The following is a 55,664-nucleotide window of genomic DNA, read 5'->3' as shown; positions in this document are numbered from 1 at the left end:
ATGCCGCGCTGGCAGGCCAGTTCGATGAAGTGCGCGCCTTTCTGCGCGGCTTCGGCGAAGAGGATGCCGTTGTTCGCCAGGATCGCCACCGGGTAGCCGTGCAGGTGGGCGAAGCCGCAGACCAGGGTGGTGCCGAACAGCGCCTTGAACTCGTCGAGCACCGAGCCGTCCACCAGCCGGGCGATCACCTCACGCACGTCGAACGGTTGCTTGGCATCGGCCGGAATCACCCCGTACAGCTCGTCGGCCGGGTAGTTCGGCGCGATCGGCGCGCGCTGCTGCAGTTCGCCGAGCTTGCGCCAGTTGAGGTTGGCGACGCTGCGTCGGGCCAGGGCCAGGGCATGTTCGTCGCTGTCGGCATAGTGGTCGGCCACACCGGAGACCTTGCAGTGCACGTCGGCGCCGCCAAGGTCCTCGGCGCTCACCACCTCACCGGTGGCGGCCTTCACCAGTGGCGGGCCGGCGAGAAAGATGGTCGCCTGCTGGCGGACCATGATGGTTTCGTCCGCCATCGCCGGCACGTAGGCGCCGCCGGCGGTGCAGGAACCCATGACCACGGCGATCTGCGGGATGCCCAGGGCACTCATGTTGGCCTGGTTGAAGAAGATCCGCCCGAAGTGTTCGCGGTCCGGGAACACTTCGTCCTGGCGTGGCAGGTTGGCACCGCCGGAGTCCACCAGGTAAATGCATGGCAGACGGTTCTGCTGGGCGATGGCCTGGGCACGCAGGTGTTTCTTCACCGTCAGCGGGTAATAGGAGCCGCCTTTGACCGTGGCATCGTTGGCCACGATCATGCACTCGACCCCTTCGACACGGCCGATGCCGGCGATCACTCCGGCGGCCGGGACGTCTTCGCCATACACCTCGTGGGCCGCCAGTTGGCTGATTTCCAGGAACGGCGAGCCGGGGTCGAGCAGGCGGTTGATCCGCTCGCGGGGCAGCAGTTTGCCGCGTGAGGTGTGCCGTTCCTGGGCCTTCGGCCCGCCACCCTGGCGGACCTGGGCGAGCAGCGTGCGCAGGGCGTCGACCTGTTCGAGCATGACCGCGCGGTTATCGGCGAACTCGGCCGAGCGCGGGTTGAGTTGCGTGTGCAGGATTGCCATGTGCGCGCCCCTCAGCGGGTTTCGTTGAACAGTTCGCGGCCGATCAGCATCCGGCGGATTTCGCTGGTGCCGGCGCCGATTTCATAGAGCTTGGCGTCACGCAGCAGGCGGCCGGCAGGGAATTCGTTGATGTAGCCGTTGCCACCGAGGATCTGGATCGCCTCGAGGGCCATCTGGGTTGCCCGTTCGGCGGTGTAGAGGATCACCCCGGCGGCGTCCTTGCGTGCGGTCTCGCCGCGCTCGCAGGCGCGGGCCACGGCATACAGGTAGGCGCGGCTGGCGTTGAGCTGGGTGTACATGTCGGCGACCTTGCCCTGGATCAGCTGGAACTCACCGATGCTCTGGCCGAACTGCTTGCGGTCGTGGATGTAGGGCAGCACCAGGTCCATGCAGGCCTGCATGATCCCGGTCGGGCCGCCGGCCAGTACCACGCGCTCGTAGTCCAGGCCGCTCATCAGCACCTTCACGCCGCCGTTGAGGGTACCGAGGATGTTTTCCTCGGGGACTTCGACGTCATCGAAGAACAGCTCGCAGGTGTTGGAGCCACGCATGCCCAGCTTGTCGAACTTGTTGCTGCGGCTGAAGCCCTTCCAGTCGCGTTCGACGATGAACGCGGTGATGCCGTGGGGACCCTTTTCCAGGTCGGTCTTGGCGTAGATCACGTAGGTGTTGGCGTCGGGACCGTTGGTGATCCAGGTCTTGCTGCCGTTGAGCACGAAATGGTCGCCGCGCCTGTCGGCGCGCAGTTTCATCGATACCACGTCGGAACCGGCGTTGGGCTCGCTCATGGCCAGGGCGCCGACATGTTCGCCGCTGATCAGCTTGGGCAGGTACCTGGTTTTCTGTGCGTGATTGCCGTTGCGGTTGATCTGGTTGACACACAGGTTGGAGTGGGCGCCGTAGGAGAGGGCGACCGAGGCCGAACCGCGGCTGATTTCTTCCATCGCCACCACGTGGGCCAGGTAACCCAGGCCGGCACCGCCGTATTCCTCTGCTACGGTGATACCCAGCAGACCCATGTCGCCGAACTTGCGCCACATGTCGACGGGAAACAGGTTGTCCGTGTCGATCTGCGCGGCCCGCGGCGCCAGTTCCTGGGCGACGAAGCCCTGCACCTGATCACGGAGCATGTCGAGGGTTTCGCCGAGGTCGAAGTTCAGGGTCGGATAGCTCATGGGGTCGCCTTTTGTTATGGGGAGTTGTGCGTTTTGCTTACCTTTACGTTAACGTAAACCTGATGGCGTTGACTGTCAATCGAGCCAGGACGACGAGCGAGGAGGGGGGCAGGCGGGAGTGGGTTGCGAGCAGGGGGGGCAAATGGCAGAAACACGAAGGGGAGCCGAAGCTCCCCTTGAATGCGTTTGCGTGCTCTTTTCTTGTTATTGAGGGGCGGCCTGTTGTTGTTTTTGTCGACCGTGGCCCTGGACCGCTGTTTTTGGCGACCCCCATCCGGGGTCAAAGAGCAAACATATTTTTTTGAGCGCTGATCTGCCTTATCAGGAGATCCAACCAGTTCGGGCGCTACCTTGAGGTAGTTTTATTGTTCTCTGCCCGGTTGCGGGTGACCCGGAGGTTCCCTGAAAGCACACCGACTTCAAAAGAATCTGTTAGCTGCGTCTCTGCCGTGTTGTTCTTGTTATGTCAGAGCCGATACGTCTTATTTTTATGGGTTCGCTGCTTTTTTGTTCTTGTTGTGCCAGAGATATAGCAGGTGGCGTGCCAACTTTTTAAAATCATTTAAAATCAATGGCTTGATTGTTTTGTAGGACAATCGTCCGTCGGCAAAATCGCCGAATCTGTTTCCGTGTTACTCGTTTGTGTTTCCAGCCGGTAACACCCTGACACACTCAGCCCGCCTGCCGCGCCCTGGCGACCCGCGAACCGGTCGCACGGCCCAGTACCGCGCAGATCTCCTGGCCGGCCAGCAGCAGCCGGTCGAGGTCGACCCCGGTGCCGATACCCAGGCCGTCGAGCATGTAGAGCACGTCTTCGGTGGCGACGTTACCGCTGGCGCCCTTGGCATAGGGGCAACCGCCGAGGCCGGCGATGGAGCTGTCGAACACCTGGATGCCTTCGAGCAGGCTGGCGTAGAGGTTGGCCATGGCCTGACCGTAGGTGTCGTGGAAATGTCCGGCGAGCTTTTCCCGCGGGACGCTGGCGGACACCACTTCGAACATCCGGCGGGTCGCGCCGGGTGTGCCGGTGCCGATGGTGTCGCCCAGGGACACTTCGTAGCAGCCCATGGCATACAGCTCGCGGGCGACCGCGGCGACCTGCTCGGCGGCCACCGCGCCTTCGTACGGACAGCCCAGCACGCAGGAGACGTAGCCGCGCACGGTCACGCCGTGCTGGCGGGCGGCGTCCATGATCGGCGTGAAGCGCTCAAGGCTTTCGCTGATGGAGCAGTTGATGTTGCGTTGGGAGAAGGCCTCGGATGCGGCGGCGAACACGGCCACCTCCTTGACCCCGGCGGCCACGGCATCCTCGAAACCGCGCAGGTTCGGCGCCAGGGCGGCATAGGTGACGCCGGGCTTGCGCTGGATGCCGGCGAAGACCTCGGCGGAGCCGGCCATCTGTGGTACCCATTTGGGCGAGACGAAACTGCCGACTTCGATGTAGTCCAGGCCGGCATCGGTGAGGCGGTCGACCAGGCGCACCTTGTCGGCGACGCTGATGGGCTGGGCTTCGTTCTGCAGGCCGTCGCGGGGACCGACTTCGACCAGGCGTACGTGGGTGGGTAGGGACATGGACGGGTACCTTCTGGAATGTGGTGGGCCGGTGCCCCCACAGGGTAGGGGGGCGATCTATTCGACGGTCTGGGCCAGCGCCTGGATGCAGCGTTCTTCGGCGGTGTCGAGCTCCAGTTGCATCTGTTCGATGTCCAGCAGTTGCTGTTCCAGCTGGGCGCGGCGTTCGGCGATTTTCGCCAGCATGCTGTTGAGCTGTTTCTGGTTGCCGCCGCAAGGGTCGTACAACTCGATCAGTTCGCGGCACTCGGCGAGGGAAAAGCCGATGCGCTTGCCGCGCAGGATCAGTTTCAGGGTCACCTTGTCACGGGCCGAGTAGACGCGCTCCAGGCCGCGGCGCTCGGGGGCGAGCATGCCCTGTTCCTCGTAGAAGCGGATGGCCCGGGTAGTGATGTCGAGCTCGCGGGCGAGGTCGGAGATGCTGTAGGTCTGGCTGCTCATGAAAGCGCTCGGAGAAGATCATGTGGCCCTAAGCTAAAGGCGGCTTGACGTATACGTCAAGCTGAAGGCGGGCAAGCCCGTTCGCCATGGGCCTGCCCGTCGCGGGGCGATGGTCGCTCAGGCCTTGTCGAGCTTCTTCTCGTGGGCGGTGACCTGCTGGCAGAGTTCGATGATCTGCTCGCGCATCCAGCGGTTGGCCGGGTCCTGGTCGGTGCTTTCGTGCCAGTAGAGGTGGGTTTCCACCGGTGGCACGTCGTTGACCGGCAGCGTGAAGTAGTGCAGTTCGTGTCGGCGGGCGAAACGCTCCGGCACGGTCATGACCATGTCGGTCTGCTGCAGGACCTGCGAGGCCATCAGGTAATGCTGCGAGCGCAGGGCGATCTTGCGCTGGATGCCCATCTTGCCCAGGGCCAGGTCGACGTAGCCGAGGCCGTTGCGGCGGCTGGAAATATGGATGTGGGTCAGCCCCAGGTAATCGTCCAGGGCCAGCCTGTCCTTGCCCGCCAGCGGGTGGCCCTTGCGCATGGCGCACACGTAGTGGTCTTCCATCAGGCGTACGTGACGCACCTGCGGGTCGGTGTTGAGCGGGGCGTCGACGGCGAAGTCGATGCGGCCGGCGGCCAGTTCCTTGGTGGTCTCGCGGCGCTTGGACAGGAAACTCTCGATCGCCACGGTCGGCGCCAGGCGGCGCAGGCGCTGGAACAGCGGCGGCAGGATCACCGCCTCGGTGAGGTCGGTCATGCTGATGCGGTAGGTCTTGTTCGCCTGCAGCGGGTTGAAGATGCGGCTTTCCTGGACCGACGTGCGCAGCAGCGACAGGGCGTTGCGGACCGGACCGATGATGTTCTGTGCCATCGGCGTGGGCACCATGCCCTGGGCGGTACGCACGAACAGCGGATCGTTGAAGGTTTCCCGCAGGCGCGCCAGGGCGTTGGACACCGCCGGCTGGGTGATGCCGACGATCTGCCCGGCACGGGTCAGGTTGGCTTCGGTGTAGATGGCGTCGAAGACGATGAAAAGATTGAGGTCGACCTTGCTCAGATTCATTTCGCGGCGCTCTTATTGTCAGTATTCGATCAGCCGATCATATATCGGTGATGAATGTTAATACACGCCGAGAATAGCTTTGGTAAATTTTCGTAGCCGGTACTAGCATCGATCCCATGTCTCCAACCACCTGTTCAAGAAGGTAGCTGCCCATGGATTTCGCCTATTCGCCCAAGGTCCAGGAACTGCGTGAGCGTGTCACCGCGTTCATGGACACCTATGTCTATCCGGCCGAACCGGTGTTCGAGCGTCAGGTCGCCGAGGGCGATCGCTGGCAGCCTACCGCGATCATGGAGGAGCTCAAGGCCAAGGCCCGTGCCGAGGGCCTGTGGAACCTGTTCCTGCCGGAGTCCGAACTGGGCGCGGGGCTGACCAACCTGGAGTACGCGCCGCTGGCGGAGATCATGGGCCGCTCGCTCCTGGGGCCAGAGCCGTTCAACTGCTCGGCGCCGGATACCGGCAACATGGAAGTGTTGGTGCGTTACGCCAATGAGGAGCAGAAGCAGCGCTGGCTGGAGCCGCTGCTGCGGGGCGAGATCCGCTCGGCGTTCGCCATGACCGAACCCGACGTGGCTTCCTCCGATGCCACCAACATGGCCGCCCGTGCGGTACGCGACGGCGACCAATGGGTGATCAACGGCAAGAAATGGTGGACGTCGGGTGCCTGCGACCCGCGCTGCAAGATTCTGATCTTCATGGGCCTGAGCAACCCGGATGCGCCGCGTCATCAGCAGCATTCGATGATTCTGGTGCCGGTCGATACCCCCGGCGTGAAGATTGTCCGGCCGCTGCCGGTGTTCGGTTACGACGATGCGCCGCATGGCCATGCCGAAGTGCTGTTCGAGAATGTGCGGGTGCCTTACGAAAACGTGCTGCTGGGTGAGGGCCGTGGCTTCGAGATTGCCCAGGGGCGCCTGGGCCCGGGGCGGATTCACCACTGCATGCGTTCGATCGGCATGGCCGAGCGCGCGCTGGAGCTGATGTGCAGGCGTTCGGTCAACCGTACCGCGTTCGGCAAACCGCTGGCGCGACTGGGCGGCAATATCGACAAGATCGCCGATTCGCGGATGGAGATCGACATGGCCCGCCTGCTGACCCTGAAGGCGGCGTACATGATGGATACCGTGGGCAACAAGGTGGCGAAAAGCGAGATTGCCCAGATCAAGGTGGTGGCGCCGAACGTGGCCTTGAAGGTCATCGACCGGGCGATCCAGATCCATGGCGGGGCGGGGGTCTCGAATGATTTCCCGCTGGCCTACATGTATGCGATGCAGCGCACCCTGCGCCTGGCCGACGGACCGGATGAGGTGCACCGGGCGGCGATCGGCAAGTATGAGATCGGCAAGTATGTGCCGCGGGAGATGATGCGCAGCGGGCATTGAGACCGCGTCGCCTTTTTCGCGGATGAGTCCGGCTCCCCAGGGGACGCGTTGCGCCCACGTGCAGTATTCATCCGCGAACCGGGCCCCGAGGTCTTCAGTAGACCCACACCTCCACCCGGCGGTTCTTGATCCGGCCTTCATCGGCGGTATTGGCCGCCACCGGCATCTGTTCGCCGAAGCCGAGGATGTCGCGCAACACCACGCCACCCTTGAGCAGTTCCCGGCGCACCGCCATTGCCCGCAGCCTTGAGAGCAGTTGTGCCCGCTGCGGGTCGCTCTTGGCGTCGCCGAATCCCACCAGGGTCACCCGGTCGTTCAACTTGCCGCGCTCGCGCAGGTAATCGAGTACCCGCTGCAGATCCTGGCGGGCCTTGTTGTCCAGGCTGGCGCTGCCCTCCTCGAAGCGAAAATTCACCGACAGGCGCTGGGCCCGTTTCGCCAGCGCCTGGTAGTCGGCGGGCATCTGCGCGCCGGCCTGCACCGACATGGCCTGTACCTTCTGCGCGATGAAACCGTTGCGGGCGACGATCGCCTGGCCGGCCCGGCTCTGGGCGAATTGCACCAGCGACTGGGCCCAGGGATTGGCGCTGTCCGGCGGCAGGTAGAAGAACAGTCGGCGCGACAGCGGATAGTCCTCGGTAGCGATCAGGCTGGCCAGGGGCAGCATCGGCTGCGAGTCGCCATCGACGATCGCCACGGCCTTGGCCTGGCGCACATAGGGCAGGCCGATGAAACCGATGCCGGCGCGGTCCTGGCTCACCGCATCGGACAACTGCTCGCTGGACTCGAAGCGCCTGGCCGCACTGGCCAGGGCCTTGCCGTGTCGCGCCAGGACCAGTTCGCGGAAGGTGTCCCAGGTACCTGACCGGTCATCGCGGACATACAGATGGATCGGCCCGCCGATGCCGCCCAGTTCCTCCCAGGTTTTCACTTCGCCGCTGAAGATCCGCGCCAGCGTCGCGGTATCGAGCCGGGTCAGCGGGTTCTGCGGGTGCAGGATGATCGCCACGCCATCGATGGCGATCACCTGTTCGGCGTCGGGGCTTTTCAGGTCGCCGAGGTTTTCCAGGGCCTGGCGTTCGCTGTCCTTGATCGGCCGGGACGACGCGACAAGGTCGGCGGTGCCGGACTTGAGGGCGGCAAAACCGGTGCTGGAACCATGGGCGGCGACTTCCACGCGCACCCGTCGCCCCTGCTCGGTGGTGGCCAGGACCCGCTGTTCGTTGTCCTTGCCGGTGGCGGCGTCATGCACGCCGTGCAGGCCCTGTTCCAGCAGCCAGCCCTTGACCAGAGCGGGGCCGAGGCTGGCGCCGATGGTGTTGGAGCCCTGGATGCGCAGCACCAGACCGTCCTCGGGGGGCGCGGGGAGGGTGGCCTGGGCCAGGGGCGCCAGGGTCCAGAGAAGCAGCAGGGAGAGCGCACGCAACATGGCGGCGGCACCTTCAGAAAACAGTGCGGCAAGAATGAGTCAGGGAGGTTGCAGAAAGATGACGAAGCGGTTGGCGCGCTGCGGGAGCCAGGCTTGCCCGCGCGCGGACAAGCCCAGCCTGGAAGGAGCGGATCAGCTCAGTTCCAGCCAGATCGGCGCATGATCGGACGGCTTTTCCATGCCGCGCAGTTCATAGTCGACCCCGCCGGCCTTGACCCGCGACAGCAGGCCGTTGGAGGCCAGGATCACGTCGATGCGCAGCCCGCGCTTGGGCTCGTCCTCGAAGCCGCGGCTGCGGTAGTCGAACCAGCTGAAGCGGTCGTTCACCTCGGGGTGCAGGTGGCGGAAGCTGTCCACCAGCCCCCAGCTCTTCAGGCGCCCCAGCCATTCGCGTTCTTCCGGCAGGAAGCTGCACTTGCCGGTCTTAAGCCAGCGCTTGGCATTGTCGGCACCGATACCGATGTCGCTGTCCTCGGGGGAAATGTTGATGTCGCCCATCACCACCAGCGGCGCGTCGTTGCGGAAGCGGCTCTCCAGCAACTGTTGCAGGTCCTGGTAGAACTTGGCCTTGGCCGGGAACTTGGTCGGGTGGTCGCGGCTTTCGCCCTGGGGGAAGTAGCCGTTCATGATGGTCACCGGGTTGCCGTTCTCGTCGGCGAAGGTGCCCCAGATGAAGCGGCGCTGGGCTTGCTCGTCGTCGCTCTCGAAGCCCTTGTGCAGGCTCAGTGGCGCCTGGCGCGAGAGCAGGGCGACGCCGTAATGGCCCTTCTGCCCGTGGAAGCTGACGTGGTAGCCCAGGGCCTCGATTTCCGCCTGGGGAAACTGGTCGTCGGAGACCTTGGTTTCCTGCAGGCCGATCACGTCCGGCTGGTACTTTTCGATCAGCGCCGCCAGCTGATGGGGTCGGGCGCGCAGGCCGTTGATGTTGAACGAGACGATCTTCATGGGCGGCAGTCCTGGCAAAACAGCGATGCTAGCCGACAAGTCGGATCCGGGCCAGCGTGGCGGTAGGACAAATGCGCTGCTAACGTTTTCTATCAGGCATGGCCGGGTAGGTGATTTGAACTGCCGGACGGCTTCAGCGTTCGTAAACGACAGCAAGCCATGCCCACGCAGCGTCCAGGGAGAGTGACCCCAATGCCCGACATTCCAGAAACCACGGCCGCCATTCACCTGCTCGACAGCGGTTATTCGCGCGAAGCCCGCTCCTTGCTGTATCACGCCTATCGCCACGAACCGACCTTCGGCTACCTGTTCGAGTCCGAGCGCGCCGGTTACGAACAGCGCGTGCGGGCCACCGTGCGGGAGCTGGTCAAGCAGCATTTTTCCAGGAACTGCCGGCCATCGGCCTGCTGGTCAACGACCGGCTGATCGGTATCGCCCTGATCGCGCCGCCGCTACGGCGCCTGGGCATTACCGAAAGCTGGGCCTGGCGCATGCGCATGCTGCTCAGCACCGGTTTCAAGTGCACCCGGCGGTACCTGGACTATCACCAGGCGGTGCTGGCCTGCATCCCTTCGACGGCTGTGCACGTGCTGCCGCTGCTGGGGATTCATCCGCAGTTCCAGGGCCAGCACTACGGCGAGCAACTGTTGACGGCGGTGCACAACTGGTGCGCCGAGGACGAGCATTCCCAGGGGGTGGTCCTCGATACGGGCAACCCGCGTTATCTGGCGTTCTACAAGCGCCAGGGTTATGAGGAAATTGGCGAGGTCGCTGTAGGACCTATCCTTGAGCACGTGTTCTATCACGCCAATCCACAGGTGTTACAAACAGCAACGGCTTGAGTGTCGAACTTTTAAACGCTGTCGGGGTTCTATGACGGTCCCCAGCCCGTGGTAGCATCCGCGCCTATGACGTTTTCAGGAAGAGTTACCAGCGGCCTGCTCCTGCTTCTGTGCAGTACGGCAGCGCTGGCACAGAGTGAACTCGATGTTCGGGTCAAACCGGCCAACGATGAGTTGAAGTCCAATGTGGAAGGTTACATCGGCAGCCTCGGCGATCGTGGCGAGCGTGCGCTCGAACGCTTCAGCCGGGGGCCGAGGAGCAGGCGCGCAAAGCGGCCCAGGCCCTCGGCTACTACCAGCCGCGCATAGACAGCGAGGTCGAGGGTGGCAAGACGCCGCGGTTGATCCTCAACATCGATCCCGGCGAGCCGGTGCACCTGCGCAATGTCACGGTGCGGATCGACGGGCCCGCCGCCAGTCTCAAGGCCTTCCGTGTTCCCAAAAGCGATGCGCTGCGTCCTGGCGCCGTGCTCAATCACGGTCATTACGAGGACGCCAAGCGGCTGATCCAGAACCAGGCCTCGCGCTACGGCTTCTTCAGCGGGCGTTTCACCTCACAGAAACTGCTGGTGGACCCGCAGGCCGGCGTAGCCGATATCGAGCTGGTCTACGACAGCGGCCCGCGTTATGTCCTGGGCAAGGTGCAGTTCTCCGGCGACACGCCGTTCGACGAGGACCTGCTGCAACGCATGGTGCCGTTCAAGCCCAATACCCCGTACGATTCCGAGCTGATCGCCGAACTCAACCAGGCCCTGCAATCGAGCGGCTACTTCGAGGGCGTGCGGGTCGACGCCGTGCCGACCGCCGCCACTGCCCAGGTGATTCCGGTGGATGTCCAGCTGGACACCCGCAAGCCCCGCACGCTCGGCCTCGGCCTCGGCTTCTCGACCGACGTCGGACCGCGCGGCAAGGCCAGCTGGACGCGGCACTGGGTCAACGGCGAAGGCGACAGCTACGGCATCGAAAGCGAGATTTCCGCGCCGCGGCAGAACATCGGCGTGTGGTACGACCATCCGCTGGACCCGCCGCTGACCGACAAGCTGCGCTGGGCGGCCGGTTACCAGTATGAAGAGCTGGCCAACACCGACAGCCTGAGCAAGCTGCTCACCGTCGGCCCGGAGTGGCACAGCAAGCTGCCCAACGGCTGGCAGCGGGTGATCTCGTTGAAATGGCAGCGCGAGGAATATCGCCTGGGCGACGACTCGGGCCTCAGTACCCTGCTCATGCCCGGCGTCAGCTACTCGTACCTGCGCAGTGACAACCGTATCGACCCGCACAACGGCTACCGCCTGCAGTTCGATGCCAAGGTCGCCAAGGAAGGGCTGGGCTCGGACAACAATCTGTTGTACGGCACCGCCTTGCTCAAGGGCCTGACCACGGTCTGGGACAGGCACCGGTTTCTCGGTCGGGTGCAGTTCGGCGGCAGTGCCACCAACGGCTACAAGTCGGTGCCGCCGTCATTGCGCTTCTTCGCCGGTGGCGACCAGAGCGTACGTGGCTACGAGTACCAGACCCTGTCCCCGGAGAACTCCGAGGGTGACCGGATCGGTGGCCGCTACATGGTCGCCGGCAGCCTCGAGTATCAGTACTCGATTGCCGACAAGTGGCGTGTCGCGACCTTCGTCGACCAGGGCAACTCGTTCAACACCCTGGACTTTCCCAGCCTGAAGACCGGCGTCGGTATCGGTGTGCGCTGGGTTTCGCCGGTCGGGCCGATTCGCCTCGACCTGGCCCATGCCCTGGATGATCCGGGCGGTATTCGTCTGCACTTTTCCATGGGGCCTGAGTTGTGACGCGTGGTTTGAAAATCTTCGGCCTGGTGCTGCTTGCGCTGGTCCTGCTCATGGTCGTGAGTGTGACGACCCTGTTGGGCACCCAGGGTGGCAGCCGTTGGCTGCTGGCGCAGGTGCCGGGGCTGACGGTGGACAACTTCCAGGGGCGCCTGGGCGGCCAGTGGAGTGCCGATCGGTTGCGCTGGGAGCAGGACGGCAGTCGCGTCGAACTGAGCCAGCCACGCTTCGACTGGTCGCTGCCGTGCCTGGCGCAACTGAGCCTGTGTATCGATCAACTGGAGGTCGAGCGGGTCGAGCTGCAGTTTCCACCGGGCGGGCAGGCGGCCGATAGCGGGCCGCTGACCCTGCCGGATCTGCACCTGCCGCTGAGCGTCCGTCTCGGCCAGGTACGGGTCGGCAGCCTGCTGCTCGATGGCAGCGAGCAGTTCCGTGAGCTGCAACTGGCGGCCCACTGGACCGCGGCCGGCCTGCAGATCGACACCCTGCATGTACGCCGCGACGATCTGAGCCTGGAACTGTCCGGCTTGCTGCAACCGGTGGCCCAGTGGCCGCTGACGTTGCAGGGCCGGCTGATATTGCCGGCACCCGGCGATACGCCCTGGGCGCTGGCCCTGGCTATCCAGGGCGACCTGCTCAAGACCCTGAACCTCAAGGCCGACAGCAGCGGCTATCTGCAGGGGCAATTGACCGGCCAGTTGCAGGCCCTGGCGCAGAACCTGCCGGCCCAGGTGAAGATCACCGCCGACGGCTTCAAGGCCAGTGCCGACCTGCCGGATACCCTGCAACTCAACCAGTTGGAACTGACCGGTAATGGCGACCTGAAGAACGGCTACCAGTTGCAGGGCAAGGCCAGCCTGCCAGCCGAGCAGGGGCGGTCGGCCTGCTGCTGAACGGCCGGGTCGATGCCAAGGGCGCGCAGATCGATGCGCTGGAACTGGATGCCGGCGCCGACCAGCACCTGAAGGTCAGCGGGCAACTGGACTGGCAGAAGGGCTTCAGCGCCGATGGCACGGTCGACTGGCTGGACTTTCCCTGGCATCGCCTCTATCCGCTGGTCGACGAACCGGCGGTCAAGGTGCGGACTTTCGTCGGCGAGGTGCACTACACCGATGGCAACTACCTGGGCAACTTCAAGGCCGACCTCGATGGCCCGGCCGGGCGTTTCAGCCTGCTCAGCCCGTTCAGTGGCGACCTGCAGCAGATCGCCCTGCCCCAGCTCGAACTGACGGCGGGGCAGGGCAAGGCCAGCGGCTCGCTCAAGCTCCAGTTCGCCGACGGGGTGGCCTGGGACACGGCCCTGGACCTCAGCGCGCTCAACCCCGCCTACTGGGTGGCGCAGTTGCCCGGTACCCTGGCCGGCCCATTGCGCAGCAAGGGCGAGTTCAGGAATGAACGGCTCGAGCTGAGCGCCGATATCGACCTCAAGGGCAAGTTGCGCGGGCAGCCGGCGGTGCTCCAGGCCAAGGCTGGCGGCAGCGGCGAACAATGGACCCTCGGTGCCCTGGATGTTCGCCTGGGGGACAACCGCATCACTGGCAATGGTCGCCTGCAGCAGCAACTGGCCGGCCAGCTCGACCTCAATCTGCCGCGTCTGGGCCAGCTGTGGCCGCAACTGCGGGGCCAGCTCAAGGGCCGCGTCGACGTCGCCGGCAGCCTCAAGGCGCCCCAGGGCAAGCTCAGCCTGCAGGGGCAGCAACTGGCATTCGCCGATAACCGCCTGCAGAGCCTCAGCCTCGATGCCAACCTCGACCAGGCCCAGCGCGCCCGCCTTGAGCTCAAGGGCAACGCGATCCAGCTCGGCGAAACCGACTTGGGAAACCTGCACGTCAGCGGCAACGGTGATCTCAAGCGCCAGCAGGTGCAACTGGACCTGCAAGGCCCGCTGTTGAAGTTGGCGCTGGGTGTCGACGGTACGCAGGACCGGGGCAACTGGCGCGGGCGTCTGGCTTCGGGCGATATCCGCACCGGCGGGCAGGATTGGACGTTGCAGGGGCCGGCGAAGCTTGAGCGCCTGGCCGACGGTCGCCTGACATTCGGTGCCCACTGCTGGGCCTCGGGCGAAGCCAGCCTGTGTGGCGAGGACCAGCGACTGCTGCCCGAACCCAGGTTGCGCATGCACCTCAAGCAATTCCCGCTGGAAAGCCTGGCGCAGTGGATGCCTCGGGATTTCGCCTGGCAGGGCCGGCTCAATGCCGACCTGCAACTGGACCTGCCGGCCAGCGGCCCGAAAGGCCGGATCCTGGTCGATGCCAGCGGCGGCACCTTGCGCGTGCGCGAGAAGCGTCGCCAGTGGCTGGAGTTCCCTTATGAAACCCTCAGGCTGACCAGCGACCTGGCGCCACGGCGGGTCGACACCAGCCTGGATTTTCGCGGTGGCAGGCTGGGCGAACTGACCCTGCAGGCGCAGATCAATCCGCTGGCGAGGAACAAGCCGTTGAGCGGCGATTTTCGTCTCAGCGGCCTCGATATCGCGGTGATCCGGCCGTTCGTGCCGATGGTCGAGAAGCTGGCCGGGCGCCTGGATGGCAGCGGGCGGCTGTCCGGCGGGCTGCTGGCGCCGCAGGTCAACGGCAACCTGCTGCTCAGCGATGGCGCGGTGTCGGGGCCGGAGTTGCCGACCACCCTCAGCGACCTGCGGGTCCAGGCGCAGATCGCCGGGGAAAATGTCCAGCTCAACGGTAGCTGGAAGGGCGGCGAGTCTGGCCAGGGCAGCCTGAGCGGGCATATCGGCTGGGCCGAGGCCCTGGCGGTGGACATCGCGCTCAAGGGCGAGCAGTTGCCGGTGAACGTCGAGCCCTACGCGGCGTTGCAGGTGGCGCCGGACCTGCGCATCACGATGCACGGCGACAGGTTGGCGGTGGTCGGCAAGGTGCTGGTGCCCAAGGGCGAGATCACCGTACGCGAGCTGCCGCCATCGACGGTGAAGGTCTCGGACGACACGGTGATCGTCGGGCACCAGACCGAGGAGGGCAAGCCGCCACTGGCGATCGCCATGGACATCGATGTCGTGGTGGGCCAGGACAAGCTCAGTTTCAGCGGCTTCGGCCTGACCGCGACCTTGCAGGGGCAGGTGCACATCGGTGACAACCTCGACACCCGGGGCGAACTGCGCCTGAACGATGGGCGGTACCGCGCCTACGGGCAGAAGCTGAGCATTCGCCGTGCGCGCCTGCTGTTCGCCGGCCCGGTCGACCAGCCGTACCTGGATATCGAGGCGATCCGCCAGACTGGTGACGTCATTGCCGGGATTCGCCTCAGCGGCAGCGCCGAGCAGCCGACCACGCAGGTCTTCTCGGAGCCGGCGATGAGCCAGGAACAGGCGCTGTCCTACCTGGTGCTGGGACGGCCGTTGAGCACCACCGGCGAAGACAACAACATGCTCGCCCAGGCGGCACTGGGGCTGGGGTTGATGGGCAGTTCGTCGGTGACCTCGGACTTGGCGAACAAACTTGGCGTGCAGGATTTCGAGCTGGATACCCAGGGCAGCGGCAACAAGACGGCGGTGGTGGCCAGCGGCAAGATCACCGAGAAGCTGAGCCTGCGCTACGGGGTCGGGGTGTTCGAACCGGCCAACACCATTGCCTTGCGTTACCTGTTGAGCAAGCGGGTGTACCTGGAGGCGGCGAGTGGTGTGGCCAGTTCGCTGGATATCTTCTACAAGCGCGATTTCTAGTGTTTGGCTGGGGGCCCGTGTTGGATGCTTCGCGGGCAAGTCCTGCTCCTACAGCGGCGAGTCGCAAACAAACCTTGCGCACGCCTGCGCCCTGTAGGAGCCGGGCTTGCCCGCGAAAGCGACCCCAGGACCGCATGCTGCTCCAGGCCTAGCGATTGAGCCCCTGCATCACCGCCTCCGCATAACGGCTACCGGCCGCCGCGTCCATGGGGAACACCTCGTCCAGCGCCCGCAACTCGGCAGCGCTCAGCCGTACTTGCAGCGCCGCGACATTCTCTTCCAGGTACTTGCGCTGCCGGGTCCCGGGAATCGGGATCAGGTAGTCACCCTGGGCCAGCACCCAGGCCAGCGCCAACTGGCCGGTCGTGACGCCTTTTTCTGCCGCCAACGCGCGGACCTGCTCGACCAGTTGCAGGTTTTTGGCGAAGTTCTCGCCCTGGAAACGCGGGTTGTCGCGGCGGAAGTCGTCGGCGGCAAAGTCCTCCGGAGTTTTCAGCGACCCGGTCAGAAAACCACGCCCCAGCGGGCTGTAGGGCACGAACGCGATTCCCAGCTGTTGGCAGGCCCGCAGGCAGCCATTGTGCTCCGGGTCGCGGCTCCATAACGAGTACTCGCTTTGCAGGGCGCTGATCGGATGGACCTTGTGCGCCCGCTCCAGGGTGCTCGCCGAGGCTTCGCTCAAGCCCAGGTAGCGCACCTTGCCGGCCTTGACCAGCTCGGCCATGGCGCCGACGGTTTCCTCGATGGCCACCTGCGGGTCGACCCGGTGCAGGTAGTACAGGTCCAGGGTGTCGATGCCCAGGCGCTGAAGGGTACCGTCGATGGAGCTGCGTACATACTCCGGCCGCCCGTTGACCCCGCGCAGCGCGGGGTTGGCCGGATCGCGCAGGATGCCGAACTTGCTCGCCAGGAACACCTGGTCGCGCTTGCCGGCCATGGCCCGGCCGATCAGTTCCTCGTTGCGGTAGGGGCCGTACATGTCGGCGGTATCGAACAGGGTCACGCCCAGTTCGAGTGCCCGGTGCAGGGTGGCGATGGCTTCGCGGTTGTCGTTGTCAGTGTTGCCGGTGGTGTAGAAATCGCTCATGCCCATGCAGCCCAGGCCAATGGCGGAAATCTGCGGGCCGTTCTTGCCCAGTTGGCGAGTTTGCATCGCTGACGCTCCGTTGAGGTGAGGTTGGCCCATTTTGGTCCTCGACAAAAAGCCGATAAACCGGCTAAAAGTGTTATCACTGTTTGTATTTTCCAAATAATCTTTGCCAAAGAATGGACGGCCAATGGACCGCTTCAACGCCATGCGCGTGTTCACCCGGATCGTCGAGCTGGGCGGTTTCGCCAAGGCCGCCGACAGCCTGCAACTGCCGCGGGCCTCGGTGACGATCCTGGTCAAGCAGTTGGAGGCGCACCTGGGCGTGCAACTGCTGCACCGCACCACCCGCCAGGTCAGCACCACCCTCGATGGCGAGGCCTACTACCGGCGTTGCGTGCAACTGCTGGCGGACCTGGAGGAGACCGAGGCGGTATTCCGTTCCGCGCGCCTGAATCCCCGTGGCACCCTGCGGGTCGATATGCCGGCGGCCATCGGCCGCTTGATCGTGATCCCGGCCCTGCCGGAGTTCACCGCGCGTTATCCGCTGATCGAGCTGGAGATCGGCCTGAACGATCGCCCCGTCGACCTCATTCGCGATGGGATCGATTGCGTGCTGCGCGGCGGCGCGGTGCTGGATGAGTCGCTGGTGGCGCGACCGCTGGTGACCATCGAGCAACTGCTCTGCGCCAGCCCGGCGTACCTGCGCGAGCAGGGCGTGCCGCAGTCGCTGGAGGCGCTGGCCGGGCATCGGATGGTCGAATACTTCTCCAGCGTCAGCGGCAGGCGTTATGGCCTGGACATTCTGCGCGACGGCCAGGTGGAGGAACTGCACCTGCCCAGGCAGCTCTCGGTGAGCAGTGCCGATGGCTACCTGGCGGCCTGCGAGGCCGGGTTCGGCCTGGTGCAGATTCCCTACTACCATGTGGTCGAGCAATTGCGTGACGGGCGGTTGTGCGAGGTGCTGCCGGGGCTTGCGCAACCCGGTTTGCCGCTGGCGGCGCTGTACCCGCCACACCGACAGTTGTCGCAACGGGTGCGGGTGTTCGTCGACTGGCTGGTGGAGGTGTGTGCCCGGCCGGGCATCGGCTTCAAGCGTTGAGGGCAAGGGCGCAACAGAAACGAAACGGGTGAGCTGTCGGCTCACCCGTGAATGTCAGCGATGGTAGTAGCCTGGGCCGCCACCGTAATAGCCGGGGCCGCCGTAGTAGCGGTGGTCATGCCAGCCACCGTGGTCGCGCGGCATGATGATGCAGCCGCTCAGTGACAACAGGATCAACGCGGGAATCAGCAGTGTGATTCGACGAAACATGGACACATCCTCATGGTTGAAGGCGGGCAGCGAAAACTCCTGCTCGCCTGTATCATGAGACTGCGTTTTGGTCGGCTTATTCGTCGGGCACTGTAGGTGCTTGGCATGAGTGTCGATACAAAGCGGATACATTTCACCCGAAGCCCGGCGTTCCGGGCTTCCTTCAGGATACATGCAATGACCCAGGCACAACGTTTGAAATACTCGATTCTGGTCGTACTGGTAGTACTGGGGATCATGTTCGGCCTCACCTACCTGCAGAACATCGGCGTGATCAGCGAGAAGCTGTTCCAGTACATCGCGATTGGCGTGGCGGTGGTGGTGGTGATCATCAACGGCGTGATGCGCCGCAAGGTCAAGCCCTGAAGGCCGGCGCCGCCGGCCCGCAACGGGCGGCGTGCCGACGATGAACGATAACGCGGTATATCTCCATGCCGCGTTGTCGAGTTTCAGTCCTGTTGTTCCAGCGCCGTCAGGGCGTCGGGATGCAGGCTGTAGGTCTTGTCCGTGTTCAGCACCACCACGCCCTCGCTGCACAGGCGCTTGAGCACTTCGCGCACGCTGAGAAAGGACAGCGGAATGTCCAGTTCCAGCAGGTGGCCGTGAACGCCGCGTACGCCCAGACGTCGCTGGCCGTCGCCGACATTGAGCAGGGCATCGATCACCTTCAGCCGGATCAGGCTGGTGCGCAGGCCAAAATGCTTGAGCAGTTGGCGAATGCGCTCGTTGCCATTGCGCTCGGCAGGTTTGGCAAACATGGCGCCCGAGCTGTAGGTGGGATCGCGTTGCAAGGAAATACCGTCCGTTGGCCTGTGCTGGTCGTACATGCGAAAAACTCCTTTTCAGAGCCTGATCAGGAAAGTGATGTCTGCTCTCTTTGGATAAAGACGAACGAGGCGGATAAATCATGAAGCTTCGTATGTAGAAAATTTGTCGACATCAGGTCACAGCCGTGTTGTCGGGCTGAACTGCAGCTGTCTGGCCGGCTAAATTTATGCAGTTCCGTTCGTTTCTAAGGGCAGGCATCGGCTGCCCGTGCTTTGGCGTGGGCGCCGGTTTTTCCAGGCGTCCGAGAGGGGCGAGCCCCGCGCGGCCTGGTTTTCGACGGTCTTATCAGGAGTCTGCGTGATCATTTCCCGGCCATTTCCCAGGTGCTGTCTTGCAACGTTGTTGATCGGCCTGAGCCTGGGCGCCCATGCCCGTTCCCAGGGAGCCGATACCCAGGGGGGCCAACTGAGTGCCGATATCCGCCGCACCACCTTCGGCGTCCCGCATATCCGGGCCAGCGACGAGCGTGGCCTGGGCTACGGCATCGGTTACGCCTATGCCCAGGACAACCTGTGCCTGCTGGCCAATGAAATCGTCACGGTCAATGGCGAACGGTCGAAGTTTTTCGGCCCGCACGAAACCACGGTCGAACAGCGGGACAACCTCGCCAGCGACCTGTTCTTCAACTGGTTCAACAGCCCGGCGGCGGTCTCCGCGTTCTGGCAGGCGCAGACCCCGCCGATGCAACAGCGGATCGAAGGGTATGTCGCCGGTTACAACCGCCTGTTGCGCGAGCGCCAGGCCGAGGGCTTGCCGGTGCAGTGCCAGGGGGGCTGGGTCCGACCGATCACCGTGCTCGACCAGGTCAAGCTGACCCGCCGTCTGCTGGTCGAAGGTGGCGTCGGGCAGTTCGTCGAGGCCCTGGCCGCGGCGGCGCCGCCGGAGCAGACCGCACAACGGCCGTCGGCGGCGTTCCAGGTGGCTGCCGAGCGCATGCAGCGGTTCGCCCTCGACCGTGGCAGCAACGCGGTGGCGATCGGTGGCCAGCGCTCGTTCAACGGTCGTGGCCTGCTGCTGGGCAACCCGCATTTCCCATGGGTCGGCGGCATGCGTTTCTACCAGATGCACCTGACCATTCCCGGCCAGCTCGATGTGATGGGCGCGGCGCTGCCGGGCCTGCCGTTGGTCAACATCGGTTTCAGCCGACACCTGGCCTGGACCCATACCGTCGATACGTCCAGGCACTTCACCCTGTATCGCCTGCAACTCGACCCCAAGGACCCGACCCGCTACCTGCTCGACGGCAAGTCCAGGGCCATGGACAAGCGCCAGGTGACCGTCCAGGTCAGGCAGGAGGACGGCAGCCTGAAGCCGGTCTCGCGGCTGGTCTACAGCTCGGTGTTCGGTCCGGTGGTGCAATGGCCGGGCAAGCTCGACTGGAATCGCGAGGTGGCGTTCAGCCTGCGTGATGCCAACCAGGATAACGACCGGGTATTGCAGCAGTGGGCTGAAATGAACCGCGCCGACAGCCTCAAGGCGTTCCAGGCGGCGGTACACAGGATCCAGGGGATTCCGTGGGTCAACACCCTGGCGGTGGATGATCGTGGGCAGGCGCTGTACATGAACCTGTCGGTGGTGCCGTACGTGGATGCCGACAAGCTGCGCGAGTGCAGCGATCCGCGGGCTGGCTACGAGATGATCGTGCTCGACGGCTCGCGCCGTGCCTGTGCCTGGCGTGTCGCCGCGAATGCCCCCAGAAGGGGATTTTCCCGGCGAGCCGCCTGCCGCAACTGGAGCGCGGCGACTATGTGCAGAACTCCAACGACTCGGCGTGGATGGTCAACCCGGCGGCGCCGCTCAAGGGGTTTTCGCCGCTGATCAGTCGCGAGGGCCAGCCGTTGAGTCCACGTGCACGTTTCGCCCTGGAGCGACTGGAGCGCCTGAAGCAGGCCGGGCCGGTCAAGGTCGAGGACTTGCAGGCGATGGTGATGGACAACCAGGTCTATCTCGCCAGCCAGGTGCTGCCGGATCTGCTGCAGTTCTGCAGCGCCGACCTGGGGGCGGACGCCGCGACCCTGGCGCCACTGTGTGCCAGCCTCAAGAGCTGGGACCGGCAGGCCAATCTGCAGAGTGGCGTGGGGTTCGTGCACTTCCAGAACGTCATGGCGCAGTTGCTCGAACAGGAGGATATCTGGCGAATCGGATTCGACCCGGCCAACCCCCGGCATACGCCGCGTGGGCTGAACCTCGGGCAGGCGCAGGTGGCCAGTGCCGTGCGCGAGGCGATGCTGGCGTCGGTGGCGAGCGTGGACAAGGCGGGACTGACGGCTGACACGCAGTGGGGCGATGTCCAGCAGGTCGGCCTGGGCGGGCACCCGGTGCCGGTGCATGGCGGGCCGTCGACGCTGGGTGTGTATAACGCGATCCAGAGTGTGCCCGCCGAGGGCGGCAAGCGGGAAGTGATCAGTGGCACCAGCTATCTGCAGGTGGTCAGCTTCGATGAGCAGGGGCCACGGGCGCTGGGGTTGCTGGCACCGTCATTGTCCAGCGATCCGGCGTCGGCGCACTTCCGTGACCAGACCGAGGCGTTCTCGCAGAAGGCCTGGAGTGTGCTGCCGTTTACCGAGGAGCAGATCAGGGCTGACAAGGAATATCGGCTGCAGGTGATTGGCGAGAAGTACTGAGGCAGGCCATTGCCATAAGGGTGGGCTTCCACGGATGGCCTGAGCAGGCTGCTCAGGCCTTGGGCTTTTCCCGCGGGATGGCGTTGAGCACCGGATTGCCGTCCTTGTTCTGGGTCAGGTAGACCGGCAGGACCTTGGGCAGCGAGATGACCAGTTTCTTCACCTCGGCGGTGCTGTAGATCCCGCCGATGCGGATCCCGCCGGTGTCCGCATCGGCCAGCAGCACTGGCATGGCCAGGTAGCGGTTGATCAGCGGCAGGGCGTCGGCCAGGCTCAGGTTGTCGAGGATCAGCTTGCCGTTGCGCCAGGCCAGGGACGTGTCATTGGCATAGGTCTGGCTGATCTGCGGCTCATAGTCGCCGGCCTTGTAGCGCGCCTGCATGCCCGGATCGAGGCGGTAGCCGCCGGGCTGGCTGCTGTCGCTGTTGACCAGCACGGAACCTTGCAGCAAGGTCACCCGCACCTGGTCCTCATACATCCAGACGTTGAAGCGGGTACCGGTGACCCGGATCTGGCCCTTGGCGGCCCTCACCACGAAGGGGTGCTCGGCGTCATGGCTGACGTCGAAAAAGGCTTCGCCCTTCTTCAGCGTGACCCGCCGTTGATCCTTGTAGTTGCTGTAGGTCAGCTGGCTGCCCAGGTTCAGTTCCACCTGGCTGCCATCGGCGAGGGTGATGTGCTCGACCCGGTTGCCGGCTTCGAAGGTCTGGTAGGAGCTGGGTATCCAGCCCAGGCTCCAGCCGATGTAACCGGCCAGGGGAATGGCCAGCAGGCTGCTGGCCGCCACGCCATAACGCGACCAGTGGCGGCGCTTGACGGGCAGTGGAATGACTTCAGCCTGCGGCGGCCGCGGCAGGTGGTCGGCGACCTCCCAGATCTCCAGCATCGCCTCGTATTCGCTGGCATGCAGCGGGTCGGCCTCGAGCCAGGCGGCGAATTGCTCCCGTTCGGCATCCGTACAGTCCTGCTCATGCAGACGCATGCACCAATGCGCGGCGGCATCGGTGATCGCGTCGTACTCGGCTTCTGAGAGGATCTGCTCTGTCATTGACTCTTCCCTATTTCCTACATTCTAACCTTCCCCGGTGCCTGCCGAGAACACTAGATGGCAAATGCATATCAGGTCAGGTTGGATTTTTCCCCGAATTGTCCTGAAAACCGGCTACGAGTGGGGTGTCCATGATGACTCAGGCAATGTGAAAACATTGAAAAATGGCCGCCTGTACCTTCAACACCGCCGGGTCGAGGGACACGCTGGTGCGCCAGCCCAACTCGATCGGGTAGCGCGGCAGGGGCATGGGGCAGGGTAGCAGGCTCAGCCCGCCGAGTTCGGCGATGGCCTGGGCGGCATGGGCCGGAATGGTGGCGACGGCCTGGCTGCCCTTGAGCAGGTAGGGCAATGCCGCGAAATGGCTGGTGGAGGCGCTGACGTGCCGGCCCAATCCCAGGCCGGCCAGCGCTTCGTCGGTGATGCCGATGAAGCCGCCGGACGACACCAGGATATGTTCACGGGCGACGAACTGCTCCAGGCTGAGCCCGGTCTGGCCGGCCTCCAGGCTCTGCGGGTCGACCAGGCAAAGGTAGTCGCCTTCGCCCAGCACCCGGCGGCTGAGCAGGCGTTCGGCGAAGCCGCCAGCGGTGATGGCCAGGTCGAACTGGCGTTGCATCAGGCCTTCACCGACGATCTGGCTGTGGGTCTGGCGGAAGATCAGGCGCAGACGGGGTGCCTGGATAGCGATCAGTTCCAGCAGACGGCGACCGTAGGCAATCTCGAAATCGTCCGACAGCCCGATGATCACCGAGCGGCCCTCGTAGTGTTGGGCCTGCGGGTCGACCAGCGCCAGGCTCTGCCGGCACTTGTTCAGGGCTTCGCTGATCACCGGCTTGAGCTGGTTGGCGCACAGGGTCGGTGCCAGGCCGCGGCCGGTACGCACGAACAGCGGATCGCCATAGACCTCACGCAACCGGCGCAGGGCGGCGCTGATGGCCGACTGGGTGACGCCCAGGCGCACGGCCGCGCGGCTGGCGCTGGACTCGTCGTGCAGGGCTTCGAAGACCTTGAGCAGGTTCAGATCCAGGGTCTTGATATTCGTGTTGTTCATATCATTCAGTGATGAAGTGGTCTTTATTCATGATCGACTTCGCCGCGACAATCTGCAACACGAACTCACGTCATGGAGAACCGCTCATGTCCAAATCCATCGTTGCCGCCTTGCAGATCGGGTCCTTGCCGGGTGGCAAGGGCGAGACCCTGGAACAGATCCTGTCCTACGAACAGGCGATCATCGACTCCGGCGCCTGCCTGGTGGTGATGCCGGAAGCGCTGCTCGGCGGCTACCCGAAGGGCGAGACCTTCGGCACCCAGCTGGGCTACCGCCTGCCGGAAGGGCGTGAAGCGTTCGCCCGTTATCACGCCAATGCGATCGACGTTCCGGGCCCGGAAACCGAGGCACTGGCCGGGCTGTCGGCCCGCACCGGGGCCAACCTGGTACTCGGCGTGATCGAGCGCAACGGTCACAGCCTGTTCTGCACCGTGCTGTTCTTCGACCCGCAGGCAGGCCTGGTGGCCAGGCACCGCAAGCTGATGCCGACCGGTACCGAGCGGCTGATCTGGGGCAAGGGCGACGGTTCGACCCTGCCGGTGGTGGAAGGCAAGGCCGGGCGGATCGGTTCGGCGGTCTGCTGGGAGAACTACATGCCGCTGCTGCGTACCGCGATGTACGCCAAGGGCGTGGACGTCTGGTGTGCGCCGACGGTGGACGAACGGGAAATGTGGCGGGTGACCATGCGTCATGTCGCCTGCGAGGGCCGCTGCTTCGTGGTCACCGCCTGCCAGGTCCAGCCCTCGCCGGCGGCGCTGGGCGGCAGTGTCGAGAACTGGCCGGACGAGCGCCCGCTGATCAACGGTGGCAGCCTGATCGTCGGGCCGATGGGCGATGTGCTGGCCGGGCCGCTGGTGGGCGAAGCCGGCCTGCTGACCGCCGAGATCGATACCGACGAGCTGGTACGGGCCCGCTATGATTTCGACGTGACCGGCCACTATTCGCGTCCGGATGTGTTCGAACTGCGAGTGGACGAGCGGGCCAAGCCGGGCGTACGTTTCATTCAGGACTGAGGCGTCAGGCCGCGCCGCCATTGCTCACGGGTGATTTCCCAGATATCACAGGGCAGTCGCCCGCTGACGAAGGCGCGCTCCTCGCTACGGATCAGGCGCATGCCCTCACGCTCCGAAACCCGTCGCGAGGCCAGGTTGGGCGCGGCCTTGGGGACGCGCAGCAGTGGCCGGTCGAGGACTTCGAACCAGTAATGGGTGACCACGCGGCTGGCCTCGCTCATCAGCCCCTGGCCCTGCCACTGCGGTGCGAGCCAGAAGCCGCGGTTGTTGTCGGTTTCGTTCATCAGGCTGATGGAGCCGATCATCTGTTCCGGTGCCGTCTTCAGGCGCATCGACCAGTGCCATTCCTCTCCGCGTTCGACGGCGGGCAGCGCGATATCACGCAGATAGCTCAAGGCGCCGTCGTCCGGATAGGGCCAGGGCACCAGGGCGTTGAGGTAGCGCACCACTTCCCAGTGCGGGAACAGTTGCTGGACGGCGGGTGCGTCGGCGAGCGTCATCGGTTGCAGGATCAGCCGTTCGCTGTGCAGGGTGGGGTATCTGTCCATGATGCGTGCCGTCCCGGGCGGAGTCGAAAGGCTCCTTATAACAGCCTTTCGTGTCGCCCAGCAGGTGCTGGTTCACCAGCGGCTGGTATTGGAACCCGGCAGGTCCAGGCGGCCCCGCTCGACGAAACGCATCGTGCCGAACGGTCCCCCGGCCAACTTGCCGCGCAGTACGTAGGGCAGGCCGTCAAGGCTGCGGGCCTGGCTCAGGCCGAAGGTCTGGCGCAGCATGGAAAAGGCCGAGACGCTGACCGGTACCGTCAGCGTTGTTTCGGAAAAGCGCTGCAGCGTGCCTTGCTGGTTGCTGACACCGGAGGCCAGCGGCTGGTCGTTCACCTCCAGGTCGAGGGCCACGCCGTTGTAGGCGATGGCCGTCTCGTTGGGATTCTGCAGGCGCAGGGTCACGGCGAAGCGCATCTCCATGTCCTGGCTGGGCAGTGGCTCGATCCCGACCACGTTGATATTCAACGGGTCGCGACCGGAGAACAGTGCGCAGGCACTGAGGGTCAGCAACAGCAGGCCCAGGCCGAGGAGTTTGCGCATGGTGGAATCCTCTGGATGAATGGCAGGCTCACGATACAGCAAAGCATGGACCCTGCGGCTCCTGACAGTTTCTGACAGGAGTCTCTGCTAGGCTGCGCGCATCCGCTTCTGTTCAGGTTGAATCCACCGTGTCCCGTACTTCCCGTCTATTGACGCTGTTGCAGGTATTGCGGGCCCGTAGCCGCCCGGCCACCGCGGCGGCCCTGGCCCATGAACTGGAGATTTCCGAGCGGACGGTCTATCGCGACATTGCCGAACTGATTGCCCTGGGCGCGCCGATCCAGGGCGAGGCGGGGATCGGCTACGTGTTGCGCAGCGGCCTGTTCCTGCCGCCGCTGATGCTCGATGCCGACGAGGCCGAGGCGATCATGCTCGGCCTGCAGTACGTCAACCAGCGGGCTGACGATGTGCTGGGCAAGGCCGCCTGTGGGGCCCTGGCGAAGATTTCCGCGGTGCTCGGGCCGGCGGCCCAGGAGGCCCTGCGCAACCCCACCGTGCTGGCCGGACCCGCCGGTTACGGCTTCCCGGAGAACATCGTGCCACTGAGCGTGCTGCGTCAGGCGATCGGCCAGCAGACCAAGCTGTACATCGACTACGCCGATGCCAACCGGATCCCCAGCCAGCGCCTGATCTGGCCCCTGGCCCTGGGCTTTCTGAACGAGGTGCGGGTGATCGTCGCCTGGTGTGAGCTGCGCAACGACTACCGGACCTTTCGTACCGACCGCATCGCTGCCGCCTGCGAGCAGGGCGAACGGTATCCGGGACGGCGCAGCGACCTGTTGCGCGGCTGGCACCAGGCCTGCGAGCAACAACAGAAAACCCAGCCGTTCACTCCTGACAAAAACTGACGCGGGCCTGGCATAGGATGAGGCCAGTCCCACCAGCAAGGAGCTGTGCCCCATGAACACCTCATCCCTGGCCCCGGCTATCGAGGCCTATATTGCCGCCGCCAATGCCCGCGACACCTCGACGATCGACAGTTTCTTCGCCGCGGACGCGAATGTCTTCGATGAAGGCCGGCACCAGGTCGGTACCCTGGAGATTGCCAGGTGGATGGATGAAACCGGTCGCAAGTACCAGCCCCGGGTCGAAGTGCTCGACGTCGCCCAGCGCACCGGCAAGGTGCTGGTGCGCAAGCTCGTCTCGGGCAGCTTTCCCGGCAGCCCGGTGGAGTTGCGCTACACCTTCCGGCTGAACGAACAGGGCAAGATCGCCCGGCTGGATATTTCCCTCTGAGTCGAGCTGGCATACTGCGGGGCCCTGTTCAGCAATGGCCCCGCCCATGACCGTCGATTCCCCCCTGATTGCCTACCAGCGAGCCGTCGCCCAGGGCTTTGTCCACGACCCCGCGCAATGGCAGGCGGTGCAGGCGCTGCAACACTGCCAGGAGGCGCTGCACCAGGGGCAGGTCCCCCGCGGCGTCTACCTCTGGGGGCCGGTCGGGCGCGGCAAGACCTGGTTGATGGACCAATTCCACCAGACCCTGCGGGTGCCGTCCCGGCGCCAACATTTCCATCACTTCATGGGCTGGGTGCACCAGCGCTCCTTTCAGTTGAGCGGGATCGCCGATCCGTTGCGGGCCCTGGCCCGTGAGCTGGCGGCCGAGGTGCGGGTGCTGTGTTTCGACGAGCTGTTCGTCAATGACATTGGTGATGCGATCATTCTCGGGCGGCTGTTCCAGGTGATGTTCGACGAGGGGGGGGTGATCGTCTGTACCTCCAACCAGCCGCCGAACCAGCTGTATGCCGAGGGTTTCAACCGCGAGCGCTTTCTGCCGGCGATTGCCGCGATCGAACGGCACATGACGGTAGTCGACGTCGATGGCGGCGAGGATCATCGTCTGCATCCGGGCGCGGGTCTGCAGCGTTACTGGGTGGTGCCGGTGGAAGGCTCGAGCGGTTTTGCCCAGGCGTTCGACGCGCTGACCGCCGGGCAGCCGGTGTCCAGCGAGCCGGTCGCCATGGGGCATCGGACCCTGGCGGTGGTGCGGGCTTCGCCAAGCGTGCTCTGGTGCCGTTATGCCGAACTGTGTGAGCAGCCGTTGGCGGCGATGGACTTCATGGCACTGTGCGATCGTTACTCGGCGATCTTCCTCGACGAGGTACCGAACCTCAGCGCCCGCCAGCGTCCCGGTCGGATCGCCCGGGGTACCGAGGATGCCGCGCAACGGGTCGAGGCGGGGGATCGTCAGTTGCCACAACTGTCGATCCACGATGACAGCGTGCGTCGTTTCATCGCGCTGGTGGACGAGTGCTACGACCGCAAGGTGGCCTTGTACGTCGCGGCCCAGGTGCCGCTGGACGAACTGTACAGCGAGGGTTACCTGGCGTTCGCGTTTCGTCGTACCCTCAGTCGCCTGCATGAGATGCAGTTGCAGCGGTTCGGGCAGTGAAGCCAAGTCTGGAGAATTTCCTTCGCCCGGCCCTGGCCCGGGCCTACAATCGGCTGCCCTGAAGCGAGAACCGATTTTCAATGATGCCGTCGAGGATGAACATGGACGTTGCGGATGTACTGATACTGCAGGCGAGCTACACCAACCCGGTGCATGCCGAGGCGATCGCCCTGGTGCTGAACCACTATGCCGAAGACCCGATGGGCGGTGGTCAGTCGCTGGACCCTGACCTGCTGGCGCAACTGCCGGCCGAGCTGGCCAAGCGTGCCCATGCGTTCAGTGTGCTGGCGTTTGTCGGTGGCGAGCCGGCGGGGCTGGTGAACTGCTTCGAAGGCTTTTCGACCTTTGCCTGCCGGCCACTGGTGAACGTGCATGACGTCGCGGTGCTGAGCCGGTTTCGGGGGTTGGGGTTGAGTCGCAGGATGCTGCAGAAGGTCGAGGATATCGCCCGTCAGCGGGGCTGCTGCAAAATTACCCTGGAGGTGCTGGAGGGGAATGCGGTGGCCCGGGCTGCGTACGAGAAGTTCGGTTTCAGTGGTGCCCAGCTGGATCCGAGTCACGGGCAGATGATGTTCTGGAACAAGTATCTGTAATGACTCCCCTCAAGTACCAGGGCGGATATCTTCACTGAACATCCGGTTGGCCGGCATTCAAATAAAAAAGCGCCCCATACAGGGCGCTGAAAGAAAACACCCCTCACAAGAAACTTGTGGAGCAACCAGAGGTGTTATCGGGAGCTCGATCGATGAATCAGGTGTCAGGTTGTTGCTCGGCCGTTTTCACTTCGTTCGAAGAGGCATCGTTCTTTTGTGCCTGAGCGGTCAGGGTCTTCTGTTCGGCCTGCTCGCGCGCCAGCTGCTGGCTGACCTGGAAATTTTCCCAGCGCTCACGGGCACGGTCGGAGCCGCCTTCGGCCAGGGCAGCGAAAGAAGTGGCGGACAATAGACCGGCAATCAGCAAGGTAGGCAGTTTCATGATTGATGTTTCCTGAGTTGTCTAAATGGATGTCGCCGTGGCGATCTGAAATTCGGAGCAACTTTAGGAAGGGGGAATTAAGTGGCAATTAAGATGGATAAATGCCGGATGAGCGGTTGCAGGAATGTTTGATGAATATCAGAAAGATTAAGTAAATATTATGAGCCTGTTTTAAGCGGATAATATTTTTCTGATTTTGCCCGTTGCTTCGCAGGCAGGCATGCCAGCCCGGATCGGCGCCATCGGGTAGGCGCCGAGAGAAATGGCCTGTTCCGCTGCGAGCCGCGAGAACAGGCCAGAAGCTCATTTCTTCGCCACGTCTCCCTGCGGCTTGGGCTTGATCAGGCTGAAATCGATCAGCGCCCTCTGTGGACGCGCGTAGGGATCGCCGATCAGCAACGGCCGAACCTTGAACTGATCGCTGACCACGCTCTTGCTCAGGTCCTGCTCATCGAAGCTCAAGCCGGCCAGGTCGGTCCAGGTGTGGATCAGGTGCGAGCTGCTGTAGGGGCGGCTCAGGTCCGAAGCGAAGCTCCAGTCATGGCTTTCGCGCCATTTCGGCGAGGCCCAGGCGATGAACGGTATGGTGTACATCGGCGCCGTCGGCTTGGCCTCGTTGCGGCCCAGGGTGGCATGGCCGGCGGAGTCGAAGACGTCTTCGCCGTGGTCCGACAGATACAGCAGGAAGCCGTTCGGGTCGGTCTTGGCGTAGTCCCTGATCAGGCTCGATACCACGAAATCGTTGTACAGCACGGCGTTGTCGTAGCTGTTGTAGGTCGGTATCTGGTCGTCGCTCAGACCGGGCGGGGCGCCGGTACGGTCGGTGAACTTCTCGAAGGCCGGCGGGTAACGGTACTGGTAGCTCATGTGCGTGCCCAGCAGGTGAACCACGATCAGCTTGCGCGGGGCGCTGTCGGCCAGGGCCTTGTTGAACGGTTCCAGCACATCGCCATCATACTGGCGGGCGTTCTGGTTGCGGTTGTTGTTCAGGTACACCTGCTCGTCGGCCTGCTCGGAGAAGGTCGTGAGCATGGTGTTGCGCTTGGTCATGGTCTGCTGGTTGGTGATCCACCAGGTCTTGTAGCCGGCCTGCTTCATGACGCTGACCAGCGACGGGGTCTTGAGGTACAGGTCGGGGTTTTCTTCGTCGGCGAAGGTCAGGACCTGCTGCAAGGCCTCGATGGTATAGGGACGCGGAGTCACCACGTTGTCGAAGACCGCCAGTTGTTCCCTGAGCTTGTCGAGGTTCGGCGTGGTTTCCCGGCGATAGCCGTACAGGCTCATGCGCTGGCGGTTGGTCGACTCGCCGATGACCAGCACCAGGGTGGTCGGCAGGCCGGCCTGGCGGTCCTTGAGGTTATGCAGCGGTGGAATCCTGCTGGCGCTGTCGAGCATGCCCTGCATGTTGTTCAGTTGTTGGCGATAGCTGCGATAGGCTACCACCATCTGCCACGGGACCGCCGGTTCGACACGGCTTTCGAAACGCTCCAGGCCTTCCTCCAGCGTCGAGCTGCGGTTGATCTGGCTGACCAGTGGATAGCCGATGATCGACACCAGCAGCAGCGTCGCCACCGCCAGGGCGCGACCGCGTGGCAGGTGAACCGGGCGTACGCGGGTCCAGAGCAGGAAGGCCACGACGCTGTGGGCGAGCAGCGCGAGCAGGATCCACCACTGGAAGTACTGGGTCAGGTACTCGCTGGCCTCGGCCATGTTCGATTCGAACATGATGAAGATCACGCTCTGCGAGAATTCCTGCTGGTAGATGAAGAAGTAGCCCAGGCTGGCCAGGGAACAGGCCCACAGTATCAGGCCGATCAGGGCGCTGAGCAGGCGGGTGCGACGCGGGAACACCAGCAGCGGTGCCAGCCAGATGGCGCTGAGGAAGAATGCCTGGCGGAACCCGGAGAAGCCGGAAGTGCCGCTCAACTGGATCAGCAACTGGGTGATACCCGAGAAGTACCAGAAGAACAGGAACATCCAGCCGAGCCCGGCCCAATCAAAACCTTTCGCAGACTTGTTGCTGCGTTCGAACAACGCCATCGAGCACTCCAATCAATCGCCAACTGAACCATGGGGCTGGGAAAAAAGTCGCCATGGGGAATGGCCGCACGAATTGCGCACGGCTGGAAGGCCTGGAGTATCGGTAACGACGTGTGAAAAAAACGTTCAGGGCCAGGCACACCGGCGGCGCGCCTGGAGGGGATGGGGAGTCAGCCGTGGGCCGGCGTTCAGTTGCCCAGTCGCGGCAGCGGGGCCTGGGCCGTCAGGGATTGCGCCTGCAGGGCCTCCTGCAAGAGCGCGACCTGCTGCAGCAGCGCGTTGCGCTCGTCCTGCAACTGCCGCAACTCATCGCGGCGGATCGTGACGTACAGGGTTTGTGGGGGACGTACTGCGGCTACCGTACCCATTGCTCACCTCGCGAAGGGTCTGTTTCGGTGGAGCTGGCCCGGCCCGATCAGGGGCAGGGGGCTCGTTCAAGACAATTTTGGATTCTTTTTCGGCGCATGGGAACTTTTTTATTTTTTGTTGTCGCCGTGTCCTGGGAGCGAGTTCGAGCGTAACAAGAGGGTCACGGGCGACACCGGCGAACCAATCATCGCCGTATTTGACTAACCTTTCGCAGGACACACGCCGTTGCGGTGGGCTAAGGTGTCGCCTTTATCTTTTTCGAGTTTTTTCGAACTCGTCGTCTGGAGTAACGCTACATGCAACTTGGAATCATCGGACTGGGCCGCATGGGCGGCAATATCGCACGGCGATTGATGCTCAAGGGCCATGAGACCGTGGTTTACGACCGCAACACCGACTTCGTTGCCGCCCTGGGCCAGGAAGGTTCCACCGGTGTCGCCGACCTGCCGGCACTGGTTGCCGGGCTGAGCGCGCCGCGAGCGGTCTGGGTGATGTTGCCGGCCGGGGCGCCCACCGAGGACACCATTGCCGAACTGGGCAAGCTGCTGCAGCCGGGGGATGTGATCATCGACGGCGGCAACACCTACTACAAGGATGATATCCGTCGTGGCCAGGAGCTGGCGCAAAAGGGCATCCACTATATCGATGTCGGTACTTCCGGCGGCGTCTGGGGCCTGGAGCGTGGCTATTGCATGATGATCGGCGGTGATGCCGAGGTGGTCCGCCGCCTTGATCCGCTGTTCGATGCGCTGGCCCCGGGCCTGGGCAACATTGCGCGGACCCGCGATCGCAGCCCGACCGCCGACGACCGCGCCGAGCGCGGCTACATCCATGCCGGCCCGGCGGGTTCCGGGCACTTCGTCAAGATGATCCACAACGGCATCGAATACGGGATGATGCAGGCCTTCGCCGAGGGTTTCGACATCCTCAAGACCAAGAATTCCGAAAGCCTGCCGGCCGACCAGCGTTTCGACCTGAACCTGGGCGATATCGCCGAGGTCTGGCGCCGCGGCAGCGTGGTCTCCTCTTGGCTGCTGGACCTCACCGCCGACGCCCTGGCCACCGATCCCAAGCTGGACAACTACTCCGGCGCGGTGGCCGACAGCGGCGAAGGCCGCTGGACCATCGAGGCGGCGATCGAACAGGCGGTACCGGTGCCGGTGCTGTCCAGCTCGCTGTTCGCCCGGTTCCGCTCGCGCCAACAGAGCACCTATGGCGACAAGTTGCTGTCGGCGATGCGCTTCGGCTTCGGCGGCCACGTGGAGACGCCGAAAAAATGAAGGCCACCGGCAAGAAAAGCAAGGTTGAGGCCGCCCCGCCGACCACGCTGTTCCTGTTCGGTGCCCACGGCGACCTGGTCAAGCGCCTGCTGATGCCGGCGCTGTACAACCTGAGCCGTGACGGCCTGCTCGACGACGGCCTGCACATCGTCGGCGTCGACCACAACGCCGTCACTGACGCCGAGTTCGCCAAAAAACTGGAAGAGTTCAGCCGTACCGAGGTGGCCGCCAAGAGCGGGAAGACTGCGGAGCAGGCGCTGGATGCCGCGCTCTGGCGCAAGTTGGCGAAGAACATCAGTTACGTGCAGGGCGATTTCCTCGACGACTCCACCTACACCGCGCTGAACGCAAAGATTGCCGCCAGCGGCACCGGCAACGCGGTGTTCTACCTGGCTACCGCGCCGCGCTTCTTCAGTGAGGTGGCGCGGCGCCTGGGAGCGGCCGGGCTGCTCGAGGAAACGCCCGAGGCCTTTCGGCGGGTGGTGGTCGAGAAGCCGTTCGGCTCCGACCTGGCCACCGCCGAGGCGTTGAACGCCTGCCTGCTCAAGGTGATGAGCGAGAAGCAGATCTACCGGATCGACCATTACCTGGGCAAGGAAACCGTACAGAACATCCTGGTCAGCCGCTTCTCCAACGTGTTGTTCGAGGCGTTCTGGAACAACCACTACATCGACCATGTACAAATCACCGCGGCGGAAACCGTGGGCGTGGAAACCCGCGGCAGTTTCTACGAACACACCGGCGCCCTGCGCGATATGGTGCCCAACCACCTGTTCCAACTGCTGGCGATGGTTGCCATGGAGCCGCCAGCGGCCTTTGGTGCCGACGCCGTACGTGGCGAGAAGGCCAAGGTGGTCGGCGCGATTCGACCCTGGAGCATCGAGGAGGCACGGGCGAACTCGGTTCGCGGCCAATACACCGCCGGTGAAGTGGCGGGCAAGGCCGTGGCCGGTTATCGCGAAGAAAACAACGTGGCGCCCGACAGCAACACCGAGACTTATGTCGCGCTCAAGGTGATGATCGACAACTGGCGCTGGGTCGGCGTGCCGTTCTACCTGCGGACCGGCAAGCGCATGAGCGTGCGCGACACGGAAATCGCCATCTGCTTCAAGCCGGCGCCGTATGCGCAGTTCCGCGATACCGAGGTCGAGCGCCTGCAGCCGACCTACCTGAAGATCCAGATCCAGCCGAACGAGGGCATGTGGTTCGACCTGCTGGCCAAGCGCCCGGGGCCGGCGCTGGACATGGCCAATATCGAGCTGGGGTTCGCCTACAAGGACTTCTTCGAGATGCAGCCGTCCACCGGCTACGAGACGCTGATCTACGACTGCCTGACCGGCGACCAGACGCTGTTCCAGCGTGCCGACAACATCGAGAACGGCTGGCGCGCGGTGCAGCCGTTCCTCGATGCCTGGCGCGAAGACAGCCAGGTGCAGTCGTACAAGGCCGGCGAGAATGGCCCGGCGGCTGCCGATGAACTGTTGGCGCGCGACGGCCGCGCCTGGCACGGCATCGGATGAGCGGCTCGGTGCAATACCCCATCCGCCTGCTGCTCAGCGACATGGACGGCACCCTGTTGCGCCCTGATCACAGCCTCAGCCCACGCACTGTCGAGGCGGTGCGGGCGCTGCGCAAGGCGGGGGTGTTCTTCAGCCTGGCCACCGGTCGGCCGCCACGGGCGATGCGCGAGCAGATCGAGGCGCTGGGTGTCGATTTACCCGTGGCCGCGTTCAACGGCGGCACGTTGATGCATCCCGATGGCCGCTACCTGGTGACTCATTACGTGCCGCGCGAGGCGGCGATCTGCACCCTGGAGTTGCTGTCGCGGCATGAGGAGGTGGAGATCTGGGTGTTTGCCGACAACGAATGGCTGCTGCGCAACCCCCACGGCACCATGGTCCCTCGGGAGCAGCATGCGCTGGGCTATCCGCCGAAGGTGGTGGAGAGTTTCGAGCCGTACCTGGACCGTATCGACAAGATCGTCGGGGCCAGCGGCAATGCGCAACTGCTGATCGAACTGGAGACGGTGCTGCAGCCGCTGGTGGCGGACCAGGCGCTGGCCAGTCGCTCGCAGCGGGCCTACCTGGACATCACCGCGATGCAGGCCAACAAGGGCGAGGCGCTGGTGACACTGGCGAAGTTCCTTGAGGTGCCGCTGGCGCAGACGGCGGCGATCGGCGATGGCGGCAATGACCCGGCGATGTTCCATCGGGCGGGGCTGGCGATTGCCATGGGCCAGGCTGAAGAGGTGGTCAAGCGGCAGGCGGATGTGGTGACCGGCAGCAACACCGAGGATGGAGCGGCGCAGGCCATCGAGCAATGGATCCTGGGGCCTCGCTAGGTGGTGGAGGCTGGCCGCCTCTGGCGGTTCGCGGGCAAGCCTCGCTCCTACAAGTGATCGGGCCGTACAAAGGATTTGAGTTCGACGCCGGTCGCTGTAGGAGCCGGGCTTGCCCGCGAACCGCCGCAGGCGGCCATTCGCCCAAGTCCGGCTTTTGGCACATCCGCTACCCCCGACCGCCCAACCCGCTTGCTATATTCCCTCAAACTCCCATCAGCCCGCCAAGGATGCCCCGTCATGTCCGAATACCAAGCCTTCCGTGTCGAACTGGCCGACAACATCGCCCATGTGCAGATCAACCGTCCGGAAAAGATCAATGCGATGAACGCCGCGTTCTGGAGCGAGATCACCCAGATCTTCCAGTGGGCCGACGACACCGATGAGGTCCGGGTGGTGGTGCTGAGCGGCGCGGGCAAGCATTTTTCCTCAGGCATCGACCTGATGCTGCTGGCCTCGGTCGGTAACGAACTGGGCAAGGACGTGGGCCGCAACGCTCGCCTGCTGCGGCGCAAGATCCTGCAACTGCAGGCCTCCTTCAACGCCGTCGACCACTGCCGCAAGCCGGTCCTGGCCGCCATCCAGGGCTACTGCCTGGGCGGGGCCATCGACCTGATCGCCGCCTGCGACATGCGCTACTGTGCCGAAGACGCGCAGTTCTCGATCAAGGAAGTGGATATCGGCATGGCCGCCGATGTCGGCACTTTGCAACGTTTGCCACGTATCATCGGTGACGGCATGCTGCGCGAGCTGGCCTACACCGGCCGCCAGTTCGGTGCCGACGAGGCGCAGCGCATCGGTCTGGTCAATCGTGTCTATCCTGATCAGGCCGCGCTGCTCGACGGTGTGATGGGGTTGGCGCGGGAAATCGCCGGCAAGTCGCCGATCGCCGTGAGCGGCACCAAGGAAATGCTCAGTTACATGCGTGACCACCGGATCGACGACGGCCTGGAATACGTTGCCACCTGGAACGCCTCCATGTTGCAATCGAACGACCTGCGTGTGGCCATCGCGGCACACATGAGCAAGCAGAAACCTGAATTTCTGGACTGAGGAAGGTTTCCCGGTCCCCAAGGAACCCGCAATGACTCAAGGCTGGACAACCGCAGTACTGGATATCGAACAACCCGGTGGCTGGGCCGTGGCCCGTGGTCCCGAGGGGTTCCTGCTGGATGACAACGGCGTGCTGTTCCCCCGCGAGTGGCTCAAGCGCCAGGACCTGCCGGTACTCTGCGAGCATGGCATCGGCCATCGCGATGGCGAGCCGGTGTACCTGCTGGAACTCAAGGCCACGGCCGAGGTACCGGGTTGCCGCTGGCAGGGGCTGCGGCGCTTCATGCTCGAAGGTGACTTCACCACCTACCGTATGCTCGGCTATGCCGCGCAGATCGGAACCTGGGCCCGTGAGCACCGGTTCTGCGGCAGTTGCGGCCAGCCGACCCGCCAGGTCCCGGGCGAGCGGGCGATGTATTGCCAGCCGTGCGACCTGCGCGCCTACCCACGGATTTCGCCGAGCATGATCGTGCTGGTGACCCGCGGCGATGAAGTGCTGCTGGCCCGCTCGCCGCGTTTCGTGCCCGGGGTCTACAGTACCCTGGCCGGTTTCGCCGAGCCGGGCGAGTCGGCGGAGGATTGCCTGGTGCGTGAGGTCCGCGAGGAGGTGCAGGTCGAGGTCAGCAACATCCAGTATGTCGGCAGCCAGTGCTGGCCGTTCCCGCACTCGATGATGCTGGGCTTCCATGCCGAATATGCCGGCGGCGAGATCGTGCCGCAGGTCGACGAGATCGAGGATGCGCAGTGGTTCAATATCCGCGAACTGCCGCCGTTGCCGGCATCCCGGTCGATCGCCCGCTACCTGATCGACCTGTATGTGGCGCGTCGCCTAGGCCACGCTGAACCAGTGCTGCCAGGCTAGGCGCACGGTCAGACCGAGGACCACGGTGATGAACACCGGGCGGATGAACTTCGCCCCGCCACTGATGGCGGTGCGGGCGCCGAAGAATGCCCCGAGCATCACCGAAACACCCATGGCCAGGCCGATGATCCAGTCGACCTGACCGGAAAACACGAACACCGACAGCGCGGCGATATTGCTGACGAAGTTCATGCTGCGCGCCACGCCGCTGGCCTTGACCAGGTCGATGGGGTAGAGCAGCAGGCTGCTGACGGTCCAGAACGCACCGGTGCCGGGCCCGGCCACGCCGTCGTAGAAACCCAGGCCGAAGCCCTGGGGGAACTGCCACTTCCTGCGGATCGGCGCGTCGCTGTCCAGCGGCGCCTTGGGCGTACCGCCGAACAGCAGGTACAGGCCACAGGCGAAGACGATCACCGGCAGCATCCTGTTCAGCCACTCGGCTGGCATGAAGTGCGCGGCCACTGCGCCGATCAGCGCACCGGCGAGGGTGCCGAAGATCGCCAGTTTCCACTGGCGCGGATGGAACAGCTTGCGCCGGTAGAAGGTGAAGCTGGCGGTGGCCGAGCCGAAGGTCGAACTGAGCTTGTTGGTGCCCAGCACCAGGTGCGGTGGCAGGCCGGCGGTCAGCAGTGCCGGGGTGGTCAGCAGGCCGCCCCCGCCGGCGATGGCATCGATGAAACCGGCGACGAAGGCGACGACGGCGAGAATGGCGAGGGTGGTCAGGTCTACGCTGAGATCGAAAGGCATGGGGTCGGCTTAGGCTATGTATGAAATCGCTTGAAACTTGGTTATGCGGCGTTAAAAACCGGCTCGGAATGCTCATTGACAACCAGTCAACTGCGCTTCCTCGCCGGTTTTTGCCTTGCCTAACCTGCGTTTCAAACAATTTCGTACACAGCCTAGGTCGGCAGATGGCGCGCAAAGCGCCTGAAGGGGCGCCATCTTACCGAGTCGCGAGGGCCGCTGCGACCTCAGCCCTTGGCCGGGCCGTTGCCGATCTGCCAGACGAACGGTGGCTCGGTGCCGTTGATCGCCCAGTCGCCGATGATCCGGGCCTTGTAGATCACCGGGTTGTGTGACGACACCGTCCGCGCGTTGCGCCAATGGCGATCCAGCGCCTTGCCCTGGCGGACATCGGAGGCGCCGAGGGCATTGAACAGTTCGCTGGTGGCGCGCTGGATCAACTCCGAGACCACCACCTGCGCCGTGGCCGACTCGATTTCCGCGTCGACATTGGCCTGGCGTTCCACCTCATCATCACCGCCGAAGCGCGCGAGGTAGGCCCGCTGTGCCGGTTGCGCGGCGCGTACCGCCGAGGCCTCGGCGGCATACACCAGCGCGGCGACTTCGCCGACCACCTGCTGCACCTGCGCATCCTCGCTGACCCGCTGGGCATTGCCATGGCTGTAGATGCGCTTGCGCTCGCGCACCTGGCGTGCCACGTCCCTGAGCGCCGCACGACCGATGCCCGCCAGGGTCGCCAGCAGCACCAGTTGGTAGAACGCTGTCTGGTACTTGAAGCGGGTGGCGAAGTCGATGACATGGCCGCTTTCCACCACGGCATCGACGAACCGCGAGGTGCCGCTGCCGGTGGTGCGCTGGCCGAAACCGTCCCAGTCGTCGTTGTGTTCGACGCCCGGCTGGCGGGCGCGCACGGCGGCAATCACGTCGCCGCCGGTGTCGCTGCGGCGGGCGTAGACGTCGATCCAGTCGGCAAAGATGCTGCCGGTGCTGTAGAACTTCTCGCCATTGAGGCGCCACTGTTCACCGTCCGGCGAGACCCGGGTCACCACGTCGCCGATGACCACGTTGCCGATCTCGGTCCAGGCGCAGCCGACGATGTCGCCGTCGACGAAGCGTTTGAACCACAGGTCACGGCCGGGGCCCGGGGTGGCGTTCAGCCGGTCCTCGGCAAAGGCGAAATGCCCGCGCAGGGCCTGCGGGACATTGGAGTCGGCCTCGGCCAGTTCGATCAGCAACTGGAACAATTGCGGCAGGGAGGCGCCGCCCCCACCATATTCCACCGGTACTCGTACAGCGCCGAAGCCGGCCTGCTTGAGCCACTGGATCGGCTCGTGGGGCAACTCGCGGGCCAGTTCCCGTTGCACGGCACCGGCGGCGATGCGCGCGAAGATCGGTCGGAAGCGTTCGGCCAGGGACTCGTAGTCGACGCCGAGGGACAGTGGGTTGATTACCTGGTGTTCGGTCATGGGACAGCTCCTTGTGGCAGGCAGAGAAAACTGCGGTTGCCGGGAGCGGTTGCAGGGTCCATGCCGTTGGCGATCACCCCGTGTTCACGGGCTTCTATCTCGCCAGGCGAGGCGGCAACTGTTGTCTGGGCAACAGATCTTCAACAAATCGTCCTGTAGGCCACAGGTTTCCGGAGGCGAGAAGGCTCTGCGTGGGAGCGGGCCTGCCCGCGAACAGGCCCTTGAAACCGGCAGAAACGTTGCGGGCAAGCCCGCTCCCACAGGGTATCGTGCCGTGTTCGTGCGGTTGCCGGGTCGGACGCTGGCACGCTTGCTGCTCCAGTGACCTGACATTCCCTGGTCCGAGGTGCAGCACCATGAGTCAGCAAGCCGTGAAATTCGCCTACTGGGTACCCAATGTCAGTGGTGGCCTGGTGGTCAGCAAGATCGAGCAGCGTACCCGCTGGGACATCGACTACAACCGCAGACTGGCGCAACTGGCGGAGGAGGCCGGGTTCGAGTACGGCCTGACCCAGATTCGCTTTACCGCCGGTTATGGCGCCGAGTACCAGCACGAGTCGGTGGCGTTCAGTCATGCCCTGCTGGCCGCCACCACCCAACTGAAGGTGATCGCCGCGATCCTGCCCGGCCCCTGGCAGCCGGCGCTGGCGGCCAAGCAACTGGCGACCATCGACCAGCTGACCGGTGGGCGGATCGCCGTGAATATCGTCAGCGGCTGGTTCCGCGGCGAGTTCCACGCCATCGGCGAGCACTGGCTGGAGCACGACGAGCGTTATCGCCGCTCCGAAGAGTTCATCCGCGCGCTGAAGGGGATCTGGACCGAGGACGGGTTCACCTTCAAGGGCGACTTCTACCGGTTCAACGACTACACCCTCAAGCCCAAGCCGCTGAGCCAACCGCATCCGGAGATCTTCCAGGGCGGCAGCTCGCGGGCGGCACGGGACATGGCGGCACGGGTTTCGGATTGGTACTTCACCAACGGCAACACGCCGGAAGGCATCAAGGCCCAGGTCGACGACATCCGTGCCAAGGCCGCGGCCAACGGTCACTCGGTAAAGATTGGGGTGAACGCCTTCATCATTGCCCGCGATACCGAGGAGGAGGCCCGCGCGGTGCTGGCGGAAATCATCGACAAGGCCGATCCCGAGGCGGTTGGCGCGTTTGGCGATGCGGCAAAGCAGGCCGGCAAGTCGTCGCCGGAAGGCGAGGGCAACTGGGCCAAGTCCGGTTTCGAAGACCTGGTGCAATACAACGACGGCTTCAAGACCAACCTGATCGGTACCCCGCAGCAGATCGCCGAGCGCATCGTGGCGTTGAAGGCGGTAGGGGTGGACCTGGTGCTGGCGGGGTTCCTGCATTTCCAGGAAGAGGTCGAATATTTCGGCAAGCGGGTGTTGCCGCTGGTGCGTGAACTGGAGGCGCAGAAGGCGGCGCGACCAGTGGCCGAGCTGGCCTGATTCTGCTGACGCCCCCGTAGGAGCCGGGCTTGCCCGCGAAGAACGATGACGCGTCATGACGGATACACCGCGTCGTCCCGTTCGCGGGCAAGCCCGGCTCCTGGGGGAGGGGGCTGAGGTGTTCTTCCAGCAACAGTGAACTCACATTCTGTTCTGTACAGAAATCACGCCTGTGACCGCTGATAAATAGTAACTGCATGATTTGAAAGGAAAAATAACTTAGGCACAGAAGCTGCATTAGCCCACGCAACACCCTTCGCCCGAGAGCGCTCCATGTCTTCCCTGCCTGAATCCGCCAGCTACCCGATCCATTCCCCCGACGCCCACCTGATCCGTGACGAGGCCGAAGCCCTGGCCGTCGCTCGACGTGTCGCCGCCCGTTTGCTGGAGCAGGATGCCGAGCGCGATCGTACGCGCCAGGTGCCTGCCGAAGTGGTCGACCTGTATTCCAACAGCGGCCTGTGGGGCATCACCGTGCCCCGCGAGTTCGGGGGGGCTCAGGTGTCCTATGCGGTGCTGGCCGAAGTGATCGCGATCATCTCGGCAGCCGACCCGTCTCTGGGACAGATCCCGCAGAACCACTACTGCCTGCTGGAAGACATTCGCCTGCAGGGCACGCCCGAGCAGCAGGCGCATTTCTTCGACCTGGCGCTGCAGGGGCATCGTTTTGCCAATGCGCTGTCGGAAACCGGCGGCAAGAACGTCCAGGACATCCAGGCCACCGTTCGCCGTCACGGCGACGGCCATGTGATCAACGGGCGCAAGGGCTATTGCACCGGTTCGCTGTATGCCCACTGGCTGGCGGTGCTGGCCCTGGACGAAGAGGGCAGGGCCCAATTGGCGTTCGTCGAGCGTGGGACGCCGGGGCTGGTGATCGTCGATGACTGGGACAGCATCGGCCAGCGCACCACCTCCAGCGGTACGGTGCTGGCCCGGGACCTGAAGGTCCCGGCGTTCAACCTGTTCCCCACCTATCGCTCCTATGAGAACCCGACCCTGGCCGGCCCGTTCGCCCAGTTGACCACCGCCGCCATCGATGCCGGCATCGCCCGTGCGGCCTTGCGCGATACCGTGACCTTCGTCCGCGAGCAGGCCCGGCCCTGGATCGACGCCGGGGTCGACAAGGCCAGCGAAGACCCGCTGACCATCATCCAGGTCGGTGCCCTGGAGATTCGTCTCGAAGCCGCCGATGCCCTGCTCGAACGGGCCGGCAAGGCGCTGGATGCCGCCCGCCCCGCGCCCGACGAAGACAGCGTCGCCCGGGCTTCGCTGGCGGTGGCCAAGGCCAAGGTACTGACCACCGAAATTGCCATCGAGGCCAGCAACCGGCTGTTCGAGCTGGGTGGCACCCGCTCGACCCTGAAAAAGCACAATTTCGATCGCCACTGGCGCAATGCCCGGGTGCACACCCTGCATGACCCGGTGCGCTGGAAATACCACGTGATCGGCAACTGGCTGCTCAACGGCATCAAGCCGCCGCGGCACGACTGGTCCTGAAACCATGGGCGAGCTGCTGAAAAACATCTACTGGGCGGATATCGCCCAGGCCTGCCTCGACACCCTGAGCATGCTCGCGGCGGCGCTGGCGTTCATCATCCTGCTGGGCTTGCCGCTGGGGGTGCTGCTGTTCCTCACCGGCAAGCGCCAGTTGCACGAGACCCCCGGGTTGTATCGGGTGTTGTCGGTGGTGGTGAACGTGCTGCGCTCGCTGCCGTTCATCATCCTGCTGATCGTGCTGATTCCGCTGACCACGCTGCTGGTGGGGACCTCCCTCGGGGTACCGGGGACCATTCCACCCCTGGTAGTGGGCTGCACGCCGTTCTTCGCCCGGCTGGTGGAAACCGCCTTGCGTGAAGTGGATCGTGGCGTGGTGGAGGCAACCCAGGCGATGGGGGCCAGCACCTGGCAGACCATCCGCCACACCCTGCTGCCGGAAGCTCGTGGCGGGCTGCTGGCGGCGGTGACGGTGACCGCCATCGTGCTGGTGGACTACACGGCGATGGCCGGGGTGATCGGTGGCGGCGGGCTGGGCGACCTGGCGATCCGCTATGGCTACCAGCGCTTCCAGACCGATGTGATGGTGGTCACGGTGATCCTGCTGCTGCTCCTGGTACAGGCGCTGCAAATGACCGGTGACCGCCTGGTGGCCCGCTACAGCCGACGTTGACCCGCCGAACCGAACTTATAAAACAACCTGGCCCAACGACCACCCGACGCCGGCCCTTTCTGCCTCTCTGGAGCCTTGCATGAAAAAGACCCTGGCCGTATTGGCCGCCCTGATGTCCCTGGCTGCACACGCCAATGAAAAACTGACCGTCGGCGCCACACCGGTGCCCCACGCCGAGATTCTCGAATTCGTCAAGCCGACCCTGGCCAGGGAAGGCGTCGACCTGGATATCAAGATCTTCAACGATTTCATCCAGCCCAACCAGCAACTGGCGCTGAAGAACCTGGACGCCAACTACTATCAGTACCGGCCGTTCCTCGATGACTACAACAAGACCCGCCACACCAATCTGGTGCCGGTGGTCGGCGTGCATATCGAGCCGTTCGGCGCCTACTCGACAAAGATCAAGAGTCTGTCCGAACTCAAGGATGGCGCTTCGGTGTCGATTCCCAATGACCCGGTGAATACCGGTCGGGCCCTGGTGCTGCTGCACGAGGCCGGGCTGATCAAGCTAAAGGACCCGAGCAATACCCAGTCGACCCCGCGCGACATTGCCGAGAACCCGAAACACCTGAAGATTCGTGAACTGGAGGGAGCGATGCTGGCGCGTTCGGTTAGCCAGGTGGACCTGGCATTCGTGTTCGCCAACTATGCGCTGGAAGCAGGGATCGACACCAACAGTGCGCTGATCGTCGAGAAGGGCAAGGATCTGTACGTCGAGTTCCTGGTGGCGCGGCCGGACAACTTCAATGACCCGGGCATCCAGAAACTGGCCAAGGCGCTGAACTCCGATGAGGTGCGGCAGTTCATCCTGACCCGCTACAAGGGGCAGATCGCGCCGGGCTTCTAGCCCCGGCTTCTACAGGGCGATCAGCTTTCCGGCTCCAGCAGGTGGGGGCCGGGGCCCTGGTCGCCCAGCACGTCGCCCTGGTTGCGCAACGGGCAGGTCTCCATCGACAGGCAGCCGCAGCCGATGCAGCCGTTGAGCTTGTCCCGCAGCCGGGTCAGGCGGGCGATGCGCTCGTCCAGTTCGTCCTTCCAGCGTTCCGACATCCGCGCCCAGTCCGCCGCTGTAGGCGTGCGGCCTTCGGGCAACGCTTGCAGGGCCTGGTGGATCTCCGCCAGCGGAATCCCCAGGTTCTGCGCGACCTTGATCAGCGACACCCGACGCAGCACGTCGCGGGCATAGCGGCGCTGGTTGCCGGCATTGCGGCTGCTCCGGATCAGCCCCTTGGATTCGTAGAAGTGTAGGGCCGTGACCGATACGCCGCTGCGTGCGGCGACCTGGCCGACCGTGAGTGCCTTGTCGGTGGGCAGGGCCTTGTGTAATGCCATGGAAGAAATCCCTTGACCTCTAGTTAACTTGAGGTTTTACCCTGCATCACCTCGGATCTCAAGATCCTGTGCGACTTTCCGGGGAGTTTTCCATGCCAGCGACAGAGCAAAACCGCAGCTTCACCCAACTGATCCAGTTCGAGATCGAACCCCACCAACAGGATGCCCTGGTCTGTGCCCTGGAGCGGCAGACCGAGCGCCTGGCCCAGGATTTCGCCGGCTTCATCAGCGGTAATGTGCAGGTCAGCGACGATGGTCGGCGCGTATTGAATGTGCTGCAGTGGCGATCGAAACAGGCCGGCGAGGCGGCGTTCGCCCGCTTCGAGAGTGGCGAGGAGGATTTCTGGCTGCTGATTCGCCAGCACCGGGCCAGGGCGGTGAGCTTCGGTTCGTTCCAGGTGCTGCGCAGCATCGAGCGCAGCCACGATAACGCGCTGCATTGTGCCCTGGTTGGCTAGGCTATGTACGAAATCGCTTGAAACTTGGTTATGCGGCGTTAAAAACCGGCTCGGAATGCTCATTGACAACCAGTCAAGTCGGGCGCGACCCCGGGCGTTCCTCGCCGGTTTTTGCCTTGCCTAACCTGCGTTTCAAACAATTTCGTACACAGCCTAATGGCGGTGCCAGACGCCTAGATCGATAGCTGCAGCATGCGGTCGCCCTGGACGTTCTCGCCGGGGCGGCGCTTGTTCACCGCCAGTTCGCCGATCCTGATCAGCCGGGTGCGGGTCACGTTGCGGCTCAGGCCCAGCAGGTTGGCGGTGTGCACCTGGTTGTAGTGGCTGAAGCGGTAGGCCGCGCGCAGCAGAGCATCCTCGACCTTTTCGTGGAGGGCGCCGGCCTGTTCCTCGAAGAGTTTCTGGAAGGCGCGCTCGAGCAGGGCTTCGGCCGAGTCGTCGGTGCCTGCGGCGTGGTCGTCCTGGCGCTCGATGCGCATGTTCGACAGGCGCAGGTCGTCGCGTTCGATCACGCCGTTACGGCAGATCAGCAGGGTGTGGTGGATGACGTTTTCCAGTTCGCGGATGTTGCCCGGCCAGCTGTAGCTCTTGAGCTTCTGCTCGGCCGCCGGGCTGATACGGATGTCGCCGTAGCCCAGACGCTGGCAGTAGGCATCGATGAAGTGCCGGGTCAGCGGCAGGATATCGCCGGGCCGTTCGCGCAGCGGGCTGAGTTCGAGGTTGACGACATCGAGGCGGTAGTAGAGGTCCTCGCGGAAATGCCCGGCGTTGATCGCCTTTTCCAGCTGGACGTTGGTCGCCGCCAGCACCCGCACGTTGATCGGGATGCTTTTGCGCGAGCCCAGGCGCACCACTTCGCGTTCCTGCAGGACCCGCAGCAGCTTGACCTGGATCGGCATCGGCAGGTCGCCGATCTCGTCGAGAAACAGCGTGCCACCGTCTGCTTCCTCGAACCAGCCCGCCTTGGCGCTGAGGGCGCCGGTAAAGGCGCCTTTTTCATGGCCGAACAGTTCGGCCTCGACCAGCGACTCGGAAAACGCCCCGCAGTTGACCGCGATGAACGGCCGGTTGCGACGGGCGCTGAGGTTGTGGATATGCCGGGCCACCAGTTCCTTGCCGGTGCCGGTTTCGCCAATGATCAGCACGCTGGCCTCGCTGGGCGCGACCTGTTGCAGATGGGCGAGCAGGGCCTGGGACTTGGGGTCTTCGAAGACCTGGGCGGTGGCGCGGATCGAGGTTGCCAGAGCCGGCGAGGGCGGTAGGGTTAGCAGCTGCATGGGCGTCTCTACGAGTAGAAGGTGGGGATGGGAAGTGTCTGGTTCAGGGCCCAGTCGCCCAGTTCCTGGAGCTTGTAGTCCAGCGGGTCGTGCAGGGTCTGGGTACGCAGGTTGCGCCAGTGGCGGTCCAGCCGCAGAGAGGCGTGGGTGGAGCGTGCACCGGTGACTTCAAACAGCCTGCTGCACAGTTCCAGACCCTGGCGGCTGGCGGCAACCTTGGCCGTGGCGATGGCGGTCGCCAGTTCGCCACGTTCCTCGGCACTGAGCTGCGGGCCCTTTTCCCAGGCCCGGTCGAGCCCTTCGGCGGCACGTTCGACCAGCAGCCGTACACCTTCGAGCGCAACCCAGAAGTCGCCGTAGTGGCTGAGGATGTACGGGTCCTGGCGGATGTCCCCGGCCCCGGACTTGAACCACGGCCGGGTCTCGGTGAGGGTGTATTGCCGGGCTTCGGCGAAGGCGCCTTCGGCAATGCCGAGGAACATGTGGGTGAAGGTCAGTTGCGCGATCAGCGGCCGCAGGCAGGCGAAGGGCGTGCTCAGCGGGCCGGGTTCGAGCAGCAGTTCCGACTCTTCGACCCGCACCCGTTCGAAACTGGCGCTGCCGCTGTCGGTCTGGCGCTGGCCCATGTTGTGCCAGTCGTTGTGCAGGGTGATGCCGGAGCGGCCGCTGGGGATCGCGGCGATCAGCAGTTTGCCGCCGGCGCTTTCGTCGACGGCCGAGGCGATCAGCATTTCCGAGTCGCTGGCACCGGAGCAGAAGCTCTTCTTGCCGGAGAATTCGCGCCAGCCGCCGAGCTTGCGGACCACGGTGCGTGTGTCCAGCGGATTGAGGGCGTTGCCCCAGAACCAGTTCTTGCGGGCGGTCTGCTCGAACCACGGCTGCCATTGCTCGGGGCGCGAGAACAGCCGCACGGTGGCGAGCATCAGATGATGGAAACCGAAAACATGGGCGATGGAACTGTCGACCTTGGCGAATTCGCGCACCACATTGAGGGTTTCGCTCCAACTGGCGCCGAGGCCGCCGTATTGGGTGGGAATGCTCAGGGCCAGCAGGCCGCTGTTGCGCAGGGCGTCGCGCTGGGCTTTCGGCGTGCCGCCGCGCTCGTCGCGTTCGACGGCGGTTTCGGCAAACTCGGCGGCCAGCAGGCGGGCGGTCTGCAGGGGATCGGGAAGGAGGTTGTGTGGTTGAGCCGTCACGCGGTGTTCCTCTGTATAAGGCGGTGTCGAGGCTGTTGAGGGAGCGGCAGCGACCCTGTGGGAGCGGGCTTGCCCGCGAAGCCTTTGGCAGCCTCGAGGCCCAATTCGCGGGTACGCCCGCGCCCATGGATCACTGCCTTGCAGCCGTTGCCCCTCGTCAGGGCGATAGTCCCTTCTCCCGGCTGTCAGGCCCCGGCCTTGGCCGGCAACACATCGTTGGCGATCATTTCGCCGAAGGGGCCGGTCAGGTTGGTCACGCCACGGCCGGCCAGGCTGGCATAGGGCTCGGGCAGCAGCGGGAAAACCAGTTCGGCGAAGCGGTAGGCTTCCTCCAGGTGCGGGTAGCCGGAGAAGATGAAGCTCTCGATCCCCAGGTCCGCGTATTCCCTGATGCGCTCGGCCACCTGTTGCGCGTTGCCTACCAGTGCGGTACCGGCGCCACCGCGGACCAGGCCGACGCCGGCCCACAGGTTCGGCGAAATCTCCAGGTTGTCGCGGCGCCCGCCGTGCAGGGCGGCCATGCGCCGCTGGCCTTCGGAGTCGAAGCGGGCGAAGGATTGCTGCGCCGCGGCGATGGTCTCGTCGCTGATGTGTTCGATCAGCCGGTCGGCGGCTTTCCAGGCTTCTTCGGCGGTTTCGCGGACGATCACGTGCAGGCGGATGCCGAAGCGCACGGTGCGGCCCTTGCGTGCGGCACGCTCGCGGATGTCGGCCAGCTTGGCGGCCACGGCGGCCGGTGGTTCGCCCCAGGTCAGGTAGACGTCGACCTGGTCGGCGGCGAGATCGTGGGCCGCGTCCGAGGAGCCGCCGAAATACAGCGGTGGATAGGGCTTCTGCACCGGTGGGTAAAGTGCCTTGGCGTTCTGCACCTTCAGGTGCTTGCCTTCGAAGTCCACGGCTTCGCCCTGCAACACCCGCCGCCAGATTTTCAGGAATTCGTCGGTGACCTCGTAGCGTTCGCCGTGGCTGAGGAAACTGCCGTCGCCGCGGTTTTCGTCGGGGTCGCCACCGGTCACCACGTTGATCAGCAGGCGGCCGTTGGACAGCCGGTCGAGGGTCGCGGCCATGCGCGCCGAGACGGTCGGCGAGATGATGCCCGGGCGGATCGCCACCAGGTAGCGCAGGCGTTCCGTCAGTGGCACCAGCGCCGAGGCGATGACCCAGGAGTCTTCGCAGGAGCGGCCGGTGGGAATCAGCACGCCGTGGTAGCCGAGGCTGTCGGCGGCCTGGGCCACCTGTTTCAGGTAGTTGAGGGTGACCGGACGGGCGCCCTGGGTGGTGCCCAGGTAGTGACCGTCGCCGTGAGTGGGGAGAAACCAGAAGACATCCATGGCAAGTCCTTAAGCGGTTTTCAGCAGCTGCTTGGAATGGGCGCCGAACAACGGGACGGCGCGTTCTGCGGCAAGGCGGATGCGGGCCTTCAGGGGCTCGCTGGTTATCTGGTAGTTGGCGAAATCGGCTTCGCTGGCATAAACCCCGATGGGCAGGGTCAGGGCCTGGAAGAAGCTGAACAGCGGGCGCAACTGGTGATCGAGCACCAGGGCGTGGCGTTCGCTGCCGCCGGTGGCAGCCAGCAGCACCGGGGTGTCGATCAGGGCGTTGAGGTCCACCAGGTCGAACAGGTGCTTGAGCAGGCCCGGATAGGAACCGCGATAGACCGGCGAGGCGACGATCAGCAGGTCGGCGTTTTCGATGGCCTGCAACTGGGCTTCGACTTCGGCGCTCAGTTCGGCGCGCGACAGGGCCGAACCGAGGGGGCGGGCGATGTCGGTGAGTTCGATCAGGCGGCTTTCGATGTTCAGGTGTCGGGCCAGTTCGGCCAGCAGCGCCTGGGTCAGCACCAGGGTGCGCGAGGGACGATAGGGGCCGCCGGAGAGGGCAACGACTTTCAGTGTACGAGACATGGTCAGTTCCTTTTCAAACAGTTGCTTGGCGAGCAGGTTCGGTGCCCGGGCTTTTGGTGAGAGGGCTTGAGCAAGACCTGTACCAAGCGCCCGAGCCCCGAATCCACGGGCTTGCACCTCGTCCGGCGATGGGCCGGGTGCTGGCTGGCGGGCTGTTTTGTTGATCGACTGTTGGCTGGCGAACAGTTGCCCAGGCAACATCGATCAAGCGCTTGGAGCCGTTGTACGGGTTTCTGATATTCCGTAAATGAACGTATTTCCATATTTATAGTTCTTTATGGAATATAGGTGGTTTCGGTGGCAAGGGGGTGCGATCGATAGCGACTATCGAGAGCGGTGATTTCTGCTGCCGGGGGTGCCCCGGTAGCCTGTGTCCATCCACTCAAATCGGGCATTCGGGAGTCACCTCATGAAACACACACCTGCGGTTCTGCTGCTTCTGTTGCTGTCGGTCCTGGCCGGTTGCGCCAGCCATCCGTCCCCTGAACTGCGGCCCTATACCGCCGAGGAAACCGGGAACTGGCGATGGAGGCGTTGAACCGTCGCGGGCTGTCCTTCGAGGAATACCAGCGCAAGAAAGCCGAGCTGCTGGGCCAGCCACAGCAGGTCTATGGTTTTGATGAGAAGGCCGAGATCAGTGCCGATCGCGGCAGTAACAGACAGGTCAACAGGGGATGAAGGTAAAAACTGTACGGGTCGAAGTTTTCGTCAGCTGTGCCTGAGCTTCTCCGGGTCGCTGGGATAGGGTGAGCGCCTCACTGATACGCTTGCCGGATGCCCGCCATGACCCTTTCGCTCGACCTCCTGCTGGGTTTTGCCCTGTTCGCCCTGGTGACTTCCGTGACGCCCGGTCCCAACAACACCCTGTTGCTGGCCTCCGGGGTGAACTTCGGTTTCAACCGCTCCATTCCCCATATCCTGGGCATCTCCAGCGGTTTCTTCGTGCTGGTTCTGGCCGTGGGGCTCGGCCTGGGGGCGGTGTTCGAGGCCTATCCGGCGCTCTATTCCGCCTTGCGCTACATCGGCGGTGCCTACCTGTTGTATCTCGCCTGGAAAATCGCCGGCTCGGGGCCGGTCTCCGAAACCGACCAGGGACAGGGCAGGCCGTTCGGCTTCTGGAATGCCGCGGCGTTCCAGTGGGTCAACCCCAAGGCCTGGGTGATGGCAATCGGTGCGATCAGCACCTACACGCCGCTGCAGGGCTATTTCAGCAACGTGCTGGTGATCGCCGCCGTGTTCGCCTTGATCAATGCCCCAGCGTCAGCCTCTGGGCCGCCTGCGGCAGTCTGCTGCGCAATGTGCTGCGCGAGCCCCGCTGGTTGCGGCTGTTCAACGTGGCCATGGCGCTGTTGCTGGTGATTTCCCTGTACCCGCTGGCGCATGAGAGTGTGCAGCAACTGTTGCACTGAGCCTTCGATGGAGCAGGGGCGACTGGTGCTCGCAACACCTTTCCCGGCCCTGTAAGCTGGATTCCAGGAGCGTTCCTACGCACTTTGCATGAAAGTCATCTTTCCTTGATCGTTTTCCATCGGGTACAGCTGTTCGTTCAACTCTCGGTTGACTGCAGTGAGAGATCGATCCGCGGGACACGCTTTGTGAGTCTTTTGCCATGAATCAACTTCCCTTGTATTTCGACTACGCCGCCACGACACCGGTGGACGAGCGGGTCATTCAGGTCATGGTCGAGTGTCTGGGCTTTTCCGGCAACTTCGGCAACCCGGCCTCCAGCTCCCACGCCTTTGGCCAGCGCGCCCGGCAGACGGTCGAGCAGGCCCGGCAACAGGTGGCGACCCTGGTGGGCGCCAGCGCCGAGCAGATCGTCTGGACCTCCGGTGCCACCGAATCGAACAACCTGGCCCTCAAGGGTGTTGCCCAGGCCCGTGGCGCGAGCGGCGGGCACCTGGTCACCAGCCGGATCGAACACAAGGCGGTCCTCGACACCGCCCGCCAACTGGAGGAAAGCGGGGTCGAGGTGACCTGGCTGGAGCCGGACGCCGAAGGGCTGATCACCGCGCAGAGGGTCGCCGAAGCGCTGCGCGAGGACACCTTCCTGGTGTCGCTGATGCTGGTGAACAACGAACTGGGTACGCTCAACGACATCCGCGCCATCGGTCAGCGGGTTCGCGAACAGGGAGCGCTGTTCCATGTGGACGCCGCCCAGGGCGCCGGCAAGGTGGCCATCGACCTGGGCGAGTTGCCGGTGGACCTGATGTCGTTCTCGGCGCACAAGCTGTACGGACCCAAGGGCATCGGCGCGTTGTATGTCGGGGCGCGCGCCCGGCAGCGCCTGCATGCGCAGATCCATGGTGGCGGCCATGAAGGTGGCCTGCGCTCGGGACCCTGGCGACCCACCAGATCGCCGGCATGGGCAGCGCCTTTGCGCTGGCGACCGAGGCCTTCGAAGAAGAGGCGGCGCTGATCCGTGCGCTGCGCCAGCGTCTGCTGGACCAGTTGGCGGATATCCCGGGCCTGCGCCTGAACGGCAGTGCGCAGCAGCGTATTCCCCATACCCTGAGCCTGACCTTCGCCAAGGGTCGGTTCAATGGCGCGCAACTGAGCCAGTCGCTGGCCTATTCGGCCACCTCGGCGTGCAATTCGGCGAGCAATGCGCCGTCCCACGTGTTGCTGGCGCTGGGTCACGATGCCGATTCCGCGGCGCGTACCATCCGGCTCAGCCTCGGACGTTTCACCACCGAGCGGGACATCGACCGGGCAGCCGCAGCAATCAAGGCCTGCGCCGGTGCCGCGGTGCCATTTTGGGCAGTTGCCCCGTCGTGACGGCTGATCCATCATCAGCGCCGCACAACAATCAAACCCGTGAGTAGCAGGAGACATGATGAGCACGCAGACCTCGAGTCAGGGAACCGTACCCCAGCGCCTGGCGCACACCCGCGAGCTGATGAAGCGCGAGGGTATCCACGCCTTGCTGGTGCCATCGGCCGATCCGCACCTGTCGGAGTACCTGCCGGCCTACTGGCAGGGCCGGCAGTGGTTGTCGGGCTTTCATGGCTCGGTCGGTACCCTGATCGTCACGGCGGAGTTTGCCGGAGTCTGGGCTGACAGCCGCTACTGGGAGCAGGCGACCAAGGAACTGGGCGGCAGCGGTATCGAGCTGGTCAAGCTGCAGCCGGGGCAACCCGGGCCGCTGGAGTGGCTGGCCGAGCAGACGCCGGCCGGCGGCGTGGTCGCGGTGGACGGCGCGGTGATGGCGCTGGCTTCGGCGCGTACCCTGGGAGAGAAGCTGCAAGCCCGTGGTGCGCGCCTGCGTACCGACATCGATCTGCTGCAACAGGTCTGGGAAGACCGTCCGGTGCTGCCGAGCCAGCCGGTCTACGAGCACCTGCCGCCGCAGGCGACGGTCAGCCGTGGCGAGAAACTGGCGCAACTGCGCGAAGAACTGAAGAGTCGCGGCGCCGACTGGCATTTCATCGCGACCCTGGACGACATCGCCTGGCTGTTCAACCTGCGTGGTGCCGATGTGTCGTTCAACCCGGTGTTCGTCTCCTTCGCCCTGGTCAACCAGCAGCAGGCCACGCTGTTCGTGGCGCTGGACAAGGTCAGCGCCGAGCTGGTGCAGATCCTCAAGCGCGATGGCGTGAGCCTGCGTGACTATGCCGAAATTGCCGCGGCCCTGGCGGCCGTGCCGGCCGGTTCGAGCCTGCTGGTCGATCCTGCCCGGGTCACCAGTGGCCTGCTGGACAACCTGGGCGCCGAAGTAAGTCTGGTGGAAGGGTTGAACCCGACCACCCTGGCCAAGTCGCGCAAGAGCCTGGAGGACGCGGTGCATATCCGCCAGGCGATGGAGCAGGATGGCGCGGCCCTGTGCGAGTTCTTCGCCTGGCTGGAAACCGCGCTGGGTCGCGAGCGGATCACCGAACTGACCATCGACGAGAAGCTGACGGCTGCCCGGGCCCGTCGTCCTGGTTATGTGTCCCTGAGCTTCAGCACCATCGCCGCCTTCAATGCCAATGGCGCGATGCCGCACTACCATGCGACCGAGCAGGAGCATGCAGTGATCGAAGGCGACGGCCTGTTGCTGATCGACTCCGGTGGCCAGTACCTGGGCGGCACCACCGACATCACCCGGATGGTCCCGGTGGGCACGCCGAGCGCCGAGCAGAAAGCTGACTGCACGCGAGTGCTCAAGGGTGTGATCGCCTTGTCCCGGGCACGTTTCCCCCGCGGCATTCTTTCGCCGTTGCTCGATGCCATCGCCCGCGCGCCGATCTGGGCGGACAACGTCAACTACGGGCATGGCACCGGCCATGGCGTGGGTTACTTCCTCAATGTTCACGAGGGGCCGCAGGTGATCGCCTACCAGGCGGTGGCGGCGCCACAGACGGCGATGCAGCCGGGGATGATCACCTCGATCGAACCGGGCACCTATCGCCCGGGCCGTTGGGGGGTGCGTATCGAGAACCTGGCGATGAACCGTGAGGCAGGCGAGAGCGAGTTCGGCGAGTTCCTGCGCTTCGAAACCCTGACCCTGTGTCCGATCGATACCCGTTGCCTGGAGCCGGCGTTGCTGACGCAGGAGGAGCGCGACTGGTTCAACGGCTACCATGCCGAGGTGCGTGAGCGGCTGAGTCCGCTGCTCAGCGGTGCGGCGCTGGAGTGGTTGAATACCCGTACTGCGGCAATCTGATCTTCAGGGCCCTTTCGCGGGCCAGCCCGCCCCTGCAGGGGAACAGCGCTATACGCAGAATCAGCATGCGATACGTTCCTGTAGGAGCCGGGCTTGCCGGCGAAAACGATCTGGCAGGTGGCATCTGTGCTGCCTGACACTCCTGCCGGTCAGGCCAACGCTTCCCGGACGAATTCCAGACGGTCCTGCCCGAAAAACAACTGTTCGCCGACAAACATGCTCGGCGCACCGAACACCCCGCGCTGCAGGGCCTGCTCGGTCTTCTCCTTCAGTACGGCCTTGACCTGCTCATCCTGGGTCAGCGCAATGATCGGTTGCGGGTCGAAGGCATTCTCGACCAGCACCTGCGCAACCGTAGCCGGATCATTCATGTTGCGCCCATCGACCCACAGTGCGCGATACAACGCATCGACGAATTCGACGAAACGCTGGGGCTGGTGCAATTGTACGCCGGTGGTCGCACGCATCAGCAGCAATGTATTGACCGGGAAGTGCGGGTTGAAGCGAAAGGGGACGCCGTAGCGTTGGGCGTAGCGGGCCAGGTCCTGGATCATGTAGCGCCCCTTGGCCGGAATCTCGGCGGGCGAGGCATTGCCCGTGGCCTTGAACACGCCGCCCAGCAGCATCGGCTGGTAGACCAGTCGGGCGTCGGCCTGGGCACAGATTCCGGGCAGTTGGGTGTAGGCCAGATAGGAGGCAGGGCTGCCCAGATCGAAATAGAACTCGACGTTTTTTTTCATGGATGAAGCATCCTTGTTGTTGTCGTGGGGATGAGCTTACCAGCGTTCGTTCCAGGGCCGCAGGTCGAGTTCGAAGGTCCAGGCGTCCCGCGGCTGGTTGTGCAGGTACCAGTAGTTCTCGGCGATATGGGCCGGGTCGAGGATGCCATCCTGGTCCTTGAGGGCGTACTTTTCCGGAAAGCTGGTGCGGATGAAGTCGGTGTCGATGGCGCCATCGACCACCACATGGGCGACATGGATGTTCAGTGGCCCCAGTTCCCGCGCCATGCTCTGGGCCAGGGCGCGGATCCCGTGCTTGGCGCCGGCGAATGCGGCGAACCCGGCGGCTCCGCGCAGCCCGGCGGTGGCACCGGTGAACAGGATGGTGCCGCGCTGGCGGGTGACCATGCGTCTGGCGACCTCGCGGGCATTGAGGAAGCCGGAGAAGCAGGCCATTTCCCATATCTTGAAATACTTGCGGGCGGTTTCCTCAAGGATGCTGCATGGCACGTTGGCGCCGATATTGAAGACGAAGGCTTCGATCGGACCGATCTGGTTTTCGATCTGCTCGATCAAGGCAACCACCTCTTCTTCCTTGCGTGCATCACAGGCAAAACCATGTGCCTCGCCACCGGCCTGACGGATGCCTTCGACCAGAGGTTGCAGCTTGTCGGCGCTGCGCCGTGTCACGCAGGCGACCAGGCCTTCGGCGGCGAAGCGTCGGGCTATGGCTCCGCCAGTGGCGTCGCCGGCACCGACGACCAATACGACTTTCTTGTGGTTGTTTGCAGTAGTCATGGTCAGCATCGCTCTTTTAGTAAACTATCGTTAACTAAACGAACGTTATGCTACGATTCGACCAGCGTCAAGGTCGTGAACAGGAACAGCACCATGCGTTACTCGCTCAGTCACAAGCAGGAAACCCGCGAGCGTCTGCTGGAAAGCAGTGCGGCTTCGGCGAAAAAATCAGGCTTTGCCACCATCGGGGTGGATGGCCTGATGAAAGCCATCGGTCTTAGCGGTGGGGCGTTTTATGGGCATTTTTCGTCGAAGGACGAGTTGTTCGGGGCGATTGTCGAACGGGAGTTGAGCCGCAGCGTGGCGCGCTTGGGTGGAGAAGGGGAGCCGGATCCTGCTCAGTTGGAACGATGCCTGAGGTTGTACCTGAGCATGAGCCATGTCGAACAGGCGCAGAGTGGCTGTGCGTTGCCGGCGTTGGGTGCGGAGATTGCCCGGGCCGACGTGGCTGTGCGTGAGCGGGCCGAGGCCTGGATGTGTCGGCTGCAACAGCGCTGGGCGCAGGCGCTGGGCAGCGAGAGTCAGGCCTGGTCGATCCTGTCCCAGTGCGTGGGGGCGCTGGTGGTGGCGCGCATGATGTCGACGCCGGAGCTTCAGCAGCAGGTGCTGAAGTCGAGTCGCGACGAAATCGGTCGCCAGATCGGTCAGCCGTCCGCGTAGTGGCGGCTTTGGCCTACTTGCAGATGATGATCATGCTGCGACTGGTATAACCGGCCGGGTTCAGGCCGAAAGG

The 55,664-nt window shown here is 64.4% G+C and carries 47 protein-coding genes and 7 pseudogenes (2 of these 54 cut by a window edge); 27 read left to right on the top strand and 27 right to left on the bottom strand.

The window, feature by feature from the left end:
- From ACZ5KU_RS21645 to ACZ5KU_RS21625, 5 genes are all read right to left on the bottom strand, one after another.
- Positions 1 to 1,103, bottom strand: the 5' portion of a protein-coding gene (locus ACZ5KU_RS21645) for a carboxyl transferase domain-containing protein (protein ID WP_054060330.1). The gene continues 505 nt to the left of window position 1, outside the view; the window shows 1,103 of its 1,608 coding nt (coding positions 1-1,103); it begins with the start codon at positions 1,101 to 1,103; its stop codon lies beyond the left edge, outside the window.
- 11 nt (positions 1,104 to 1,114) lie between these two features.
- Positions 1,115 to 2,278: an isovaleryl-CoA dehydrogenase gene (locus ACZ5KU_RS21640; RefSeq protein WP_054060329.1), complete on the bottom strand. Its 1,164-nt coding sequence runs from the start codon at positions 2,276 to 2,278 to the stop codon at positions 1,115 to 1,117.
- Positions 2,279 to 2,950: 672 nt separating this feature from the next.
- Positions 2,951 to 3,850, bottom strand: a complete 900-nt coding sequence (locus tag ACZ5KU_RS21635; protein ID WP_054060328.1) for a hydroxymethylglutaryl-CoA lyase — start codon at positions 3,848 to 3,850, stop codon at positions 2,951 to 2,953.
- Between the two features lie 57 nt (positions 3,851 to 3,907).
- Positions 3,908 to 4,291 (bottom strand): MerR family transcriptional regulator, encoded by a 384-nt coding sequence (locus ACZ5KU_RS21630; protein WP_054060327.1) that lies wholly within the window; start codon positions 4,289 to 4,291, stop codon positions 3,908 to 3,910.
- Between the two features lie 117 nt (positions 4,292 to 4,408).
- The gene (locus tag ACZ5KU_RS21625) at positions 4,409 to 5,338 is read right to left on the bottom strand and encodes a LysR family transcriptional regulator (RefSeq protein ID WP_054060326.1); all 930 of its coding nucleotides are present in this window, start codon (positions 5,336 to 5,338) and stop codon (positions 4,409 to 4,411) included.
- A 152-nt stretch (positions 5,339 to 5,490) separates the two neighbouring features.
- On the opposite strand from ACZ5KU_RS21625, the gene ACZ5KU_RS21620 reads away from it, so the two are divergent.
- Entirely contained in the window at positions 5,491 to 6,720 is a 1,230-nt protein-coding gene (locus tag ACZ5KU_RS21620; RefSeq protein ID WP_054060325.1) for an acyl-CoA dehydrogenase, read from the top strand.
- Positions 6,721 to 6,814: 94 nt separating this feature from the next.
- On the opposite strand, the gene ACZ5KU_RS21615 is transcribed toward ACZ5KU_RS21620, so the two are convergent.
- Together ACZ5KU_RS21615 and xthA are read right to left on the bottom strand one after the other, a co-directional pair.
- Positions 6,815 to 8,149 carry a substrate-binding domain-containing protein gene (locus tag ACZ5KU_RS21615; RefSeq protein WP_464736242.1) on the bottom strand — a complete coding sequence of 445 codons (1,335 nt, stop codon included), beginning with the start codon at positions 8,147 to 8,149 and terminating at the stop codon, positions 6,815 to 6,817.
- Positions 8,150 to 8,281: 132 nt separating this feature from the next.
- On the bottom strand, positions 8,282 to 9,094 hold the full coding sequence (gene xthA, locus ACZ5KU_RS21610) for an exodeoxyribonuclease III (RefSeq protein ID WP_273822497.1): 813 nt from the start codon (positions 9,092 to 9,094) through the stop codon (positions 8,282 to 8,284).
- 192 nt (positions 9,095 to 9,286) lie between these two features.
- Between xthA and ACZ5KU_RS21605 the strand changes: the two are divergent.
- From ACZ5KU_RS21605 to ACZ5KU_RS21595, 3 pseudogenes are all read left to right on the top strand, one after another.
- Positions 9,287 to 9,936 (top strand): annotated as a pseudogene (locus ACZ5KU_RS21605) (GNAT family N-acetyltransferase).
- A 66-nt stretch (positions 9,937 to 10,002) separates the two neighbouring features.
- A pseudogene (locus ACZ5KU_RS21600) lies at positions 10,003 to 11,729 on the top strand (autotransporter assembly complex protein TamA).
- A pseudogene (locus ACZ5KU_RS21595) lies at positions 11,726 to 15,402 on the top strand (translocation/assembly module TamB domain-containing protein). Before ACZ5KU_RS21600 ends, ACZ5KU_RS21595 begins: the two co-directional pseudogenes overlap by 4 nt.
- 148 nt (positions 15,403 to 15,550) lie before the next feature.
- Here ACZ5KU_RS21595 and ACZ5KU_RS21590 read toward each other — a convergent pair.
- Entirely contained in the window at positions 15,551 to 16,555 is a 1,005-nt protein-coding gene (locus tag ACZ5KU_RS21590) for an aldo/keto reductase (protein ID WP_054060319.1), read from the bottom strand.
- A gap of 124 nt (positions 16,556 to 16,679) precedes the next feature.
- Here ACZ5KU_RS21590 and ACZ5KU_RS21585 point away from each other — a divergent pair, with 124 nt between their 5' ends.
- Positions 16,680 to 17,591 (top strand): LysR family transcriptional regulator, encoded by a 912-nt coding sequence (locus tag ACZ5KU_RS21585; RefSeq protein ID WP_054060318.1) that lies wholly within the window; start codon positions 16,680 to 16,682, stop codon positions 17,589 to 17,591.
- Positions 17,592 to 17,645: 54 nt separating this feature from the next.
- On the opposite strand, the gene ACZ5KU_RS21580 is transcribed toward ACZ5KU_RS21585, so the two are convergent.
- Complete coding sequence (locus tag ACZ5KU_RS21580; protein WP_192842770.1) at positions 17,646 to 17,801, bottom strand: hypothetical protein; 156 nt, start codon at positions 17,799 to 17,801, stop codon at positions 17,646 to 17,648.
- A 177-nt stretch (positions 17,802 to 17,978) separates the two neighbouring features.
- Here ACZ5KU_RS21580 and ACZ5KU_RS21575 point away from each other — a divergent pair, with 177 nt between their 5' ends.
- On the top strand, positions 17,979 to 18,167 hold the full coding sequence (locus tag ACZ5KU_RS21575; protein ID WP_054060316.1) for a hypothetical protein: 189 nt from the start codon (positions 17,979 to 17,981) through the stop codon (positions 18,165 to 18,167).
- Positions 18,168 to 18,250: 83 nt separating this feature from the next.
- On the opposite strand, the gene ACZ5KU_RS21570 is transcribed toward ACZ5KU_RS21575, so the two are convergent.
- The gene (locus ACZ5KU_RS21570) at positions 18,251 to 18,628 is read right to left on the bottom strand and encodes a fe2+ zn2+ uptake regulation protein (protein ID WP_054060315.1); all 378 of its coding nucleotides are present in this window, start codon (positions 18,626 to 18,628) and stop codon (positions 18,251 to 18,253) included.
- A gap of 298 nt (positions 18,629 to 18,926) precedes the next feature.
- On the opposite strand from ACZ5KU_RS21570, the pseudogene pvdQ reads away from it, so the two are divergent.
- Positions 18,927 to 21,253: pseudogene (pvdQ, locus tag ACZ5KU_RS21565) on the top strand (bifunctional acylase PvdQ).
- Between the two features lie 52 nt (positions 21,254 to 21,305).
- Here the strand turns inward: pvdQ and ACZ5KU_RS21560 are convergent.
- Complete coding sequence (locus tag ACZ5KU_RS21560; RefSeq protein WP_464736241.1) at positions 21,306 to 22,301, bottom strand: FecR family protein; 996 nt, start codon at positions 22,299 to 22,301, stop codon at positions 21,306 to 21,308.
- A 139-nt stretch (positions 22,302 to 22,440) separates the two neighbouring features.
- Positions 22,441 to 23,355: a LysR family transcriptional regulator gene (locus ACZ5KU_RS21555; RefSeq protein ID WP_054060312.1), complete on the bottom strand. Its 915-nt coding sequence runs from the start codon at positions 23,353 to 23,355 to the stop codon at positions 22,441 to 22,443.
- Positions 23,356 to 23,441: 86 nt separating this feature from the next.
- Between ACZ5KU_RS21555 and ACZ5KU_RS21550 the strand changes: the two genes are divergently transcribed.
- Positions 23,442 to 24,368: a carbon-nitrogen hydrolase family protein gene (locus tag ACZ5KU_RS21550; RefSeq protein ID WP_054060311.1), complete on the top strand. Its 927-nt coding sequence runs from the start codon at positions 23,442 to 23,444 to the stop codon at positions 24,366 to 24,368.
- Here the strand turns inward: ACZ5KU_RS21550 and ACZ5KU_RS21545 are convergent.
- On the bottom strand, positions 24,359 to 24,916 hold the full coding sequence (locus tag ACZ5KU_RS21545) for a GNAT family N-acetyltransferase (protein ID WP_464736240.1): 558 nt from the start codon (positions 24,914 to 24,916) through the stop codon (positions 24,359 to 24,361). The genes ACZ5KU_RS21550 and ACZ5KU_RS21545 overlap by 10 nt on opposite strands.
- A gap of 72 nt (positions 24,917 to 24,988) precedes the next feature.
- A complete protein-coding gene (locus tag ACZ5KU_RS21540; RefSeq protein ID WP_054060309.1) occupies positions 24,989 to 25,456 on the bottom strand; it encodes an LEA/WHy family protein in 468 nt (155 codons plus the stop codon).
- Between the two features lie 128 nt (positions 25,457 to 25,584).
- Between ACZ5KU_RS21540 and ACZ5KU_RS21535 the strand changes: the two genes are divergently transcribed.
- From ACZ5KU_RS21535 to ACZ5KU_RS21520, 4 genes are all read left to right on the top strand, one after another.
- Entirely contained in the window at positions 25,585 to 26,304 is a 720-nt protein-coding gene (locus ACZ5KU_RS21535; RefSeq protein WP_054060308.1) for a helix-turn-helix transcriptional regulator, read from the top strand.
- Positions 26,305 to 26,356: 52 nt separating this feature from the next.
- Positions 26,357 to 26,692, top strand: a complete 336-nt coding sequence (locus tag ACZ5KU_RS21530) for a nuclear transport factor 2 family protein (protein ID WP_054060307.1) — start codon at positions 26,357 to 26,359, stop codon at positions 26,690 to 26,692.
- A gap of 46 nt (positions 26,693 to 26,738) precedes the next feature.
- Positions 26,739 to 27,848, top strand: a complete 1,110-nt coding sequence (gene zapE, locus ACZ5KU_RS21525; RefSeq protein ID WP_464736239.1) for a cell division protein ZapE — start codon at positions 26,739 to 26,741, stop codon at positions 27,846 to 27,848.
- 101 nt (positions 27,849 to 27,949) lie between these two features.
- Positions 27,950 to 28,441 carry a GNAT family N-acetyltransferase gene (locus ACZ5KU_RS21520; RefSeq protein ID WP_054060337.1) on the top strand — a complete coding sequence of 164 codons (492 nt, stop codon included), beginning with the start codon at positions 27,950 to 27,952 and terminating at the stop codon, positions 28,439 to 28,441.
- A gap of 157 nt (positions 28,442 to 28,598) precedes the next feature.
- Here the strand turns inward: ACZ5KU_RS21520 and ACZ5KU_RS21515 are convergent, their stop codons facing one another.
- From ACZ5KU_RS21515 to ACZ5KU_RS21505, 3 genes are all read right to left on the bottom strand, one after another.
- A complete protein-coding gene (locus ACZ5KU_RS21515) occupies positions 28,599 to 28,823 on the bottom strand; it encodes a DUF2790 domain-containing protein (protein WP_273822478.1) in 225 nt (74 codons plus the stop codon).
- 303 nt (positions 28,824 to 29,126) lie between these two features.
- The gene (locus tag ACZ5KU_RS21510) at positions 29,127 to 30,863 is read right to left on the bottom strand and encodes a phosphoethanolamine transferase CptA (protein ID WP_464736238.1); all 1,737 of its coding nucleotides are present in this window, start codon (positions 30,861 to 30,863) and stop codon (positions 29,127 to 29,129) included.
- 188 nt (positions 30,864 to 31,051) lie between these two features.
- Positions 31,052 to 31,231 (bottom strand): DUF6026 family protein, encoded by a 180-nt coding sequence (locus ACZ5KU_RS21505; RefSeq protein WP_054060303.1) that lies wholly within the window; start codon positions 31,229 to 31,231, stop codon positions 31,052 to 31,054.
- A 297-nt stretch (positions 31,232 to 31,528) separates the two neighbouring features.
- Here ACZ5KU_RS21505 and gnd point away from each other — a divergent pair, with 297 nt between their 5' ends.
- From gnd to nudC, 5 genes are all read left to right on the top strand, one after another.
- A complete protein-coding gene (gene gnd / locus ACZ5KU_RS21500; protein ID WP_054060302.1) occupies positions 31,529 to 32,512 on the top strand; it encodes a phosphogluconate dehydrogenase (NAD(+)-dependent, decarboxylating) in 984 nt (327 codons plus the stop codon).
- Positions 32,509 to 34,032 (top strand): glucose-6-phosphate dehydrogenase, encoded by a 1,524-nt coding sequence (gene zwf, locus ACZ5KU_RS21495; protein ID WP_054060301.1) that lies wholly within the window; start codon positions 32,509 to 32,511, stop codon positions 34,030 to 34,032. Before gnd ends, zwf begins: the two co-directional genes overlap by 4 nt.
- Positions 34,029 to 34,853: a Cof-type HAD-IIB family hydrolase gene (locus ACZ5KU_RS21490; RefSeq protein ID WP_054060300.1), complete on the top strand. Its 825-nt coding sequence runs from the start codon at positions 34,029 to 34,031 to the stop codon at positions 34,851 to 34,853. Before zwf ends, ACZ5KU_RS21490 begins: the two co-directional genes overlap by 4 nt.
- A gap of 237 nt (positions 34,854 to 35,090) precedes the next feature.
- Entirely contained in the window at positions 35,091 to 35,903 is an 813-nt protein-coding gene (locus ACZ5KU_RS21485) for a crotonase/enoyl-CoA hydratase family protein (protein WP_464736237.1), read from the top strand.
- Between the two features lie 31 nt (positions 35,904 to 35,934).
- On the top strand, positions 35,935 to 36,765 hold the full coding sequence (nudC, locus tag ACZ5KU_RS21480; RefSeq protein WP_054060298.1) for an NAD(+) diphosphatase: 831 nt from the start codon (positions 35,935 to 35,937) through the stop codon (positions 36,763 to 36,765).
- Here the strand turns inward: nudC and ACZ5KU_RS21475 are convergent.
- Entirely contained in the window at positions 36,733 to 37,512 is a 780-nt protein-coding gene (locus tag ACZ5KU_RS21475; protein ID WP_054062810.1) for a TSUP family transporter, read from the bottom strand. The two genes, nudC and ACZ5KU_RS21475, sit on opposite strands and share 33 nt — an antisense overlap.
- A gap of 224 nt (positions 37,513 to 37,736) precedes the next feature.
- Positions 37,737 to 38,975 (bottom strand): acyl-CoA dehydrogenase family protein, encoded by a 1,239-nt coding sequence (locus ACZ5KU_RS21470; protein ID WP_054059917.1) that lies wholly within the window; start codon positions 38,973 to 38,975, stop codon positions 37,737 to 37,739.
- 356 nt (positions 38,976 to 39,331) lie between these two features.
- On the opposite strand from ACZ5KU_RS21470, the gene sfnG reads away from it, so the two are divergent.
- From sfnG to ACZ5KU_RS21450, 4 genes are all read left to right on the top strand, one after another.
- Positions 39,332 to 40,432 (top strand): dimethylsulfone monooxygenase SfnG, encoded by a 1,101-nt coding sequence (gene sfnG / locus ACZ5KU_RS21465; RefSeq protein ID WP_054059916.1) that lies wholly within the window; start codon positions 39,332 to 39,334, stop codon positions 40,430 to 40,432.
- Between the two features lie 273 nt (positions 40,433 to 40,705).
- Positions 40,706 to 41,929, top strand: a complete 1,224-nt coding sequence (locus tag ACZ5KU_RS21460; RefSeq protein ID WP_054059915.1) for an SfnB family sulfur acquisition oxidoreductase — start codon at positions 40,706 to 40,708, stop codon at positions 41,927 to 41,929.
- 4 nt (positions 41,930 to 41,933) lie between these two features.
- Positions 41,934 to 42,599, top strand: coding sequence for a methionine ABC transporter permease (locus tag ACZ5KU_RS21455; RefSeq protein ID WP_054059914.1), 666 nt, complete (start codon positions 41,934 to 41,936; stop codon positions 42,597 to 42,599).
- Between the two features lie 79 nt (positions 42,600 to 42,678).
- A complete protein-coding gene (locus ACZ5KU_RS21450; protein ID WP_464736236.1) occupies positions 42,679 to 43,449 on the top strand; it encodes a MetQ/NlpA family ABC transporter substrate-binding protein in 771 nt (256 codons plus the stop codon).
- Between the two features lie 20 nt (positions 43,450 to 43,469).
- Here the strand turns inward: ACZ5KU_RS21450 and soxR are convergent, their stop codons facing one another.
- A complete protein-coding gene (gene soxR, locus ACZ5KU_RS21445; protein ID WP_054064819.1) occupies positions 43,470 to 43,934 on the bottom strand; it encodes a redox-sensitive transcriptional activator SoxR in 465 nt (154 codons plus the stop codon).
- A gap of 92 nt (positions 43,935 to 44,026) precedes the next feature.
- Between soxR and ACZ5KU_RS21440 the strand changes: the two genes are divergently transcribed.
- Positions 44,027 to 44,392 carry an antibiotic biosynthesis monooxygenase gene (locus tag ACZ5KU_RS21440; RefSeq protein WP_054059911.1) on the top strand — a complete coding sequence of 122 codons (366 nt, stop codon included), beginning with the start codon at positions 44,027 to 44,029 and terminating at the stop codon, positions 44,390 to 44,392.
- A 173-nt stretch (positions 44,393 to 44,565) separates the two neighbouring features.
- Here ACZ5KU_RS21440 and ACZ5KU_RS21435 read toward each other — a convergent pair whose 3' ends face one another.
- From ACZ5KU_RS21435 to msuE, 4 genes are all read right to left on the bottom strand, one after another.
- Complete coding sequence (locus ACZ5KU_RS21435; protein ID WP_054059910.1) at positions 44,566 to 45,669, bottom strand: sigma-54 interaction domain-containing protein; 1,104 nt, start codon at positions 45,667 to 45,669, stop codon at positions 44,566 to 44,568.
- An 8-nt stretch (positions 45,670 to 45,677) separates the two neighbouring features.
- Positions 45,678 to 46,865 (bottom strand): acyl-CoA dehydrogenase family protein, encoded by a 1,188-nt coding sequence (locus ACZ5KU_RS21430; RefSeq protein WP_464736235.1) that lies wholly within the window; start codon positions 46,863 to 46,865, stop codon positions 45,678 to 45,680.
- Positions 46,866 to 47,050: 185 nt separating this feature from the next.
- A complete protein-coding gene (ssuD, locus tag ACZ5KU_RS21425; protein ID WP_416769761.1) occupies positions 47,051 to 48,196 on the bottom strand; it encodes an FMNH2-dependent alkanesulfonate monooxygenase in 1,146 nt (381 codons plus the stop codon).
- 9 nt (positions 48,197 to 48,205) lie between these two features.
- A complete protein-coding gene (gene msuE, locus ACZ5KU_RS21420; RefSeq protein ID WP_054056394.1) occupies positions 48,206 to 48,769 on the bottom strand; it encodes an FMN reductase in 564 nt (187 codons plus the stop codon).
- A 409-nt stretch (positions 48,770 to 49,178) separates the two neighbouring features.
- Between msuE and ACZ5KU_RS21415 the strand changes: the two are divergent.
- The 4 genes and pseudogenes from ACZ5KU_RS21415 (at position 49,179) to ACZ5KU_RS21400 (ending at position 53,414) form a co-directional block, all read left to right on the top strand.
- A pseudogene (locus ACZ5KU_RS21415) lies at positions 49,179 to 49,447 on the top strand (hypothetical protein).
- Between the two features lie 105 nt (positions 49,448 to 49,552).
- Positions 49,553 to 50,178 (top strand): annotated as a pseudogene (locus tag ACZ5KU_RS21410) (LysE family translocator).
- A gap of 200 nt (positions 50,179 to 50,378) precedes the next feature.
- Positions 50,379 to 51,547 (top strand): annotated as a pseudogene (locus ACZ5KU_RS21405) (aminotransferase class V-fold PLP-dependent enzyme).
- Positions 51,548 to 51,605: 58 nt separating this feature from the next.
- The gene (locus ACZ5KU_RS21400) at positions 51,606 to 53,414 is read left to right on the top strand and encodes an aminopeptidase P family protein (RefSeq protein WP_054056390.1); all 1,809 of its coding nucleotides are present in this window, start codon (positions 51,606 to 51,608) and stop codon (positions 53,412 to 53,414) included.
- Positions 53,415 to 53,563: 149 nt separating this feature from the next.
- On the opposite strand, the gene ACZ5KU_RS21395 is transcribed toward ACZ5KU_RS21400, so the two are convergent.
- Positions 53,564 to 54,154, bottom strand: coding sequence for a 2-hydroxychromene-2-carboxylate isomerase (locus tag ACZ5KU_RS21395; RefSeq protein ID WP_054056389.1), 591 nt, complete (start codon positions 54,152 to 54,154; stop codon positions 53,564 to 53,566).
- A gap of 36 nt (positions 54,155 to 54,190) precedes the next feature.
- Entirely contained in the window at positions 54,191 to 54,931 is a 741-nt protein-coding gene (locus ACZ5KU_RS21390; RefSeq protein ID WP_054056395.1) for an SDR family oxidoreductase, read from the bottom strand.
- Between the two features lie 93 nt (positions 54,932 to 55,024).
- On the opposite strand from ACZ5KU_RS21390, the gene ACZ5KU_RS21385 reads away from it, so the two are divergent.
- Complete coding sequence (locus ACZ5KU_RS21385; RefSeq protein ID WP_054056388.1) at positions 55,025 to 55,591, top strand: TetR/AcrR family transcriptional regulator; 567 nt, start codon at positions 55,025 to 55,027, stop codon at positions 55,589 to 55,591.
- A gap of 13 nt (positions 55,592 to 55,604) precedes the next feature.
- Here ACZ5KU_RS21385 and ACZ5KU_RS21380 read toward each other — a convergent pair whose 3' ends face one another.
- Positions 55,605 to 55,664, bottom strand: the final stretch of a protein-coding gene (locus tag ACZ5KU_RS21380; protein ID WP_054056387.1) for a hypothetical protein. It continues 219 nt past the right edge of the window; only the last 60 of its 279 coding nucleotides appear in the window; the start codon falls outside the window, past its right edge; the stop codon is at positions 55,605 to 55,607.

The organism is Pseudomonas sp. Tof1 (assembly GCF_055390395.1).
This window is presented reverse-complemented; position numbering and strand designations above follow the sequence as displayed.

Excerpts from the sequence above, each read along its gene's own strand:
- ACZ5KU_RS21640 (WP_054060329.1), bottom strand. The coding sequence starts at position 2,278 with ATGAGCTATCCGACCCTGAACTTCGACCTCGGCGAAACCCTCGACATG.
- ACZ5KU_RS21635 (WP_054060328.1), bottom strand. The coding sequence starts at position 3,850 with ATGTCCCTACCCACCCACGTACGCCTGGTCGAAGTCGGTCCCCGCGAC.
- ACZ5KU_RS21630 (WP_054060327.1), bottom strand. The coding sequence starts at position 4,291 with ATGAGCAGCCAGACCTACAGCATCTCCGACCTCGCCCGCGAGCTCGAC.
- ACZ5KU_RS21625 (WP_054060326.1), bottom strand. The coding sequence starts at position 5,338 with ATGAATCTGAGCAAGGTCGACCTCAATCTTTTCATCGTCTTCGACGCC.
- ACZ5KU_RS21620 (WP_054060325.1), top strand. The coding sequence starts at position 5,491 with ATGGATTTCGCCTATTCGCCCAAGGTCCAGGAACTGCGTGAGCGTGTC.
- ACZ5KU_RS21615 (WP_464736242.1), bottom strand. The coding sequence starts at position 8,149 with ATGTTGCGTGCGCTCTCCCTGCTGCTTCTCTGGACCCTGGCGCCCCTG.
- xthA (WP_273822497.1), bottom strand. The coding sequence starts at position 9,094 with ATGAAGATCGTCTCGTTCAACATCAACGGCCTGCGCGCCCGACCCCAT.
- ACZ5KU_RS21590 (WP_054060319.1), bottom strand. The coding sequence starts at position 16,555 with ATGCAAACTCGCCAACTGGGCAAGAACGGCCCGCAGATTTCCGCCATT.
- ACZ5KU_RS21585 (WP_054060318.1), top strand. The coding sequence starts at position 16,680 with ATGGACCGCTTCAACGCCATGCGCGTGTTCACCCGGATCGTCGAGCTG.
- ACZ5KU_RS21580 (WP_192842770.1), bottom strand. The coding sequence starts at position 17,801 with ATGTTTCGTCGAATCACACTGCTGATTCCCGCGTTGATCCTGTTGTCA.
- ACZ5KU_RS21575 (WP_054060316.1), top strand. The coding sequence starts at position 17,979 with ATGACCCAGGCACAACGTTTGAAATACTCGATTCTGGTCGTACTGGTA.
- ACZ5KU_RS21570 (WP_054060315.1), bottom strand. The coding sequence starts at position 18,628 with ATGTACGACCAGCACAGGCCAACGGACGGTATTTCCTTGCAACGCGAT.
- ACZ5KU_RS21560 (WP_464736241.1), bottom strand. The coding sequence starts at position 22,301 with ATGACAGAGCAGATCCTCTCAGAAGCCGAGTACGACGCGATCACCGAT.
- ACZ5KU_RS21555 (WP_054060312.1), bottom strand. The coding sequence starts at position 23,355 with ATGAACAACACGAATATCAAGACCCTGGATCTGAACCTGCTCAAGGTC.
- ACZ5KU_RS21550 (WP_054060311.1), top strand. The coding sequence starts at position 23,442 with ATGTCCAAATCCATCGTTGCCGCCTTGCAGATCGGGTCCTTGCCGGGT.
- ACZ5KU_RS21545 (WP_464736240.1), bottom strand. The coding sequence starts at position 24,916 with ATGGACAGATACCCCACCCTGCACAGCGAACGGCTGATCCTGCAACCG.
- ACZ5KU_RS21540 (WP_054060309.1), bottom strand. The coding sequence starts at position 25,456 with ATGCGCAAACTCCTCGGCCTGGGCCTGCTGTTGCTGACCCTCAGTGCC.
- ACZ5KU_RS21530 (WP_054060307.1), top strand. The coding sequence starts at position 26,357 with ATGAACACCTCATCCCTGGCCCCGGCTATCGAGGCCTATATTGCCGCC.
- zapE (WP_464736239.1), top strand. The coding sequence starts at position 26,739 with ATGACCGTCGATTCCCCCCTGATTGCCTACCAGCGAGCCGTCGCCCAG.
- ACZ5KU_RS21520 (WP_054060337.1), top strand. The coding sequence starts at position 27,950 with ATGGACGTTGCGGATGTACTGATACTGCAGGCGAGCTACACCAACCCG.
- ACZ5KU_RS21515 (WP_273822478.1), bottom strand. The coding sequence starts at position 28,823 with ATGAAACTGCCTACCTTGCTGATTGCCGGTCTATTGTCCGCCACTTCT.
- ACZ5KU_RS21510 (WP_464736238.1), bottom strand. The coding sequence starts at position 30,863 with ATGGCGTTGTTCGAACGCAGCAACAAGTCTGCGAAAGGTTTTGATTGG.
- ACZ5KU_RS21505 (WP_054060303.1), bottom strand. The coding sequence starts at position 31,231 with ATGGGTACGGTAGCCGCAGTACGTCCCCCACAAACCCTGTACGTCACG.
- gnd (WP_054060302.1), top strand. The coding sequence starts at position 31,529 with ATGCAACTTGGAATCATCGGACTGGGCCGCATGGGCGGCAATATCGCA.
- zwf (WP_054060301.1), top strand. The coding sequence starts at position 32,509 with ATGAAGGCCACCGGCAAGAAAAGCAAGGTTGAGGCCGCCCCGCCGACC.
- ACZ5KU_RS21490 (WP_054060300.1), top strand. The coding sequence starts at position 34,029 with ATGAGCGGCTCGGTGCAATACCCCATCCGCCTGCTGCTCAGCGACATG.
- ACZ5KU_RS21485 (WP_464736237.1), top strand. The coding sequence starts at position 35,091 with ATGTCCGAATACCAAGCCTTCCGTGTCGAACTGGCCGACAACATCGCC.
- nudC (WP_054060298.1), top strand. The coding sequence starts at position 35,935 with ATGACTCAAGGCTGGACAACCGCAGTACTGGATATCGAACAACCCGGT.
- ACZ5KU_RS21475 (WP_054062810.1), bottom strand. The coding sequence starts at position 37,512 with ATGCCTTTCGATCTCAGCGTAGACCTGACCACCCTCGCCATTCTCGCC.
- ACZ5KU_RS21470 (WP_054059917.1), bottom strand. The coding sequence starts at position 38,975 with ATGACCGAACACCAGGTAATCAACCCACTGTCCCTCGGCGTCGACTAC.
- sfnG (WP_054059916.1), top strand. The coding sequence starts at position 39,332 with ATGAGTCAGCAAGCCGTGAAATTCGCCTACTGGGTACCCAATGTCAGT.
- ACZ5KU_RS21460 (WP_054059915.1), top strand. The coding sequence starts at position 40,706 with ATGTCTTCCCTGCCTGAATCCGCCAGCTACCCGATCCATTCCCCCGAC.
- ACZ5KU_RS21455 (WP_054059914.1), top strand. The coding sequence starts at position 41,934 with ATGGGCGAGCTGCTGAAAAACATCTACTGGGCGGATATCGCCCAGGCC.
- ACZ5KU_RS21450 (WP_464736236.1), top strand. The coding sequence starts at position 42,679 with ATGAAAAAGACCCTGGCCGTATTGGCCGCCCTGATGTCCCTGGCTGCA.
- soxR (WP_054064819.1), bottom strand. The coding sequence starts at position 43,934 with ATGGCATTACACAAGGCCCTGCCCACCGACAAGGCACTCACGGTCGGC.
- ACZ5KU_RS21440 (WP_054059911.1), top strand. The coding sequence starts at position 44,027 with ATGCCAGCGACAGAGCAAAACCGCAGCTTCACCCAACTGATCCAGTTC.
- ACZ5KU_RS21435 (WP_054059910.1), bottom strand. The coding sequence starts at position 45,669 with ATGCAGCTGCTAACCCTACCGCCCTCGCCGGCTCTGGCAACCTCGATC.
- ssuD (WP_416769761.1), bottom strand. The coding sequence starts at position 48,196 with ATGGATGTCTTCTGGTTTCTCCCCACTCACGGCGACGGTCACTACCTG.
- msuE (WP_054056394.1), bottom strand. The coding sequence starts at position 48,769 with ATGTCTCGTACACTGAAAGTCGTTGCCCTCTCCGGCGGCCCCTATCGT.
- ACZ5KU_RS21400 (WP_054056390.1), top strand. The coding sequence starts at position 51,606 with ATGAGCACGCAGACCTCGAGTCAGGGAACCGTACCCCAGCGCCTGGCG.
- ACZ5KU_RS21395 (WP_054056389.1), bottom strand. The coding sequence starts at position 54,154 with ATGAAAAAAAACGTCGAGTTCTATTTCGATCTGGGCAGCCCTGCCTCC.
- ACZ5KU_RS21390 (WP_054056395.1), bottom strand. The coding sequence starts at position 54,931 with ATGACTACTGCAAACAACCACAAGAAAGTCGTATTGGTCGTCGGTGCC.
- ACZ5KU_RS21385 (WP_054056388.1), top strand. The coding sequence starts at position 55,025 with ATGCGTTACTCGCTCAGTCACAAGCAGGAAACCCGCGAGCGTCTGCTG.